Source organism: Pseudomonas sp. BB438 (assembly GCF_057180225.1).
This window is the reverse complement of the sequence record NZ_CM170001.1, coordinates 333025-388797: the sequence shown is the minus strand read 5'-3', so window position 1 is coordinate 388797 and position 55773 is coordinate 333025. Positions and strand designations below refer to the sequence as shown.

The window sequence follows — 55773 nt, the reverse complement described above, 5'->3', positions numbered from 1 at the left end:
GCAAGCAGCCGTTCAAGAACCTGCGCGCGCTGCTCAAGACCAACCAGAATGGCGGTTTCGACTGCCCCGGCTGCGCCTGGGGCGACTCCCCCGAAGACGGCCGTGTGAAGTTCTGCGAGAACGGCGCCAAGGCAGTGAACTGGGAAGCCACCAAGCGCCGCGTGGACCCCGCCTTCTTCGCCCGCCACAGCGTCAGCTCGCTGCGTGAGCAGAGCGACTACTGGCTCGAGTACCAGGGCCGCCTGACCGAGCCGATGCGCTACGACCCGGCCACCGACCGCTACCAGCCGATCGCCTGGGACGACGCCTTCGCCTTGATCGCCAGGCACCTGAATGCGCTGGAAAGCCCTGACCAGGCCGAGTTCTACACCTCGGGCCGCGCCAGCAATGAAGCAGCGTTCCTCTACCAGTTGTTCGTCCGCGCCTTCGGCACCAACAACTTCCCCGACTGCTCGAACATGTGCCACGAGGCCAGCGGCGTGGCCCTGGGCCAGAGCGTCGGCATCGGCAAGGGCAGCGTAACCTTCGACGACTTCGAGCACGCCGATGCGATCTTCGTCTTCGGCCAGAACCCCGGCACCAACCACCCGCGCATGCTCGAACCGCTGCGCGAGGCCGTGAAGCGCGGCGCCCAGGTGGTCGCCTTCAACCCGCTCAAGGAGCGCGGCCTGGAACGCTTCCAGCACCCGCAGCACGCGCTGGAGATGCTCACCAATGGCTCCGAACCGCTGAACACCGCGTTCTTCCGCCCGGCACTGGGCGGCGACATGGCCGCCGTGCGTGGCATGGCCAAGTTCCTCCTGCAATGGGAACGCGAAGCCCAGGCCAAGGGTGAACCCGCCGTGTTCGACCATGCCTTCATCGCCGAACACACCCAGGGCGTCGACGCCTACCTGGCCGTGGTGGACGACACCAGCTGGGATCACATCGTCCAGCAATCGGGCCTGAGCCTCGAGGAGATCGAGCAGGCCGCGATCATGTACCGCCGCGCCGAGCGTGTGATCGTCTGCTGGGCCATGGGCATCACCCAGCACCATCACTCGGTGCCGACCATCCAGGAACTGGTCAGCCTGCAACTGCTGCGCGGCAATGTCGGCCGCCCCGGCGCCGGCCTGTGCCCGGTGCGCGGCCACAGCAACGTGCAGGGCGACCGCACCATGGGCATCAACGACCGTCCGCCGGTCGCGCTGCTGGATGCCATCGAGCGTCGCTTCCAGTTCAAGGTGCCGCGCGAGAACGGCCACAATACCGTCGAGGCGATCAACGCCATGCTCGCTGGCGAGTCCAGGGTGTTCATCGGCCTGGGCGGCAACTTCGCCCAGGCGACCCCGGACAGTCCGCGCACCCACAGGGCCCTGCAGAGCTGCGCGCTGACCGTGCAGATCAGCACCAAGCTCAACCGCAGCCACCTCACCGTCGGTGGCGACGCGCTGATCCTGCCGTGCCTGGGCCGCACCGACATCGACCGCCAGGCCGACGGCCCGCAGGCGGTGACCGTGGAAGACTCCTTCAGCATGATCCACGCCTCGTTCGGCCAGCTGGAGCCGTCGTCGAAGCAGATGCGCTCCGAACCCGCCATCATCGCCGGCATCGCCAAGGCCACCCTGGGCAACCACCCGGTGGACTGGGACGCGATGATCGCCAACTACGACCGCATTCGCGACCTGATCGCCGACACCATCCCCGGCTTCACCGACTTCAACCGTCGCGTGGCTCATCCGGGCGGCTTCCACCTGGGCAACTCGGCGGGTTCACGGCGCTGGAACACTGCCAGCGGCAAGGCCAACTTCCACCACCATCCGCTGCCGGCGGACCTGGTCCACGCGAAGATCCGCGAGACCGGCCAGGAGCCGCACCTGATTCTGCAGACCCTGCGCTCCCACGATCAGTACAACACCACCATCTATGGCCTGGACGACCGCTACCGCGGCGTACGCGGCCACCGCGAGGTGGTGTTCGCCAATGAGGTCGACATCCGCCGCCTGGGCTTCGAGCCTGGCGAAAAAGTAGACATGGTGTCGCTCTGGTCCGATGGCGTGGACCGCCGCGTCAGCGGCTTCACCCTGCTCGCCTACGACATTCCCGCCGGCCAGGCAGCGGCCTACTACCCGGAAACCAACCCGCTGGTGCCGCTGGACAGCCACGGCGTGGGCAGCCACACGCCGACCTCGAAGTTCGTCGCCATCCGCTTCGAGAAGGCGCGGCCGAGTCTGCGGATCGTTTGATGCCCCTCACGGCGCTCCGCTGGGAGCGCCGCCTACCCTGTTCGCGAGCAAGCTTTCAGGCGCGCGCGAACGCTTCTTCCTGCGAAAAATCCGCTGGATTTGCATCATGTAGGAAGGGGATGAAAGGTAAGCTCAGAAGTGCCAGGGAACTTTGCGTGAAAAGCCATCATTTCAATGGCCTTTTGTGACGTGCACACGCCAAAATCGGAACCCCGGAATAACACTCAGACCGCCCGAAATCGAAAAAGTTCTGACCATAAATCAAATACTTGCAATATTTGATGAAAGTCGTGTTACTCGTCGGAACCCCCTTGTCAGAGCCTTCGCACGACCCGAGGATCGCTTCCAACATCCACACAGAGAGATCCTCTCTATGAAGTACTCCTCGATGCTCCTGTTGTCTCTTGCGCTGGTCGGTGGCACCGCCTTTGCGGATGGCGACACCCGTGCCGGCGTCGGTGGCGCCCTGGGCGGGGTATTGGGTTCGGTCATCGGCCAGTCGGTCGGTGGCAGCACCGGCGCCGCCATTGGTAGTGGTCTGGGCGGTGCGGCCGGTGGCGCGGTCGGTGCCCGCCACGGCAACAAGACAGAAGCCGCCATCGGCGGCGGCCTGGGCGCAGCCGGCGGCCAGGTGATCGGCAACAAGATGGGCGGCACCACCGGTGGCCTGATCGGCGCGGCCCTGGGTGGCGGCGCCGGCGGCGCACTGGGCAACCACTACGCCGACAACAACCGCGACGACGATGACGATCACGGCGGCTACCGTCGTGCCCGTTACGATGACCATCGCCACTACGATCGCCGCTGGCACGACAACGGTCGCCACCGGGGCTGGTACAAGCACAAGCACCACCGCGGCGACTGGGATTGATCCGCAGCATCCGCTGATCGCGATCAGTCCACGGAAACGACGACTGACAGCCGGGCCTGATTGCCCGGCTGTTTTGTGTGCGGGACAATTCTCCCGATAATTCCTACCTTCAGGTTCGCAACATGCGTAAGACTCTTTCTGTTCTGGCACTGGCTCTGCTGGCCAGCCACGCCATGGCCGACGACACCAAATCCGCCGTTGGCGGCGGTATCGGTGGCGCCCTCGGCAACGTGGTCGGCGGCGCCCTGGGCGGCTCCACCGGCGCGGCCATCGGTGCTGGCGTGGGTGGTGCAGCTGGCGGCGCGATGGGCGCGAAGAACGGCAACAAGACCGAGGCGGCCATTGGCGGCGGCCTGGGGGCTGCCGGCGGCTCGGTCATCGGCAACAAGGTCGGCGGCTCCACCGGCGGCGCCATCGGCGCAGGCCTGGGCGGCGCTGCCGGCGGCGCGTTGGGCAACCACCTGGCCGATGACAACAACGATGACCATCACAGCGGCGGCGGCCACCACAAGGGCAAAGGCCACTACAAGCACAAACACAAGCATCACGACGACTGACAGATGCCTGCATGAAAAAGCCCGCCTATTGGCGGGCTTTTTCGTTCAGTGCCTCAACATCAGGCGCAGGCCGGCAAGCAGGACAGCAACGCCCCCAACTCCGCAGGTGGGCGCCGTTCGATACGTCGGTACTCGCCACCGTCATCGGTGCGCGCGAGCCAGCCGCCATCCACCAGCGCCCGGCGCAGCAACAGGTGGTCGCCCAGGCGTTCCTGGGCGCGCAGCCGTTCGTTGAGCTCCCGCTCACTCCAGCGCTGCCGCGCCGGCAGCCGCGACCACAGCACCCAGAGGCAGGCGTCGCGGTGGCTGTGCTTCTTCGGCCAGCGTTGCAGGCAGCCGGCGTCATCGAAGTAGCGTCGCCATTGCTCGACGCGGCGGAAATCGACCACGACCTCGGGCTCCGCCTCGCGGGCCAGGCGCGCCTCGGCCTGATGACTGGCGCGCAGCGCCTGGTAGTTGCGGAAACCCACCGCGCGGGCGAGCAGGTTGAGCAGCTCGACATGGCCGGGACGCTCGGGCGAATCGTCGAGCTGGCGCGCCAGCGATTTCGCCAGGGCGGAGATGTCGGGAGCGTGGTAGGGCAAGCGTTGCCTGGACACAGTGCAATCCTCGTTGCGTGCCAAGACCTCGCGCAGGAGGTTATCGGGGGTCGCCGTATTCCGATGCGGCACGGGGAAAGTGTGTCGGATCGTCAACAGTGCGGGGAACCGCGTGGCAGGTTTAGCGCTCTCCATACGGAGGCGGCGACGCCTGGGTGAACTGCCGACCGGCGACCAGCATAGGCCGGACGCGCTGCCCGGGACAAGCCCCGTGTCATCCCGCGAGGCTGGTATAGGCTTGGCGGGGAGGGATCACTGCCGACAAGGAGTTACTCGTGAAAGCGCTTGCTGCCGCCGGACTGCTGCTGACGCTCTGCGCCGCACAGGCCGCGTACGCCGGGGACTGGCAGGTCTGCCAGCTGGAAGTGGAGATCACCGGCGCACTGAAGCCGCCCGTGCGTGGGCTGGAAGGCCGGGTCGCCTCCGCCAAGCCGCGCTCGGCGGGTACCGAGTGCCCGAGCCCGGGCGACGTCATTGCCTTCGAGCCGGAAAGCGCCGACTGGCAGAGCCGCATCCCGCGCCAGCACTGGCCTGCGGCTGGACAAAGGGTGTGGATGCGGTATCAGTACCTGGACGGCATCTGCAAGGGCGACGGCAACAGCCGGGCGTGCCGGATCGAGCATTATCCGATGGGCTGGTGAGAAACCTGTCGCCCCTGCAGGTCCGCAGTGGTGCAGGAGGAGACCTTGTCCGTGTCGGCCACAGGTCAGGTGCGGACCAGCACGTCCATCGCCTCGCGCAGCGGCGCCGGAATCGACACCGGCCGATTGCTCGTCCGATCCACGAACACATGCACGAACTTGCCCGCCGCGCAGGCCAACTCCTCGCCCTCACGGAAGATCGCCAGTTCGTACTGCACCGAGCTGTTGCCCAGCTTGCCGACCCGCAGACCGACTTCGATGCGCTCGGGGAAGGCCACCGGCGCGAAATAGTCGCAGCTCGAACTGACCACGAAACCCACCACGTCGCCGTCGTGGATGTCCAGACCGCCACGCTCGATCAGGTAGGTATTCACCGCCGTATCGAAGAAGCCGTAGTAGGTGACGTTGTTCACGTGGCCATAGATGTCGTTGTCGTGCCAGCGCGTGGTGATCGGCTGGAAGTGCGCGTAGTCGGCGCGGCTGGGGTGCTGTTCGCTCATTGGGCTCTCAGAAGGCGGCTCGGTAGATGGCCAGCGCATCGCTCTCGCTGACCTCGCGGGGATTATTCACCAGCAGGCGCTGCTGCAACATCGCATCGGCGGCCAGGCGCGGCAGGCTGTCTTCCGGCACGCCAGCGTCACGCAGGCGCGACGGCAAGCCGCTGCGCGGGCTGAGGTCGGCCAGCTCGGCGATGAACTGCTCGGTACGGTCGGCGTCGCCGCGCAGGCGCGCACCCAGTAGCAGCGGTGCCAGTTCGGCATAGAGCGCGCCTGCGTGGGGCGCGTTGAAGCGGATCACCTCGGGCAGCACCAGCGCGTTGCTCAGGCCGTGGGGAATGTGGAAGTGCCCGCCCAGCGGGTAGGCCAGCGCGTGTACGGCGGCGACCGGGGCATTGGCGAAGGCCTGTCCGGCCAGGCAGGCGCCCAGCAACATGGCCTGGCGCGCCCCGCGGTTGCGGCCGTTGTGCACCGCTTCATCCAGGTTCAGCGCCAGCAGTCGCAGCGCCTCGCGCGCCAGCAGGTCGGACAGCGGGTTCTTCTTCAGCTTGCTGGTGTAGGCCTCGATGGCGTGGACCATGGCGTCGATGCCGGTGGCGGCGGTGACCGCCGGCGGCAGGCCGAGGGTGAGGTCGGCGTCGAGTAGGGCCAGGTCTGGAAGCAGGTGCGGGCTGACCACGCCCATCTTGGTGGTCTCGCCAGTGGTGACGATGGCAATGGGCGTCACTTCCGAGCCGGTGCCGGCGGTGGTCGGCACCTGGATCAGCGGCAGGCGCGGGCCACGGGCGTTGCCGACGCCGAAGACATCCTTCAGACCTTGTGTCGCCAGCGGATGCGCCAGCAGCGCCACCAGCTTGGCGACGTCCATCGAGCTGCCGCCGCCAAAGCCGACCACCAGCTGCGCAGCCATCCGGCGCGCCTGGTCGGCGGCCTCCAGCACGATGCTTTCCGGCGGATCGGCGAGCACCTGGTCGAAGACCTCCACCCCCACGCCCGCGGCAGCGAAGCCCGGCAGCACGCCGTCGAGCATGTTCAGGCGGGTAATGCCAGGGTCAGTGACGATGAATACGCGCTGGGCGCCGCGCTCGCGGCAAAGTTCACCCAGGCGGGCGGCGGAGCCACTTTCGCAGAGGATCTGCGCGGTGGTGGCGAAGCTGAAAGGCTGCATGACGGTCCCCGGTCTTATCGTTGTCGTGCGGAAAATCCGTTGGCCGCTGCGCGGCGGCCAGCCGGGGGAGCATAGCAACGGGATGCAGCCCCATGGAACCTCGTACCGCCAGGCGAAACAGTTATTCACCCAGTGAATGGTTTCCCTGGTCCCCCGGGCCGTGTAGAGGCGAGCTTGCTCCTACGAAGAGCAGCGCATCGGCGCATCACCGGGCAGAAACAGAAAGGCCGGCATTGCGCCGGCCTTTTTCCTCATCGAGGGCAGGTCAGACAGCGACCGGCGCCTTGATGTGCGGATGGGCTTCGTAGCCGACCAGCTCGAAGTCCTCGAAGCGGAAGTCGAACAGGTCTTTCACCTCGGGGTTGATCTTCATGGTGGGCAGCGGCAGCGGCTGGCGAGTCAGCTGCAGGTCGGCCTGCTCCAGGTGGTTGGCGTACAGGTGGCAGTCGCCGCCGGTCCAGATGAACTCGCCCGGCGCAAGGCCAGCAACCTGCGCGACCATCAGGGTCAGCAGCGCGTAGCTGGCGATGTTGAAGGGCACGCCGAGGAAGATGTCGGCCGAACGTTGGTACAGCTGGCAGCTGAGCTTGCCGTCGGCCACATAGAACTGGAACAGCGCGTGGCACGGCGGCAGGGCCATTTCGTCGATCAGCGCGGGGTTCCACGCGGAGACGATCAGGCGGCGCGAGTCCGGGTTCTTCTTCAGCATCTCCATCAGGTTGGCGATCTGGTCGATGTGGCGGCCATCCGGCGCCGGCCAGGAGCGCCATTGGTAGCCGTAGACCGGACCCAGGTCGCCGTTCTCGTCGGCCCACTCGTCCCAGATCGAGACACCGTTTTCCTTCAGGTAAGCGATGTTGGTCGAACCTTTGAGGAACCACAGCAGCTCATGGACGATCGATTTGAGGTGGCACTTCTTGGTGGTCACCAGCGGAAAACCGTCGGCGAGGTCGAAGCGCATCTGGTGACCGAACACGCTGTAGGTGCCGGTGCCGGTGCGGTCGCTCTTGAAGGTGCCGTGTTCGCGCACGTGGCGCATGAGGTCGAGGTACTGTTTCATCGCTGCGGTTTCACCCAAAAGCCGGTCGGTGAGGCTCTGCGGCGCGGCTCCGGAGTGAGCCGCCGGCAAAGTGATTCGCCCGGCAGAATCTGAACAAGCGGCAATACTAAGGGCCTGGGCACGCTATCGCCAGTCCGACCGACGGACCGGCTGCGTGGCCGATGGAAGCACCCAGCGTCACGATTCAAGCGGCGACAGACCGCGCTCCCCAACCGTTCGCCTGTTGCAAGAGAGGTCGTCATGTCCGAGGCACCACTGCCCGCCTTTCCCCTTTCACGCCGTCGCCTGCTGGCGGTGGCCTGTGCCAGCGCCGCTGCCGGCGGCGTGCTGCTCAGCCCTGCCGCACGCACCTGGGCTGCGCTGACGCCCCAGGCAGCGACGGAACTGGAAGGCTTCATGACCCTCTCCCAGCGCCTCACCGGGCGCAGCAACCTCGACCCGCGCATCGGCCAGCGCCTGTTCCAGGCCCTGGCGCAGCGCGACACCGCACTCAAGCAGAGCCTGGCCGAGCTGCTCGACGGCCTCGGCGACGCCCCGGACAGCTGGAACGAGCGCCAGCAGTGGCTGGCCCGGCAGATTCTCGGTGGCTGGTACCTGGGACAGGTCGGTGATGACACCAGCGCCACCGTCGTCACCTATGAACAGGCGCTGATGTTCCGCGCGGTGGACGACGTGCTGGTGATCCGCAGCTATTGCCCGAACAAGCCGGGCTTCTGGGCCGCGCAACCCACCGAGCGGGGGGCGTGAGCATGGCCGATACACAACGCGCGGATTTCGTGGTGGTTGGCTCCGGCGTAGCCGGCGCACTGGTCGCCCATCAGTTGGCCCTGGCCGGCAAGGACGTGCTGATCCTCGAAGCCGGCCCACGCATGGGGCGCTGGGAGATCGTCGAGCGCTTCCGCAACCAGGCGGACAAGTCCGACAACCAGGCACCCTACCCGTCCAGCCCGCACGCGCCGCACCCGCAATTCAAACCGGACAACCACTACCTGATCCAGAAGGGCGAACACCCCTACGACGTGCAGTACATCCGCGCCGTTGGCGGCACCACCTGGCACTGGGCGGCGTCCGCCTGGCGCTTCCTGCCCAACGACTTCAAGCTGCTCAGCCTCTATGGCGTGGGCCGCGACTGGCCCATCGAATACGCCGAGCTGGAGCCCTGGTACCAGCGCGCCGAGGAGGAGCTCGGCGTCTGGGGCCCCGGCGACGAGGAGCTCGACTCGCCGCGCAGCCTGCCTTACCCGATGCCGCCGCTACCGCTGTCGTGGAACGAGCAGCGCATCAAGACCCTGCTCAACGCCAACGGCTATCGCGTGGTCACCGAACCGGTGGCGCGCAACAGCCGTCCCTACGATGGCCGCCCGACCTGCTGCGGCAACAACAACTGCATGCCGATCTGCCCCATCGGCGCGATGTACAACGGCATCGTCCACGTCGAGAAGGCCGAGGCCGCCGGCGCCCGGCTGATCGAGAACGCCGTGGTGTTCAAGCTGGAAAAAGGCGAGAGCGGCAAGATCGTCGCAGCGCTGTACAAGGACCCTGAAGGCAATGAGGTGCGCGTCGAGGGCGACACCTTCATCCTCGCCGCCAACGGCATCGAGACGCCCAAGCTGATGCTGATGTCCGAAGTCGGCAACAGCTCGGACATGGTCGGCCGCAACCTCATGGATCACCCCGGCACCGCGGTGCAGTTCTACGCCGACGAGAAGCTCTGGCCGGGACGCGGGCCGCAGGAGATGACCTCCATGGTGGGCTTCCGCGACGGTGCGTTCCGCAGCGAATACGCCTCGAAGAAGATCCACCTGTCCAACCTCTCGCGTACCGACCAGGTCGCCGCCGAGCTGATCCGTCACGGCCCCCTGCTGCTGGGCCATGACCTGGAGGCGAAGATTCGCGACCGCGCCGCGCGCTTCGTGCGTTTCGACAGCTTCCACGAAATCCTCCCGCACCCGGAGAACCGCATCGTGCCCAGCGCCACCGAGCGCGACGCGGCGGGCATCGCCAAGCCCGAGTTCACCTATGCGATGGACGACTACGTGCGCAAGAGCGCCGTGCACACCCGCGAGGTCTATGCCCACGCCGCCAAGCTGCTGGGCGGCGAGGACGTGACGTTCGACGACAGCTTCGCCAACAACAACCACATCACCGGCACCGTGCTGATGGGCGCCGACCCGAAGGACTCGGTGGTGGACGCCCAGTGCCGCACCCACGACCACCCCAACCTGTTCATCGCCAGCAGCGGCGTGATGCCCACGGTCGGCTCGGTGAACTGCACCCTGACCATCGCCGCCCTGGCCCTGCGCCTGGCCGAGCACCTGAAGCGGGAGGCCAAGGCATGAAGCGTCTCCTGCTCCTCGCCCTGCTGGCCGCACCGCTGGCCGTCCATGCCGCCAAGGCGCTGGACCCGGCATCCCCGGAACTGCTGCAACGCGGCGAATACCTGGCCCGCGCCGGCGATTGCGCCGCCTGCCACACCGTACCCGGTGGCAAGCCCTTCGCCGGCGGCCTGCCACTGGCCACGCCGCTGGGCGCGGTGTACTCCACCAACATCACGCCCGACCCGAAGACCGGCATCGGCAGCTACAGCTACGACGACTTCGCCCGTGCCGTGCGCGAAGGCGTGGCCAAGGGCGGCACCCGGCTCTACCCGGCGATGCCCTACACCGCCTACGCGAAAGTCAACGACGAGGACATGAAGGCGCTCTACGCCTGGTTCCTCGAGGGCGGCGTACAGGCCGTGGCCCAGCCCAACCAGGACACCGACATCGCCTGGCCGCTGGACATGCGCTGGCCGCTGGCGATCTGGAACCTGCTGTTCCACGACGACTCCGTCTACAGGAACAACCCCAAGCAGAGCCCTGCCTGGAACCGCGGCGCCTACCTGGTCCAGGGCCTGGCCCACTGCGGCACCTGCCACACGCCGCGTGGCATCGCGTTCCAGGAGAAGGCCATGGACGAGCGCAGTACGGGCTTCCTCGCAGGTGCCGCGCTGGGCGGCTGGTACGCCTTCAACATCACCCCCGACACCCACAGCGGCATCGGCGGCTGGAGCGACGCGGAGATCGTCCAGTACCTCAAGACCGGCCGCGTGCCGGGCAAGGCCCAGGCCGCCGGCCCGATGGCCGAGGCGGTGGAACACAGCTTCCAGTACATGACCGACACCGACCTGCAGGCCATTGCCAGCTACCTGCGCAGTGTTCCGGCGGTCAGCGAGGGTGAGCGCAAGTCGCGCTTCGCCTGGGGTGAGCCGGCGGACGACGTGATCACCCTGCGCGGCCAGGATTTCGCCGCCCAGAAGCAGGACGACGGCGCCCGCCTCTACCTGGGCAACTGTGCCAGCTGCCACTCCTGGAGCGGCGAAGGGGTGAAGGACGGCTATTACCCGATGCTGCTGAAGAACAGCGCAGTGGGCGCCCTGCAACCGGACAACCTGGTGCAGGTAGTACTCGGCGGCGTGCACCGCAAGGTCGGCAACGAGGACGTCTTCATGCCCGGCTTCGCCGGCACGCTGAACGACGAGCAGATCGCCGCCCTGGTGAACTACCTCACCGCGCAATTCGGCAATCCGGAGGTGAAAGTCGACAGCGCCCGGGTCGCGGAAATCCGCCAGCCCTGACCCGCCGCGCCACACCTTTTGCCCGGTGGGGCGCCGGCGATTCCGCCTGCCGCTCGGCTTCTCGTTGACAGTCCGGCGCCCCTCACCGAAGCTGCGGCGGTTCCTGGAGCTGTCACAAGAACAACGGAAGTCGAATGTCCCAGCCGAAGAAGCCTGTCCCCCGCCCGTCGCCCCGCCTCCGTCGCGGCTGGATGGCGGCCTTTGCCGGCGTGCTGCTGGTGCTGGTCATCGGCTTCGGGTGGTGGCTCGAGCACGATGGCGCCACTCTCCCCGTCCTGCCGTCAACCAGCCCCACGGCAAGCGTGACGCCGCCCACAACGCCAACGCTGGTCAACGAACAGCAATGTCAGGGCTGCCACCAGGCGCAATTCAGCGACTGGCAGGGTTCCCATCACCAGCAGGCGATGAAGCCGGCCACCGAAGGCAACGTACTGGGCGACTTCGACGACATCACCTTCAAGGGCGAAACCGAGACCAGCCGCTTCTTCCGCAAGGACGGCGAGTACTGGGTCAACACGCCTGGCGCCGATGGCAAACCGGCGGACTTCAAGGTCGCCTACACCTTCGGCGTCGAACCGCTGCAGCAGTACCTGCTCGAGTATCCCGACGCAACCGGCAAGCCGGGCGGTCGCCTGCAGGCCCTCGGCGTGGCCTGGGATAGCCGCAAGCACCGGTGGTTCCAACTGATGCCCGGACAGCGGATCGACTTCAAGGACGAGCTGCACTGGACGCGCCCCGCACAGAACGCCAACTTCATGTGCATCGAGTGCCATACCACCGGCTTCAAGCGTCACTACGATGCAAAGACCGACAGCTTCGCCAGCCACTGGAACAGCCTTGGCGTCGGCTGCCAGGCCTGCCACGGGCCGGCGTCGAAACACCTCGAGTGGGCGCAGAAGCCCGACCGCAGCGCCAGCCGAGGCTTTGACGTGCCGCTGCAGAACGCCAGCCAGGCCACCGTCATCGAGACCTGCGCCCGCTGCCACGCCCGCCGCGCCCCCATCGCCGACGGCTTCCAGAACAACCACCGTTTCATGGACGACTACCTGCCCAGCACGCTGACCCGCGAGCTCTACGAGATCGACGGCAAGATCAAGGACGAGGTCTTCGAGTGGGGCTCCTTCACCCAGAGCAAGATGTTCGCCAAGGGCGTGCAATGCACCGACTGCCACAACCCTCACAGCGGCGAGCTGAAGGCGCCGGGCAACGGTGTCTGCCTGCAATGCCACAACACCGCCGGCACGCCGCTGCGCCCGCAGATCGACGGCAAGGGCCTGCAGGCGAAGAATTACGACTCGCCCGAACACCACCATCATCAGCCCGGCAGCGCCGGCGCACAGTGCACCTCCTGCCACATGCCGGGGCGCTACTACATGGTCAACGACTACCGCCACGACCACGGATTCACCCTGCCCGATCCGGTCCACGCCCGCCGCATCGGTGCGCCTGACGCCTGCCAGGCCTGCCACCGCGACATGCCGGCGAAGCAACTGAGCTCGACGTTCCGCCAGTGGTTCGCCAGCGAGTTGCCAGCCAAGCCCAGTGCATCCAGCAACCCGGCCCCCCGCTATGACGACACCCTGTGGAAGGCGCGCAATGGCAAACCCGGCGCCTCCCGCGCCCTGCACCTGCTGCTGGCCGACGCGAACCTGCCGGCGATCCGCCGCGCCACCCTGCTCACCGAGCTGCCCAACTACCCCAGCCCGCGCTCGGCCGAGCTGGTTGCGCTGGGCCTGAAGGACGCCGACCCCCTGGTGCGCCACAGCGCCGTCCAGGCGCTGCCGCTGCTCGCCTCTCCCCAGCAACAGTTGCTGTTGTTCGTGCCGCTGCTGAGCGATCCGATCCGGGCCGTGCGCAGCGCCGCCGCCTGGCAGCTGGCACAACTGCCGCCAGCGCTGCTGGCTGGCATCGAACCCGAGTTGAGCCAGGGCCTGGCAGAGTACGAAGCGATCCAGAACGACCTCGCCGAGCGCGCCGAAGCCAACTTCAACCTCGCCATGCTCTATGAGCGCAGCGGCCACCCGGAGCGGGTAGAGCCCGCCCTGCGCGCCGCCCTGGCGCGCGACGAGGACTACCTGCCGGCCCGCGTCGAACTGTTCCAGTGGCTGGAAGCCAACGGCCGTGACGCCGACGCACGCCAGTGGCTCAGCGACAGCCTGCGCCGGCAGCCCACCTCCGGACTGCTGCATCACGTCAACGGTCTTGCCCTGGTACGCCAGGGTGAACGCGCCCAGGCCCTGAAGGAGCTGCGCGAAGCGGTGCGGCTGGCGCCGGACGACGACCAGTTCCGCTATGTGCTGGCCATCGCCCTGCACGACAGCGGCGACCTCGATGGCGCCTGCCACGAGCTGGAAACCTTGCTGCAGAAGCACCCGGCCAACCGGGCGGCGCGGCTGGTGCTGATCGATTACCTGCGTGAGTCCGGGCAATTCCAGAAAGTGCAGCAGCTCGCTGCGGAGCTGGAGCAGCAGAACCCGGACGATCCCTCGCTCAAGCGGGAGTGACCGTCAGGAAGGTAGATATTTCCGACGACAGGAAGGAACCGCTGAATTTTCCGACGCTCTGAGTGGCGCGCAATCACTCAAGGAACCATCATGCGTCGCCGTTTTGCTCCTGTTGTCGTAGCCCTCACCCTGCTTCCCCTCGCCTCTGCCATGGCCGAAGATCGCGACTTCTGGCGTAGCGTCCTGACCTCCGGCGCCACCACCGCCTCGAGCTACCTGACCAGCCATGACGACCACAAGCTGATCGGCCCGGCCCAGGACGACGCTGCCAGCTTCATCGCCACCGATGGCGCCATCCGCGGCCCCTACCTGGAAGCCACGCTGCAGCAGATGCGCAGCGCCGACCCGGCCCTGGCGCAAGCCAGCGACGCTGAACTGGCCTCGGCGATCCTCGCTGCCCAGCGTTGATCACCGCGGGGTGCGCGGGCGACCGCTCGCGTACCTCGACCGGAAATTCCTGGAACTCCTGGCGAGCATCGCGCCTCTCACCTGTACACGGACCTTCAGAAAAGGTGTACATGATGCGTACCGCGAAACTGGCCACGGCCTTTGCCCTGCTCGTCCTGCCCGTTGCCTCGGCCATGGCCGACGGCGGCTTCTGGCGTGACGTCATCTCGTCCGGCGCCACCACCGCGTCGACCTACCTGACCTTCAAGCACGACAAACTGATCGTCGCCGCCCAGGACGATGCGAGCGCGTTCGTCGCCAGTGACGGCGCCATCCGCGGCCCCTACCTGGAAGCCGCCCTCACCCGCCTGCGCAGCGATGACGCCGCCCTGCAGGATCGCAGCGACATGGAACTGGCCAACGCCATCCTCGTCCGCCCCGATGACGCATCCGCCCCGTGACACACACCGGCGCGGCCCGTGGCGCGTGTCACGGGCTATGCCGCTGGACGCGCCGCGCAGCCGACCTTGTGATCTACTGACACTCCCGATTCGACACGGAGTGTCCCATGAACGATCCCATCCAGCCCCTGAAGATCACCCTCATCCTGCTGATCGTCAGTGAAGGCTTCTGGCTGCTCAGCCGCCTGCTCAGCGTGGTCGGCCTCGAGATTTACTCGCTGCTGCCCTCGGCCCTGTACAACCTGATCGGCATGCTCAGCAACGTGCTGATGATCCTGCTGTTCGTGTTCCTGATCCGCCTGATCGGCCGGCTGCAGCTCAAGCCCTGAGCCCCGCGGCATTCACCTGCAGAAGCGGGCCAAGCCCGTGATCGCGAGCGTGGCTCACAGCTACGAAAGCCCCATGAAAAAGCCGCCCTCGGGCGGCTTTTTCAGTTCAGCGCACAGTCACGCCGTCGCACTGCTCACTCGCGGTAATCGTCCACCGGCACGCAGGCGCAGAACAGGTTGCGGTCGCCGTAGACGTTGTCCACGCGGTTCACCGCCGGCCAGTACTTGAAGGCGCGGGTGTGCTCGGTCGGGGTCACCGCGTCGGCGATCGGGTAGGGGCGGTCCCACAGACCAGTCACGTCCGCCAAGGTGTGCGGCGCCCGCTTGAGCGGGTTGTCCTCGGCCGGCCATTCGCCGGTCTCGACCTTGGCGATCTCCGCGCGGATCGACAGCATCGCTTCGATGAAGCGGTCCAGCTCATGCTTGGACTCGCTCTCGGTGGGCTCCACCATCAGCGTGCCGGGCACCGGGAAGGACATGGTCGGCGCGTGGAAGCCGTAGTCCATCAGGCGCTTGGCCACGTCTTCCTCGCTGATCCCGGTCTGCGCCTTGAGCGGGCGCAGGTCGAGGATGCATTCGTGGGCGACGCGCTCGTTGCGGCCACGGTAGAGCACCGGGAAGGCGCCATCGAGCTGCTGGGCCAGGTAGTTGGCGTTGAGGATCGCCACCTCGGTGGCGTCGGCCAGCTGCGGGCCCATCATGGCGATGTACATCCAGCTGATCGGCAGGATGCTCGCGCTACCCCAGGGCGCGGCGCTCACCGCGCCGTTCAGCGGGTTCGGGCCTTCGATGCGGATCACCGGGTGGTTGGCGACGAAAGGCGCGAGGTGTTTCTTCACGCCGATCGGGCCCATGCCCGGGCCGCCACCGCCGTGGGGAATGCAGAAGGTCTTGTGCAGGTTCATGTGCGAGACATCGGCGCCGATATCCGCCGGGCGCGCGAGGCCGACCTGGGCATTGAGGTTGGCGCCGTCCATGTAGACCTGGCCACCGTGGCTGTGGATGACCTCGCAGATCTCGCGGATGCCTTCCTCGTACACGCCGTGGGTGGAGGGGTAGGTGATCATCAGGCAGGACAGCTGCTCGCCGGCTTCAGCCGCCTTGCGCTTCAGATCCTCCAGGTCGACGTTGCCGCCCTTGTCGCACTCGACGATGACCACGCGCATGCTCGCCATGATCGCCGAGGCCGGGTTGGTGCCGTGGGCCGAGGACGGGATCAGGCAGATGTTGCGGTGCGCATCGCCGCGGCTCTCGTGGTACTTGCGGATCGCCAGCAGGCCGGCGTACTCGCCCTGGGCGCCGGAGTTGGGCTGCATGCAGATGGCGTCGAAGCCGGTGATCGCGCAGAGCCAGCTTTCCAGCTCCTCGATCATCAGGCGGTAGCCCTCGGCCTGCTCGCGCGGCACGAAGGGGTGCAGGCTGGCGAATTCCGGCCAGGTGATCGGGATCATCTCGCTGGTGGCGTTGAGCTTCATGGTGCAGGAGCCCAGCGGGATCATCGCCTGGTTCAGCGCCAGGTCCTTGCCTTCGAGCTGGCGCAGGTAGCGCAGCATCTCGGTTTCGCTGTGGTGGCGGTTGAAGACCGGGTGGGTCAGGTAGTCGCTGCTGCGTTGCAGGGCGGCAGGAATACCATCGGCGAGCTTGCCGGCGTCCAGCTGGGCGACGTTCAGGGCATGGCCGGCACCGAGGATGATGTCGAACAGGCTGCCGAGGGTGGCGGCGCTGGTGGTTTCGTCCAGGCTCACGCCCAGGCGGTCTTCACCGACGATGCGCAGGTTCACGCGGGCGGCGCGGGCGCGCTCGAGGATGACCTGCTGCTGGGCGCCGACGTCCAGGGTCAGGGTGTCGAAGAAGTGCTGGTTGACGATCTTCACGCCCTTGGCGGCGAGACCGGCGGCCAGCACGGAGGTCAGGCGCTGCACACGCTGGGCGATGCGCTTGAGGCCCTGCGGGCCGTGGTAGACGGCGTACAGGCTGGCGATGTTGGCCAGCAGCACCTGCGAGGTGCAGACGTTGGAGTTGGCCTTCTCGCGGCGGATGTGCTGCTCGCGGGTCTGCAGCGCCATGCGCAGCGCGGTGTTGCCACGGGCGTCCTTGGAAACGCCGATGATGCGACCGGGCATGGCGCGCTTGTAGTCGTCGCGGCAGGCGAAGAACGCCGCGTGCGGGCCACCGTAGCCCATCGGCACGCCGAAGCGCTGGGCGCTGCCCAGGACCACGTCGGCGCCCAGTTCGCCCGGCGGGGTGAGCAGCAGCAGCGCGAGCAGGTCGCTGGCGACGCAGGCGATGGCCTGCTGCGCGTGCAGGGCGTCGATCACCGGGCGCAGGTCACGGATGTCGCCGCGGCTGTCCGGGTACTGCAGCAGCGCGCCGAACACGGCGTGCTGGCCGAGGTTGTCCACCTCGTCGACCACCACGTCGAAGCCGAAGGCCTCGGCGCGGGTCTGCAGCACGGAGAGGGTCTGCGGATGGCAATGCACGTCGACGAAGAACAGGTTGCTCTTGGCCTTGGCCACGCGCTTGGCCAGGGCCATGGCCTCGGCGGCAGCGGTGGCTTCATCGAGCAGCGAGGCGCTGGCCAGATCGAGGCCGGTGAGGTCGATGGTCATCTGCTGGAAGTTCAGCAGGGATTCGAGACGGCCCTGGGCGATCTCCGGCTGGTACGGGGTGTAGGCGGTGTACCAGCCCGGGTTCTCCAGCACGTTGCGCAGGATGACGGTGGGGGTCAGGGTGCCGTAGTAGCCGGTGCCGATCAGGCTGGTCCACAGCTCGTTCTTCTGCGCGTACCCCTTCAGCTTGGCCAGTGCGCCCTGTTCGTCGAGAGCGGTCGGCAGGTCCAGCGGCCGGTTCAGGCGGATCGCCGGCGGCACCGTCTGCACGATCAGGTCGTCGCGATTGCCGAGCCCGAGGGTCTCGAGCATGGCGTGCTGCTCGGCGGCGTCGGGGCCCAGGTGGCGGGCGAGGAAGGCATCAGGCTGGTGCAGCTGGGAAAGCGAAGGGGTGTTCGACATGGCCACGGTCTCGAAAGGTCGGTCCGTAAATTCAGGGTCTGTTGGCGTTTCAGCGCGAACCGCGTTGCTGCGTCAAATCACGCCAGGCTAGACGCGGGGCAACGGTAATGGTGTTCCCTTGCCTAGCCCCGCAACGACGCATGGCGTGATTTGCCGCGCAACCCGAAGGGACGGGCCGCATTTTGCGCAGCGCTTCGTTACTCATCGTTCGTTGGGAATGCCAAACCACACGACTCGCGCCTCGCCCTGCGCAAAATGCGGCTCCGTCGCGGTCGCGCTGAAATGCCAACAGACCCTGCCGGCCCCGACGAGTCGAGGCCTGTGTTTACAGCAGTGTCTTACGCGTCGGCGTCGCTGGCAGCGCGGTAGCCGGCGGCGTCGAGGAGCTTGTCCAGCTCGGCCGGGTTGCTCGGCTTGAGCTTGAAGAACCAGGAGCCGTACGGGTCGTTGTTCACTTCTTCGGGGGTGTCGGCCAGCATGTCGTTGACGGCGATGACTTCGCCGCCCACCGGGGCGTAGATGTCCGAGGCGGCCTTCACCGACTCGACCACACCGGCTTCCTGGCCGGCAGCAAGGGTCTTGCCCACTTCCGGCAGTTCGACAAAGACCACGTCGCCCAGGGCTTCCTGGGCATGGTCGGAGATGCCCACGGTCACGCTACCGTCGGCTTCCAGGCGCGCCCACTCGTGGCTGGCGGCGTAACGCAGGTCGGCGGGGATATTGCTCATCTTGTTGTTCCTCGAGGACTGGGCGACGGGCGGCGATGCCGCCCTCTTCTAAGTTAGATCATGCAATTTAGATCAGGGCTTTGCCATGACGCACGAAATTCGGCTGAACGACGCGAACCGGGTACCACTTGCCACGGATTTCCACTTCGGCGCGGTCGCCGGTGGCCGCCGGCACGCGGGCCAGGGCGATGGACTTGCCGAGCGTCGGGGAGAAGCTGCCGCTGGTGATCTCGCCTTCGCCGACACCGGCGACGCGAACCACCTGGTGGGCACGCAGCACGCCGCGCTCTTCCAGCACCAGGCCGACCAGCTTGGGCGCATCCCCGGCAGCTTTCTGCGCTTGCAGCGCCGCGCGACCGATGAAGTCGCGGCCTTCGGGCTCCCAGGCAATGGTCCAGCCCATGTTGGCGGCCAGCGGGGTGACGTCCTCGTCCATGTCCTGGCCGTAGAGGTTCATCCCGGCTTCCAGGCGCAGGGTGTCGCGCGCGCCCAGGCCCGCCGGGGAAATGCCGGCGCCGACCAGGTCGTTGAGGAAGCCTTGTGCCTCGACGGCCGGCAGCATGATTTCCAGGCCGTCCTCACCGGTGTAGCCAGTGCGGGCGATGAACCAGTCACCGTCGGCCTTGCCCTGGAAGGGCTTGAGTTCGCGGATCAGCGCGGCACGCGAGGGGGTGACCAGATCGGCGGCCTTCTCGCGGGCGTTCGGCCCCTGCACGGCGAGCATCGCGAGGTCCGCGCGCTCGGTCAGGGTGACGTCGAAGCCTTCGGTGTGGGCCTGCATCCAGGCCATGTCCTTGTCGCGGGTGGAGGCATTGACCACCACGCGGTAGCCGTACACGCCAAGGTAGACGATCAGGTCGTCGACCACCCCGCCGCGTTCGTTGAGCATGCCGCTGTACAGCGCCTTGCCCGGAACCTGAAGTCGTTCGACGTCGTTGGCCAGGAGTCGTTGCAGGTATTCCTTGGCCTGCGGACCGGTGACGTCCACCACGGTCATGTGGGAAACGTCGAACACGCCGCAATCACGGCGTACCTGGTGGTGCTCTTCGACTTGCGAACCGTAATGCAACGGCATGTCCCAACCGCCGAAATCGACGATCTTGGCGCCGAGGGCGACGTGCAAATCATAGAGCGGCGTGCGCTGTCCCATGGGTGTTCTCCTTCCGGGCGAGGCGGGTGCGGAGCGCGAGTACGGCCCGCACGAAACGCGCGCATTGTAGTCGCATGACCGGACTCTGGACAGCTTGTCCGACGGCCGATTCTCAGGGCCGAGAAGAACCGCTCTGGCGCGCGGATCGGCGGATCAGGCCGATCACCGGGAATAATCCCACAAGCACCAGCGTCAGGGCCGGCAACGCCGCGCGGGCCCACTCCCCTTCGCTGGTCATCTCGAAGACACGCACCGCCAGCGTGTCCCAGCCGAACGGGCGCATCAGCAGGGTCGCCGGCATTTCCTTGAGCACGTCGACGAACACCAACAGCGCAGCGCTCGATGCTCCCGGCAGCAACAGCGGCAGGTAGACGCGCAGAAACAGGCCGGTGCCGCCGACGCCGAGGCTGCGGGACGCTTCCGGCAGCGACGGCCGGATGCGCGCCAGCGCGCCTTCCAGCGGGTTGTAGGCCACCGCCATGAAGCGGATCAGGTAGGCCACCAGCAACGCGCCGAGGCTGCCCAGCAGCAACGGCTTGCCGGCGCCGCCCAGGGTGCTGGAGAGCGGGATCACCGCGTGATTGTCCAGCCAGCTGAAGGCCAGCATGATCGCCACCGCCAGCACCGAGCCGGGCAGCGCATAGCCGAGATTGGCAATGCCAACTGCCGAGCGCACCGCCGCCGTTGGCGACAGGCGCCGGGCGAAGGCCAGCAGCAGTGCCACCGCGACCGTCAGCAAGGCCGCGAAGCCGCCCAGATAGAGGCTGTGCAGGATCAGGCCCCAGTAGCGCTCGTCGAGGTCGAAACGGCCCTTCTGCCAGACCCAGACCACCAGTTGCAGCACCGGGATGACGAAGGCGCAGGCGAACACCAGCACGCACCACGCGCTGGCGGCGACGGCCTTCCAGCCGTGCAGCCGGTACAGCGCGGCGCCGCGCGGCCGCTCGTTGGGCGCGCCGCTGCGGCCACGGCCGTAGCGCTCGCCCAGCAGCACCAGCATGACGAACAGCAACAGCAGGCTGGCCAGCTGGGTGGCGCTGGAGAGGCTGTAGAAGCCGTACCAGGTCTTGTAGACGGCGGTGGTGAAGGTATCGAAGTTGAACACCGAGACGGTGCCGAAATCCGCCAGGGTTTCCATGATCGCCAGCGCCAGCCCGGCGCCGATGGCCGGCCGCGCCATCGGCAGCGCGACGCGCCAGAAGGCGGCCAGCGGCGACAACCCGAGCACCCGCGCCGCCTCGGTCAGGCCGCGTCCCTGGGCGAGAAAGGCGGTGCGCGCGAGCAGGTAGACGTAGGGGTAGAACACCAGCACCAGCACGGTGATCACACCGCCGGTGGAGCGCACGCGGGGCAGCCGCAGGCCGCTGCCGAACCACTCGCGGAGAAGCGTCTGCACGGGCCCGGAGAAGTCCAGCAGGCCGACGAAGACGAACGCCAGCACATAGGCCGGCACCGCGAAGGGCAGCATCAGTGCCCAGTCCAGCCAGCGCCTTCCGGGGAACTCGCAGAGGCTGGTGAGCCAGGCCAGGCTGACGCCCAGCACGGTCACGCCGACACCCACGCCGCCCACCAGCACCAGGGTGTTGCCCAGCAGACGCATCATCTGGGTGTCCCACAGGTGCGACCAGATTTCGCGGTCGATCTCCGCCCAGCTCAGCAAGAGGACACTGATGGGCAGCAGCACCAGGGCAGCGACGGCGAATGTGATGGGGGTCCAGCGATTGGCGCGCATGCGTCGGTGCATCCAGACTTCAAGTGGCGTTCACGGGGGAAGCGTCCGATTCAGTTACGGAAACTTCCAGCGTTGAACTCGAATTCGCCCGATCCTCAGAAGACAGGGATAAAGCACAAGGTACTGCGGTCGAATCCGCCACTTTGCCACTCCGCTGCCCAAGGAAAAAGCCCATGCCAGCCCTCCGCGCCCTGCCTGCCCTGCTCTTCGTCGCCCTCTGCGGGCCGGCGTTTGCCGACGACGCGCCCACGCCCATCGAAGGTTGCCTGGACCTCGCCTCGCGCACCTTTGCCGGCGATCCGACGATGCAGGAGCGCTGGCAGCAGTCCTGGCTGGACCATGGCTCGCTGCGGGAGGAAGCCTACGACGGAGATATCGAGGGGCAGCATGCGAGCAAGGCGCTGAAGGCGAAGATACGTGAGGGCGAGAAGGTCGCCGGGCAGTTCACCTGCCTGCTGACGGAGAGCGGCAAGCCGCTCTCCGTGCAGTACCAGGTGCAGCAGCCTGGCGCTGGCGAGGCAGCAGCCCAGCCGGCACCGGAAGCGGCAGAACCGGAGTCCTGATCAGTTCCAGCCGGCGCGGTCCATCAGCTTGATCGCCTCGGCCTGGCGCTTGCCGGCAATTTCCACCGGGATGCTGTCGGCCTTGAACTCACCCCAGGCCGCCACTTCCTGCGACGGCGCCACTGTCGGGTTGGCCGGGAACTCCTGGTTGATGCCGGCGAACAGCGACTGGGCATCCGCGCCAGTCATCCACTCCACCAGCTTCTTCGCGGCTTCCGGGTGCGGCGCGTGCCTGGTCAGGCCAATGCCCGACAGGTTGACGTGCACACCACGGTCGCCCTGGTTCGGCCAGAACAGCTTCACCGGCAGCTGCGGATTGTCCTTGTGCATGCGGCCGTAGTAGTAGGTGTTGACGATGCCGACGTCGCACTGGCCGGCGGCGATGGCCTGGAGCAGCGCGTTGTCGTCGGAGAACACGTCGGTGGCCAGGTTGTTCACCCAGCCCTGGAGAATCTGTTCGGTCTTCTCGGCGCCGTGGGTTTCGATCAGGGTGGCGGTCAGCGACTGGTTGTAGACCTTCTTCGCGGTGCGCAGGCACAGGCGACCTTCCCACTTCGCATCGGCCAGTTCCTCGTAGGTCGACAGTTCCTCGGGCTTCACCCGCTGGGTCGAATAGGCGATGGTCCGCGCACGCAGCGACAGGCCGGTCCAGCTGTCGGTGCTGGAGCGGTACTGCGGCGGGATGTTGGCATCCAGGATCGGCGAATCGAAGGGCTGCAGAATGCCCATCTTCTCGGCCTGCCACAGGTTGCCGGCGTCGACGGTGAGCAGCAGGTCGGCCGGGGTATTGGCGCCTTCGGCCTTGATCCGCGCCATCAGCGGCGCTTCCTTGTCGGTGATGAACGTGATTTTCACCCCGGTGGCCTTGGTGTAGGCGTCGAACACCGGCTTGATCAGCTCGTCGATGCGCGAGGAGTAAACCACCACTTCGTCGGCGGCCTGGGCGGTGCTACCGAGGGCGGCCAGCAGGAGGGTGGCGAGAAGACCTTTGCGCACGAGCATGAGCGTGTCCTTTGCAGGGAAGATATCCCGCAAATGATAAGGAACCTCATTTGCTAACGAGCCGCGTGTTTGTGTCGAGGTGTTTCGACAGGGTGCGGTACGGGACCGCAGGCGGCCCGTGTTACACCCGTGCCAGGCTTGGCAGGTCGCCCGAGAGCCCCAGCGCCTGGCGCACGAATACCCCCTTGGCCTCGTGGTGCTTGTCCACCAGCCGCAGGCCGGCATTACGCAACCAGCGCACGGCCAGCGGGTCGGCCTGGAACAGCCGCTGGAAGCCCTCCATTGCCGCCATCATCGCCAGGTTGTGCGGCATCCGGCGACGCTCGTAGCGGCTCAGCACGCGCTCCTCGGCAATGTTCTCGCCACGGGCGTGGGCATGCTCGATCACCTCGGCCAGCACCGCGGCATCCAGGAAGCCCAGGTTCACGCCCTGCCCGGCCAGCGGGTGGATGGTGTGCGCAGCGTCGCCGATCAACACCAGCCCCGGCTCGACATAGCGCTTGGCGTGACGCTGACGCAGCGGGATGCACAGGCGGCGGTCGGTATGTTCGATGGCGCCCAGGCGATGTTCGAAGCCGAGGCCCAGGGCCTTGCGGAAGCTCTCGTCGTCCAGCGCCATGAGCTTCTCGGCCTGCTCGGGGGTGGTCGACCAGACGATCGAGCACCAGTGCGCGTCGCCTTCCTTCGCCAGCGGCAGGAAGGCCAGCGGGCCGTCATCGGTGAAGCGCTGCCAGGCGGTGGCCTGGTGCGGTTTCTCGCAGCGCACGCTGGTGACGATGGCGTGGTGCAGGTAATCCCATTCGCGGGTAGCGCAGCCGGCCAGGCGGCGCACGGCGGAGTTGGCGCCGTCGGCGGCAACCACCAGCGGTGTGCGGATTTCGCGGCCGTCGGAAAGGCTCAGCAGCCAGTCGTCACCGGAATGACGCAACTGTTCCAGCCGCGCGTTGGGCAGCAGGCCAAGGGCGGAGTCGTGCAGGCGCTCCAGCAGGGCATCCTGCACCACGCGGTTCTCGACGATGTGACCGAGCATCTCGGCATGCACGCTGGCGGCGCTGAAGTGGATCTGTCCGGTGCCCGAGCCGTCCCATACCTGCATCTCGCGGTAGGGTTCGGCGCGCCGGGCGGCGATGCCGTCCCACGCATGCAGGCGCTGGAGGATGCGCCGACTGGCCTCGGACAGCGCGCTGACGCGCGGCTCGAAGGGCGCTTCGCGGTCGAACGGGTTGACGCTCAGCGGCGAGCCGTCCAGCAGCAGGATATCCAGCCCGCTGCCTTCCAGGGCCAGGGCCAGCGCGCTGCCGACCATTCCCGCCCCGACGATAACCAGATCCGCGTGCATGTGCGTTCCTTCTTCAGCGGCCCGCGCAGCGTTGGCGCGGGCATCGAAATTCAAGCGGCCTGCCGCGCGCGCGGCTTGAGCCGGACGTACAGGGTCTTCTGCACCCGCGCCACCAGGGTGCCTTCGCCGTCACGCACGTCGGCGTGCAGGCGCGGCAGGTATTTCTCGCCCGCGGCGGTCTGCTCGCGGATGTCGTCGAGCAGGTGCTGGTCGATACGGAAGTCGGCATACACCGGCCCCTTTCCGGGGCTGACGAACTCGATGTTGGCGGCCTTGTCCCAGACGATGTAGTCGCGTCCCAGGTTCTCCATCAGCATCAGCATGAAGAAGGGGTCGGTCATGCTGTACAGGCTGCCGCCGAACTGGGTGCCGACGTAATTGCGGTTGAACAGGTTCAGGCCCATCTTCACGCGGATCTCGCGGAAGTCCGGGCTGATGTGGCGTACCCGCACCCCGGCGCCGAGGTAGGGCGGGTAGAGGTTCAGGCCAAGACGCAGCAGGCGGGCGCGACGGGAACTCTTGCGTGCGAGCATCGGTTCAGACCGGTCGGGCGCCCAGGCCCATGGCCTGGCGGGCGAACCAGCGCTTGGCCGGCGGCAGCAGATCAAGGCCGAGCAGGCCGATGTTGCGGCCGGTGGCCAGCAACGGCTGGGCATTGGAGAACAGCCGGGTGACGCGGTCGGAGAAGCCGACGGTCATCTGCTGGTCCAGGCGCTGGCCATCCAGGTAGCGCTGCAGCACGGCGAAATCGCCCGGTGCGGCCTCTTCCTGCAACAGGCGGTCACCCAGGGCCTTGGCGTCGCGCAGCGACAGGTTGAAGCCCTGCCCGGCAATCGGGTGCAGGCTGTGGGCGGCGTTGCCCAGCACGACGAGGTGCGGGCGAATCTGCTCGTCGGCCTCGGTCAGGGCCAACGGGTAGCCGTAACGCACGCCGACCTGGCGCAGGGTGCCCAGGCGGTAGCCAAAGGCGTCCTGCAACTCGGCGAGGAAGGCGGCATCGGACAGCGCGCGCAGCCGCTCGGCGTCACTGCCGTTGCGGGTCCAGACCAGCGCACAGCGGTTTTCCGGTAGCGGCAGCAGGGCCAGCGGGCCACTCTCGGTGAAGCGTTCGAAGGCCTGTCCGCGATGGGCTTCGGACGGGCTGATGTTGGCGATCAGCGCGGTCTGCCCGTAGGACGAGGAGCGCACGTTGATGCCCAGTTGCTCGCGCAGGCCGGAGCGGCCGCCATCGGCCAGCACGGCGAGGTCGCAGTCCAGCTGCGAGTCGTCGTCCAGGGTCAGGCGGTAGCCGTCGCCCAGCGCATCCATCCGGCGCACTTCGGCCGGGCAGCGCCAGCTCACCACGTCCGGGTCGAGCGCATGCCACAGGCACTGGCCGAGCCAGGCGTTCTCCACCACATAGCCGAGGGCGGGAACGCCCTCTTCCACCGCCGTCAGGCGTGCGGCACCGAAGCGGCCGCGGTCGGAAACGTGGATCTGGGTGATGGGCTCGGCACGCTGGGAAATCTGCTGCCAGAGCCCCAGGCGTTCGTAGATCTGCCGGCTGCCGAAGGACAGCGCCGAGGAGCGCGCGTCATAGCTGGGCTGGTAGGCATCGCCGGGGGCGAAGGGCTCGACCAGCACGATCTGCCAGCCGCGCTCGCGGGCGCCCGCCTGGAGAATCAGCGCCAGGCTTGCGCCGACGAGTCCGCCACCGATGATGGCCAGTTGCGTACGTTGCATGTCAGGCGGCCTGGGCCTTGGCCTCGGCCATCAGGGCTTCGATCTCGGCGACGGTTTTCGGCACGCCATTGGTCAGTACGTCGCAGCCGGTCCTGGTTACGACCACATCGTCCTCGATGCGCACGCCGATGCCGCGCCACTTCTTCGGCACGTCGGTGTTGTCCGGGGAAATGTAGATGCCTGGCTCGACGGTCATCGCCATGCCCGGTTCGAGCACACGCCATTCGCCACCGACGCGGTACTCGCCGACATCGTGCACGTCCATGCCCAGCCAGTGGCCGGCACGGTGCATGTAGAAGGCCTTGTAGGCTTCGCGCTCGATCAGCTCGTCGACGTCGCCCTTGAGCAGGCCCAGCTCCACCAGGCCGGCGGTGATGACCCGCACGGTCGCCTCGTGGGCTTCGTTCCAGTGGCGGCCGGGCGCGATGTAGTCGAAGGCCGCCATGTTCGCATCCAGGACGAGCTGGTAGATGGCCTTCTGCTCGGGGCTGAAGGTGCCGCTGGCCGGGAAGGTGCGGGTGATGTCGCTGGCGTAGCAGTCGATCTCGCAGCCGGCGTCGATCAGGATCAGGTCGCCGTCCTTGATCTGCGCGTCGTTCTCCCGGTAGTGCAGGATGCAGGCGTTGCGGCCGGTGGCGACGATGGAGCCGTAGGCCGGCATCTTCGCGCCGCCCAGGCGGAAGGCGTATTCCAGCTCGGCTTCCAGGTGGAACTCGTAGAGGCCCGGACGGCAGGCCTGCATGGCGCGGATGTGCGCGCCGGCGGAGACTTCCGCGGCGTAGCGCATCACCTTCACCTCGCCGGCGCTCTTGTACAGGCGCTGGTCGTGCAGCAGGTGGTCGAGGGCGACGAACTCGTTGGGCGGCTGCGCGCCCTGTCGGGCCTTGGAGCGGATGACGTTGATCCAGTCCATCAGCCGGCGGTCGAACTCCTGGTTGGCGCCCAGCGCGTAGTACACGCGGTCGCGCCCCTCGATCAGGCCGGGGAGGATGTCGTCGATATCGCCGATGGGGAAGGCGTCGTCGGCGCCGAAGGTGGTGATGGCACCGTCCTGGCCGGCACGCAGGCCGTCCCAGAGTTCACGCTCCGGATCGCGCTCGCGGCAGAACAGCACGTACTCGCCATGCTCGCGGCCGGGGATCAGCGCCATCACCGCTTCCGGTTCGGGGAAACCGGTGAGGTACTGGAAGTCGCTGTCCTGGCGATAGACGTGCTCGACGTCGCGGTTGCGGATGTACATCGGCGCCGCCGGGAGAATGGCGATGCTGTTGGGTTCCATCTGCGCCATCAGCGCCTTGCGACGACGGGCGTATTCCGACTTGGCGATACGGATCATGCGCGACCTCAATGCAGGGAGGGTTTCTCGGCCGGTGCCGGCACCTTGCCGAATTCGGAGAACAGCAGCAGCGGGGCGACGCGCAGGTACTCCTGCACTTCCATATAGTCGGCCTCGCCGTCTTCGGATTCTTCCAGCTGGCCGCCGACCTGGGCGATGGCGGCGATGTCCTGCAGCACTTCGTCGGCTTCGTCGGACAGGCTGGGGGAACGCAGCGCCAGGCCGAAGCCGGCGAGGAAGCCCTGGCACCACTGGCCCAGGGCCACGGCGCGCTCGGCCAGCGGCGCGTCGTCGTTGGGCAGCATCAGTACCACGGCCATCTCGCCCTGGCTGAAGTCCTGCTGGACCATGCCCAGTAGGCCGCCCAGTGCCGCGCCCAGGCGCTCGCCCGGCTCGCCACCGAGCAGTTCGCCGGCAGCCTGCAGCCACTCGCCCTGGTCGAAGCCGGACCCGGCGCAGACGCGGCCGAGCAGGTGGCCGTGCAGTTCGGCGGGGGAAATGGGCAGGGCAGCCTCGGCGAGCAGGGCAGCGAAAGCGGTGTAGGCGGAGCTGGAAGTGGACATGATCGAACCCGGGTGACGGCTAGGCGCCATCAGGCGCCGCGCATAGAATATGGTCCGTTATCCTAGCACCGGCGCACACCGCAAGACCATGTGACGACGCGCCGGGCAGCCGTGCGTTGACCCACCCCCACGGCAGTCCTATATAGTTCTCGATTACTTAAGCAACTCCCAAGCGAGAGCCCATGGAAGACGCCGACCTGCACGCGCTGATCGCCAAGTTCGACCTGCTGCTCCAGCGCCTGGAACAGCTCAAGGCCGAGAACCGGCTGCTGCGGGCGAACGAGAAAAGCTGGCGGGAAGAACGCGCCCATCTGATCGAGAAGAACGATTTGGCTCGGCAGAAGGTCGAAGCGATGATTTTGCGTCTTAAAGCCCTGGAGCAGGACTCATGAGCCAGTCGAACACCCTGAACGTCCAAATCCTCGACAAGGAGTACTGCATCACCTGCCCTCCGGACGAGCGCGTCAACCTGGAAAGCGCCGCGCGCTATCTGGACAGCAAGATGCGCGAGATCCGTTCCAGCGGCAAAGTGATCGGTGCCGACCGCGTCGCGGTGATGGCCGCCCTGAACATCACCCACGACCTGCTGCACAAGCAGGAACGCGTGGACCACGACAGCAGCTCCACCCGCGACCGCGTGCGCGAACTGCTCGAGCGTGTGGATCGCGCCCTGACAACCGACACCCTTACCACCGATAAGGACCAGGGTGAAGTCTGACCAGGGAAATTTCCTTGGGGTATAATCGCCTCGCTCCCTGGTGTGTTTGCCAGTCGGTGATGTCCCTGAGCCGATAATTGCAACAACGGGGGTTGCCAGTTGGGCTGGTGTGCATGTCCGCACGACGGAAAGCCTTAAAGCCTACTGCAACCACCACCTTGAACTCTCGGGTTCAAGGGCTAACCCGACAGCGGCATGTCCGGGGAGCTTTACCCTTCCATGATTCCTTCCGACGGCCTCTCCCGCCCTGCCCTGCGCCGCCAGTTGCGCCAGGCCAGACGCGCGCTTACGCCCCTGCAACAACGCCTCGCCGCCCAGGCCCTGTATCGCCAGCTCGCGCAGCACCCGCTGTTCCGCCGGGCGAAGCACATCGCCCTGTACCTGCCGGCTGACGGCGAAATCGACCCGCGCCCGCTGATGAAGGCGGCGCAGAAGCGCGGCAAGGCAACCTATCTGCCGGTGCTCTCGGACTGGCCACGCACGCACATGACCTTCCAGCAGGTGGGCATTGGCGAACGCTGGGTGCGTAATCGCTTCAACATCGCCGAGCCGCAGGCCGACCGTCGGCGCCAGCGACCGGCCTGGGCCCTGGACCTGCTGCTGCTACCGCTGGTCGGTTTTGATCCGCAAGGCGGCCGCCTGGGGATGGGCAAGGGATTCTACGATCGGACCCTGGCGTACCTGGTAATGCGCAAAAATTGGCAGAAACCGACGCTACTGGGCCTGGCGCACGAGTGCCAGAAGGTCGATCGGCTGGAGCTGGCGAGCTGGGATGTGCCGCTGACGGGCATCGTGACGGACGGCGGCTGGTATGGCCGTCTCGCGACGGAATCGCGTTCCCTGCGATAACCGTGGCGGAAGCAGTCGCTGATTCATAGCAACGGGATCAGGGCTGCTGGGTAACCTGCACCGGGGCGTTGCCCTGGCGTTGTTCCCACAGGCTCTGGGTGTAACCGGTAGTGACGACACCCAGACCGAAAAGTATTACCAACACCCACAAAAGATCAGGCTTGCGTTTCATCGATTGCCTCCCCCTTCCAGGCAAACTGTCAACGATGGCCGGCGGTGGTTTTTTTATCCGTCCGGCAGGCCAAGCTAAAAACGGCGGCATTCTCCGACAATGAAAAGCTTCTCGCAATTCTGACGCCAACCGATCGTCGGAGGAGCGGTCGCCCCAAAAACGTCCGGCACTGTCAGGCAATGTTCATGCCGGTGTCTCTCCATCTTCTTCCTGCAATTTGTTTCCGGCGAGCCGGCAGCTTGTCGCAGGGAAAAGCCTACCCTGAGTTAAAAAGATCCCACCCCGCCACGCACAAGGAGACCCTCGCGGATGGCACGCGCTTACTGGCTGATGAAATCCGAGCCCGACGAACTGTCGATCCACGACCTGCAGCGCCTGGAGACCGCGCGCTGGGACGGCGTGCGCAACTACCAGGCGCGCAACTTCATGCGCAGCATGCAACCGGGCGACCTGTTCTTCTTCTACCACTCCAGTTGTCCCGAACCGGGCATCGCCGGCATTGCCCGGATCGAGGGCGAGCCCTACCCCGATCCGACCGCGCTCGACCCCACGAGCCACTACCACGACCCCAAGGCCAGCGACGAGAAGAATCCCTGGACGGCCCGCGACGTGGCGTTCGTCGAAGCGTTCACGTCGGTCCTGCCGCTGGGAACCCTCAAGGCCCAGGCTGGGCTGGAGGAGATGCCGCTGGTGCAGAAGGGCAGCCGCCTGTCGGTGATGCCGGTCACCGCCGAACAGTGGGCAATCGTCGTCGGCCTGGCGCATAAGTAGAGGCACTGTGCTATTAGGTTACTGAAGCCCCCGGAATTCGCCGCATGCACCGCATTCAGTCCTCGTTAGCCACTTACCTCGGGCTTGGTGGTCTGCTCTGCGTGCTCCTGCTCGCCAGCGCCTGGCTGGGCCAGGAGCTGGCGAGCAGCGAACGGCAACGCGTGCAGGAACGCCTGACCTACCAGGGGCGCAGCCTGGCGCATCAACTGGAAGCCAACCTCCACGAGCAGGTCCAGGGCCTGGACCTGCTGGCCCAGCTGTGGACCCACCATGGCCGCATGCCCCGCCCCGAATGGGAGCTGGACGCACGTTTCTACGTGCGCAGCTTCCCCGGTTACCAGTCGATCCAATGGTCCGGCCCCGACCTGCGCATCCGCTGGCTGGAACCCCTGCAGGGCAACGAGGCGGCTCTGAACTTCCGTCTCACCGACCAGCACCCCAACTACGCGACGGCGATGTCCGCGCGCGACAGTGGCAAACCGCGCCTGAGTGATAGCGTCGAGCTGGTCCAGGGCGGACGCGGCTTCGTGCTCTACACACCGGTGTACATCCGCGATACCGACAACCAGCTGCAGTTCGACGGTTTCATGCAGGGCGTCTTCCGCGTCGGCCCGCTGATGGACAACCTGCTCAAACAGGCGGACAACCACCTGTTCAGCGTGCGCCTGCTGGAGCACGGCAAGCCGCTCTACGTGCGCGACCAACCCGCCGGTGATGCCGAACAGACCTTGCGGGTGCCGCTGCGCCTGCTCAACAACCGCAGCTTCGAGCTGGAGCTGAGTCCCACCTCGACGCTGGTGCAATCGCTGTCCACGCCGTTGCCGATGGTGGTGTTCAGTGGCGGCGTGGTCATCAGCCTGCTGCTGGTGGCAGCGCTGTTCCTCGCCCGCGAAAATGCCCGCCGCGCCACCGCCCTGAGCGCCAGCAACCAGTTGCTCAATCAGGAGGCAGAACAGCGGCAGTCCGTCGAGGCGAACCTGCGTGACAGCCGTGAGCGCCTGCAACTGGCGCTGGACCTCACCGACTCCAGCCGTGACGCGCTGTTCATCTTCGACCTGCAACAGCGCGAACTGCTGCACATGAACCGCGCCACGTACCACAGCCTGGGCTATAGCGCGGAGGAATTCCGTCACCTGCTGCGCGACGATCCGGAGCGCCTGATCCCCGGCTTCCACGCCTGGATCCAGCTGGTGCAGCAGGCGCACCGGCTGAACCTGTCGATGATCTTCCAGCGCGAGATGCAGCGCCGAGATGGCAGCCTGCAACCGGCGGAGATCAACACCCAGCTGATCCACCAGGGCGACCGCGACTACCTGATCGCCGTGGCCCGCGACAACAGCGAGCGCCTGCAACTGGAGGCACAGCTGCATAAGCTCTCCCAGCAGGACGGTCTCACCGGACTGTTCAACCGCCGCTACTTCGATCGCCAGTTGCAGAGCGAATGGCGGCGCCTGCGCCGGGCCGATGCCCCCCTGGCAGTGCTCATGCTCGATGTCGACCACTTCAAGCGTTTCAACGACTGTCTCGGACACCTGGCCGGCGACGACGCACTACGGCGTCTCGCCAGTTGCCTGCAGGAGTCCCTGCAGCGCGAGGGCGACGTGGCATGCCGCTACGGCGGCGAAGAGTTCGTCATCATCCTCACCGACACCGGGCTGGACGGCGCCGGCCATGTCGCGGCGCGCATCCACCAGCGCGTGGCCGAGCTGGGCATCGCGCACCCGGCCGGGGAGCTGGGTCGACTGACGGTGAGCATCGGCCTGGCCATCGCCACGCCGGGACAGGACGCCGAGCCGGACCAACTGATCGCCCAGGCCGACCAGGCGCTGTACGCGGCCAAGCACAGGGGACGGAACCAGACCTGCGTGTGGCCGGTGGATACGACCGAGCGCACGCCTTCCTGAAACATCCCGCGCCTCGGCTGTAGGAGCAGAAGCCGGTCAGGCCATCTGCCCGATGGTCCGGCGGAAGCGCCACAGGGCGCCGAAGAAGAACGCCGCGCCGATCCCCACGATGGCCAGCAACTGCGGCCAGACGATGGACAGGTCCGCACCGCGATAGAGGATCGCCTGGGCCAGGCTGACGAAGTGAGTAGTCGGTGCCGCCAGCATGATGTGCTGCACCAGCTCGGGCATGCTCTCGCGCGGCGTGGTGCCACCGGAGAGAATCTGCAGCGGCATCAGGGTGAGGATCACCAGCAGACCCAGCTGCGGCATCGAGCGCGCCACGGTGCCGAGGAAAATGCCCATGGACGTCGTGGCGAACAGGTGCAACGCAGCACCCAGCAGGAACAGTCCCACCGAGCCGCTGATGGGTACATCCAGCCAGCCGCGAACCACCAGCTGCAGCGAGATCGCCGCCGCCACCAGCACCACGGTGCCCATGGACCAGACCTTGGCCATCATGATCTCGAAGGCGGTCAGTGGCATCACCAGCAGATGCTCCACCGTGCCGTGCTCGCGTTCGCGGATCAGCGCGGCGCCGGTGAGGATGATCGACAGCATGGTGATCTGGTTGATCACCTCCATCACCGCGCCGAACCAGGCCTGGGTCAGGTTCGGGTTGAACTCCATGCGCACCGCCAGCTCAGCCGGCATCGCCGCTTCGGCGCGGTAGCGGCTGACGAACTCGCGCACCTCGGTGCCGACGATGTTCTGGATATAGCCGGCGCCGGAGAACGCCTGGCCGGTCTGCGTCGCATCGACATTGACCTGGATCGCCGGCTGCCGCCCGGCCAGCACGTCGCGCTGGAAGTCCGGCGGGATGTCCAGGGTGAAGGTGTACAGACCGACGTCCATGCCGCGGTCCATCTCGGCATGGCCAATCATCTGCGGGACACGGAAATAGGGCGGCTGGAACGCGTTGACGATGCGCGACGAGAGCTGCGACTGGTCCTCGTCGACGATGGCGATGGGCGCGTGGTGCAGGGTTTCCGGCACGCCGGTGGCCGAGCTGTAGACGCCCAGGGTGAAGGCCCAGGTGATCAGGATCAGCATCGCGTAATCGCGGCCCAGGCTGCGGAATTCCTTGATGCCAAGGTTGAAGATGTTCGCCAGCTTGTTCATCTCAGACCTCCTGCTTCTTCAGGCAGGCCACGCTGAGTAGCGTCAGCACCACCACCATGGCCATCAACGGCAGGTAGTAGACCCAGAGGTCGGCGAAGCCCAGCGCCTTGGAGAAGGCGCCACGGCTGACGATCAGGAAGTGCGAGGTCGGGTAGAGCTTGCCGATCACCGCTGCCGCGCCCTCGAGCGACGACACCGGGTGGATCAGCCCGGAAAACTGGATGGCCGGGATCATGGTGGCAATGGCAGTGCCGAACACCGCGGCGATCTGGCTCTTCATGAAGGTCGAGAGCAGCAGGCCGAGCCCGGTGCTGGTCACCACGTAGAGGAACGCCCCCACCAGCAGCGCCAGGAAACTGCCCTTGAGCGGCACCTGGAACAGCAGCACGGCCATGGCCAGCATCAGCACGAAGTTGATCATGCCCATGCCGATGTAGGGCAGTTGCTTGCCGAGCAGGAACTCCAGGCGCGTGACCGGGGTGACATAGAGGTTGGTGATCGAGCCCAGCTCCTTCTCGCGCACCACGCCCAGCGCGGTGAGCATCGCCGGGATCATGATCAGCAGCAGCGGGATCACCGCCGGCACCATGGCCTTGAGGCTCTCCACGTCCGGGTTGTAGCGGAAGCGCACTTCGGTACTCGCCGCGGCACTGGCGGCGGCGTTGCCGTTCTGCCGCGCGAGGTCGGCGAGGTAGCTGGCATGCAGCCCCTGTACGTAACCGAGCACGGTGTTGGCGCGGGTCGGCATGGCGCCGTCGATCCACACGCCGATGGCCGGGTCGGCGCCGCGCTTGAGGTCGCGGCCGAAGTTCGGCGGAATCTCCACCGCCAGGCTGATGTCGCCGCTGCGCAGGCGCCGTTCGAGCTCGTCGGGATTCTGGATCGGTGCCTTCTCGATGAAGTAGCGCGAGCCGGCAATGTTCAGCGCATAGGCCTGGCTGGTGGTGGTCTGGTCGCGGTCGAGCACCGCGTAGGTGAGATCCTCGACGTCCATGTTGATGCCGTAGCCGATGATGAACATCAGCAGCGCGGTACCTACCAGCGCCAGGGTCAGGCGGATCGGGTCGCGGCGCAGCTCCATCGCTTCGCGACGCGCGTAGCTGAACAGGCGCAGCCAACTGAAGCGGTCGCTGCCCTTGTAGCGACCCGGTTCGGCCGGCGCCTCAGGAGCGGGTGTGGCGTCCGGCACCGGCGCGCTGCCGGCGGCTTCTTCCAGGTAGGCGATGAAGGTGGCTTCCAGGGTCGGCAGGCCGCGCTTGTCGATCAGGCCCTGCGGGGTGTCGCTGTCGAGCACCTTGCCGGCGTGCATCAGCGAGATGCGGTCGCAGCGCTCTGCCTCGTTCATGAAGTGGGTGGAGATGAAGATGGTTACGCCGTCGTTGCGCGACAGCTCCACCATCAGCTCCCAGAAGCCGTCGCGGGCGACCGGGTCGACGCCCGAGGTGGGCTCGTCGAGGATCAGGATTTCCGGCTTGTGGATGACCGCCACGGCCAGCGACAGGCGCTGGCGGATGCCCAGCGGCAGGCTGTCGGGCATCTCGTCCTTGACCTTGCCCAGGTCGAAGCGCTGGAGCATTTCCGCGACGCGCGGGCCGATCTGCTCATGCGGGATATGGAACAGCTTGGCGTGAAGTTCGAGGTTCTGCAGCACCGTCAGCTCGGCATACAGCGAGAAGGCCTGGGACATGTAACCGACGCGGCGGCGCGTCGCCATGTCGTCGGCGTTCACTGGCTGGCCGAACAGCGCACAGGTGCCTTCGCTGGCCGGCAACAGGCCGGTGAGCATCTTCATGGTGGTGGACTTGCCGCAGCCGTTGGAGCCGAGGAAGCCGAAGATTTCCCCGCGCTCGATGCGGAAGCTGACGTGGTCCACCGCGACGAAATCACCGAAGCGGCAGGTCAGCCCCTCGGCCTCGATGGCGATCTGCGGCGCGCCATCATTCTGCGGCCGAGGTGGGATGAGCAGCTTGTGGTGGCCGGCGCGCTTGCTCTCCGGCAGCAGCGCAATGAAGGCCTCTTCGAGGCTCTGCGTGCCGGTGTGCTCGCGCAGCTCGGCGGGCGTGCCGGTGGCGAGGACCTTGCCCTCGTCCATCGCCACCAGGTGATCGAAGCGTTCGGCCTCCTCCATGTAGGCGGTGGCCACCAGCACGCTCATGCCTTCGCGACCGGCGCGGATGCGCGCGATCAGTTCCCAGAACTGGTTGCGCGACAGCGGGTCGACGCCGGTGGTGGGCTCGTCGAGGATCAGCAGGTCGGGGTCGTGGATCAGCGCACAGCACAGCCCGAGCTTCTGCTTCATGCCGCCGGAGAGCTTGCCCGCCGGGCGCTCGGCGAAGGGCGCAAGGCCCGTGCTGTGCAGCAGGTCGGCGATGCGCCGCTCGCGCTCGGCCTTGTCATGGCCGAACAGGCGGCCGAAGAAGTCGACGTTCTCGAACACCGAGAGCGTGGGGTAGAGGTTCTTGCCCAGCCCCTGCGGCATGTAGGCGATGCGCGGGCACACCGCGCGGCGGTGACGGACGTCGCGCATGTCGCCGCCGAGCACCTGGATCTCGCCGTCCTGCATCTTCCGCGCGCCGGCCAGCAACGCCAGCAGGCTGGACTTGCCGACGCCATCCGGGCCGATCAGGCCGACCATGCGGTTGGCCGGAATCTCCAGGGTGACGTCGTCCACTGCGCGGGTCTCGCCGTAGCGCAGCGAGACGCCAGCCAGACGGGCCACGCAGTCGGCGGCACTCATTGCGGGACCTTGATCTGCAGGTCAGCCGGCCACTGCACCTGCGGGTCGAGACGCAGGTAGGCCATGCCCGGCACGCCGGTCTTCACGTAGGTGATGTACTTCTCCAGCAGGCCCGGGTCGAGACGCGCCTTGACGCGGAACATCAGCTTCTCGCGCTCGTTGGCGGTCTCCACGGTCTTGGGCGTGAACTGCGCGACGCTGGCAACATAGGAGACTTTTGCCGGGATCACGTACTCCGGCACGGCATCGATCACCAGGTGCACTTCCTGGCCCAACTCGACCTTGCCGGCCTGTGCGGAGGGCAGGAAGAAGGTCATGTAGACGTCGGCCAGGTCAACCATATTGAGCAGCTTGCCGCCGGCCGCCAACACCTCGCCCGGCTGCGCCACGCGATACTGCACGCGGCCGTTGCGTGGGGCCTTGAGCAGGCTGTCATCGATGTCCGCCTGCAGGCGCACGGTGCTCGCGGTGGCAGCCTCGATGGCTGACTGTGCCTCGATCACCTGGGAGCGCGCGGCGGAAATGCCGGCCTGTGCCGAGACCACCTGGGAACGCGCCGCGGCCAGCGCCGCCTGGGCGCTCTGCATGGCGGCGCGGTCGTCATCCAGTTGCTGTTGCGGCAGGGCGTTGCGCTTGACCAGCTGTTCGGTGCGGGTGAAGCGCTTCTGCGCAGCAGTCAGTTCCGCCTGGCGCTGGGCGACTACGGCTTCGGCGGTGGACTTCTCGCTGGTGCGCTGCGCCACCAGGGATTCGGCGGTGAGCTGGGCGTTCTGCGCCCGGCGCACTTCCGCCTGGGCCTGGGCGAGCTGGGCCTGGAGCACCTGGGTGTCCATCTTCGCCACCACATCGCCGGCCTTCACGAAGTCGCCCTCGTCCACCAGGATTTCTGCCACGCGGCCAGCCAGCTTGGTCGCCACGTCGACCTCGGTGGCCTCGATGCGACCATTGCCGCTGGCAAAGCCTTCTCCCAGGCCGGTCGGCTTGAATGTCTGCCAGGCCAGCGCGGCGAGCACAGCCACCACCAGCACCGCGAGACCGCGGGTGCGCCAGCTTTTTGCGTTTCCTGTCATCCGAGTATCCCCTTGTCCAGACGCTCGAATTCGAGCGAATCATGAAGGGATAGTCGGCGACCGGCGGCAAATGGGGCTTGATTCAGGTCAGGCGGGGCGAGGAATTTTCCTACGCGCCTTGTGGGACGGGACTTTCAGCCCGGTGTTGCGGCGTGGAGCCGCAGCCGGATGCCACGCCGCCTGCATGAGTCGTGCTCATGAAGGCGGGCCGGCCAGGGCCATCAGGGCTGGACGATCAGGTTGTTGAACAACAGATCGTCCACCAGCGGCTTGCCCTCTTCCTGCTGCAGCGCGGTCTGCACCTGCTTGAGGGCTTCCTGGCGCAGCTTCTCCTTGCCGTCGACGCTGCCGAGGGAGTCGTCGGTCTGTTGGGCGAACAGCATCACCAACTGGTTGCGGATCAGCGGCTCGTGGTGCTCCACCTTCTCGGAGGCCTCCTTGCCGGTGACCTTCAGCGCGATGTCGGCCTTGAAATACTTCAGGCGCGGACCGCTGCCGTAGTTGCCCACCAGCGCGGGGGTGAGGTCGACAAATACAGGCTTGTTGGCGTCTTCGGCCTTGGCCTCTTCTTCGGCGACAACGAAGGGACTGAAGGAAAGGACCAGCAACAGGGCGAGGAAAGCTCTCAAGGCGATGTCTCCGGATTCAATGTCGGAAAGGATAGCCACACTCGCGCCGACGCCCAAGCTATATCGGGGCATAAGCCCAGGCCATGGTCATTTGCCCCCTGTGCCTGCGCTCCTACACTGGCCCTCTACTCACAAAGAAGAACCTCCAACGGAGTACGTCCTCATGAAAGCCGTGCTGTGCAAAGCCTTCGGCCCCGCCGAAACCCTGGTGCTGGAAGACATCGCCAGCCCCGAGCCGAAGAAGAACGAAGTCCTGTTGCAGGTTCACGCCGCCGGGGTGAACTTCCCCGATACCCTGATCATCGAGGGCAAGTACCAGTTCAAGCCGCCCTTCCCGTTCTCTCCGGGTGGCGAGGCCGCCGGCGTGGTCGGCGCCGTCGGTGAGAAGGTCAGCCACGTGAAGCCCGGCGACCGCGTGATGGCGCTGACCGGCTGGGGCAGCTTCGCCGAAGAAGTGGCGGTACCCGGCTACAGCGTGATGCCGATCCCCGACGGCATGGACTTCGCCAGCGCCGCCGCCTTCGGCATGACCTACGGCACCTCCATGCACGCGCTCAAGCAACGCGCCAACCTGCAGCCGGGCGAGACCCTGCTGGTGCTCGGGGCCTCCGGTGGCGTGGGCCTGGCAGCCGTTGAGATCGGCAAGGCCATGGGCGCGAAGGTCATCGCCGCCGCCAGCAGCGAAGCCAAGCTGGAAGTGGCCAAGGCCGCCGGCGCCGACGTGTTGATCAACTACAGCGAAGGCAGCCTGAAGGACAAGCTCAAGGAAATCACCGGCGGCCAGGGCGTGGACGTGATCTACGACCCGGTGGGCGGCGACCTGTTCGAGGAAGCCTTCCGCTCCATCGCCTGGAACGGCCGCATGCTGGTGGTCGGTTTCGCCAGCGGCACCATCCCGTCGCTGCCGGCCAACCTCACCCTGCTCAAGGGCGCCTCCCTGGTCGGCGTGTTCTGGGGCTCCTTCGCCCAGCGTCAGCCGCAGGACAACGCGGCGAACTTCCAGCAGCTGTTCGCCTGGTTCGCCGAAGGCAGGATCAAGCCGCTGGTGTCCCAGACCTATCCGCTGGAGCAGGCGGCCGATGCGATCAACCACCTGGGCCAGCGCAAGGCGGTGGGCAAGGTAGTGGTGACTGTTCGCTGATAGCGTTCCGGCGACACAAATAGCCCCGCTCAAGCGGGGCTTTTTTCATTCCATCACGCCTACAGGGGAATCCGGCGTTGGGCGATTCGCGAGCAAGTTCGCTCCTACGAAAGCCCCATCTCGCCGGCTTTGGTTTTGGCTTTAAAAAGATTTCCAGAGAAACATCCACGCACGCCGAAGCGCCCCGTTCAGGAGGCCTCGTTGAGGCGGAGTTTCAGGGGTTGAGCGACATAAATGTCGCGAGAGCCACGATGGGCCAGGGATGGCCCGTCGTGGCGTGCCCCTGAAACTCCGCTTCAACGAGGGTATTTTTCGCCCCAAGCGAAAAACCGGATGTCCGGGGCAAGCCTTCTTGGTTACTTCTTTGGGGGCGGCCTTCCGACGTTTGGAAGAAGTGACTCGCCCGAGGGGGCGAAACAAGAAGCCTGCGCGTACGCCCGCGCGACGCGGGAAAGCCCGGCGCAAGGCAAACACGTCGCGGACGAAGTCCGCTCCTACGCGAGCCCGAAGCACCTGATATCTCCAGTAGGAGCTGATTTCGCGGAGAGGCTCCGCCCCTAGAAAAGCAAAAAGCCCCGCGTCAGCGGGGCTTCTTCTTTCTCCGAAGGTTCAGGAATACAGCGCCTTGAACTGCTCACGCAGCACATTCTTCTGCACCTTGCCCATCACGTTGCGCGGCAGCGCGTCGACCACCATCACCCGCTTGGGCTGCTTGAAGCGCGCCAGCTTGCCATCGAGGGCCGCGAGCACCTGCGCCTCGCTCGGCGCCTGACCCTTGCTGGCCACCAGCACGGCGGTCACGCCCTCACCGAAGTCCGGGTGCGGCACGCCGATCACCGCCGACTCGGCGACGCCCGGCAGGGTGTCGAGGATTTCCTCCAGTTCCTTGGGATACACGTTGAAGCCGCCGCTGATGATCATGTCCTTGTTGCGGCCGACGATCTGCACGTAGCCCTTGCCGTCGACGAAGCCGATGTCGCCGGTCATGAAGTAACCGTCCGCGCGCAGCTCCTCGGCGGTCTTCTCCGGCATGCGCCAGTAACCCTGGAACACGTTCGGCCCGCGCACTTCGATCATCCCCGGCTCGCCCTGGGGCAGCAGGGTCGGCTCGGCCTGGCCCGGGTCGGTGATGCGCAGCTCGACACCCGGCAGCGGGAAGCCCACGGTACCGGCGATGCGCTGGCCGTCCAGCGGGTTGGAGGTGTTCATGCCGGTCTCGGTCATGCCGTAGCGCTCGAGGATGGCCATGCCGGTGCGCTCGGAGAATGCCTTGTGGGTCTCGGCGGTGAGCGGCGCGGAGCCGGAGATGAACAGGCGCATGTGCGCCACCGCCTCGCGGGTCAGGCCCGGCTGGTCGAGCAGGCGAGTGTAGAAGGTTGGCACGCCCATCAGCAGGTTCACCTGGGGCAGCAGCTTGAGCATCTGCGCCGCGTCGAACTTGCTCAGGAAGAGCATCGAGCCGCCGGCCATCAGCAGGCTGTTGCAAGCCACGAACAGGCCGTGGATGTGGAAGATCGGCAGTGCGTGGAGCAGCCAGTCCTGCTCGGTGATCCGCCAGGCATCCACCAGCGCACGAGCATTGGAGACCAGGTTGCCGTGGCTGATCATCGCGCCCTTGGAGCGCCCGGTGGTGCCGGAGGTGTAGAGGATCGCGGCGAGATCGGAAGCGGCACGCTCGACGTCGGCGAAGCGCCCCGGCTTGCCGTGCACCTTGGCCATCAGCGAGCCGTCGCCGGCGTCGCCCAGGGTCTCCACGTGGGCCACGCCGCTGACATTCGCCAGCTCGCGGGCCTGGGCCTCGAAGGCCGGGGCGCAGACAAACAGCGAGGGCTCGGCGTCGTCGAGGAAGTAGCGCAGCTCCTCGCCGGTGTAGCCACTGTTGAGCGGCAGGTAGACCGCGCCGACACGCAGCACGGCGAGGTACAGCATGACCGTCTCGGGGCTCTTGTCGACCTGCACGGCGACACGGTCGCCCGGCTGCACGCCGAGTTCCACCAGCGCATGGGCGAACTGCGAGGTGCTGCGCAGCATGTCGGCGTAGCTGTAGCCGCCGCCGTCCGGGGTACGGATGAAGGGTTTGGACAGGTCGCTGGGCAGGTGTTTGCCGACTTCGGCGAAAAGGCTCTGGTTCATGGTGAGGTCCTAGCGTTTTGTTTTCGCCGACAGGGTGGCCAGCTTGCGCACCTCGGGTGAGGCGGTGACCGCGCCCTGGTTGGCGTAGGCTTCGTGGTTCTTTTCGATCTGGCGCAGTTCGTAGCGGTAATTGACCATCAGCCCGGCGGACTGGCGCAGACCGCTGCTGGAAAGGTCGCCGCGCCAGTTCAGGCGTTCCAGGCGTGCGCCATTGCCCAGGTGGAAGCGCGCCACCGGGTCCAACGGAAATCCCGCGCCATTGCGGGCATGCAGGAAGTACTCGGCCGCCAGCGCCAGCATCGGCTGCTCCGTGCGCGGCGGCGGCGCAGTGTCGGGCTTGAGCGCCTTGAGCAGGTCGGCGGCGGCCGCGCCCAGTTGCGGGTCCTCGCCCAGGCTGTCGAGCCAGCGGCGGAAGCCAGGCACCGGCGACAGGGTGACGAACTGGCGCAGGCCGGGAATCTCCCGCGCCAGCTCCTCCACCACCTGCTTGATCAGGAAGTTGCCGAAGGAAATACCGCGCAGGCCGTCCTGGCAGTTGCTGATGGAATAGAACACCGCGGTGTCAGGCTCGTCTGCCGAGTCACTAGCGGGCTTGCCCTCCAGAATCTCTGCAATCGCACCAGGCATGGAGCGGGTCAGCGCCACCTCGACGAAGATCAGTGGCTCGTCGGCCAGGGCCGGGTGGAAGAAGGCGAAGCAGCGGCGGTCGGCCGGCTGCAGGCGGCTGCGCAGGTCGTCCCAGTCCTTGATGGCGTGGACGGCCTCGTACTTGATGATCTTTTCCAGGATCGACGCCGGCGTCGACCAGTCGATCCGGCGCAGTACCAGGAAGCCCCGGTTGAACCAGGAGGCCAGCAGGTGCTGCAGGTCGTGGTCCACCGCCGCCAGCTCCGGCCTGGCTTTCAATTCCTGCAGCAGCAGGCGGCGCATGGCGATCAGTTCGGCAGTGCCGCCGGGCGCCTGGTTGAGGCGACGGAAGAGCTCCTGGCGCGGCGGCTCGCTGGCCTGGAACAACATCGTGGTGTTAGCCGACGACGGGTCGTCGAGGTAGCGCTGGCAGGCCTCGGCCAGCGCCTCGTGGGGCGGCGCGAAGTCCGTCAGCAGGGTGTCGAAGAAGGCTTTCTGCTGCTCCTGCGGACAGTCCCGATAGGCGCACAGGACCTGCTGCGCCAGGGCCACGCCCGAGGCTTCGCCGTGGCTGGAGATCAGCTTGTGGCAAGCCTGCGCCAGCGCCTGGGCATTGCCCGGCGCCGGCTCGCGCGATTCCAGCAGTTGCCGGCCGCGCTCGGTGATGCTCTGCAGCAGTTCCTGGAAGAAGCTGATGTTCATGCGTCCCCCTCAGCGTGTGGACAGTTGAATCAATCCCCCGCCAGCATGGGCGGCGGGCAGCGCTGATACCAGCGCGAGGCCTGCTCGTAGGCGTGGGCCAGCTGCAGCACGGCCATGTCGGCCTGGTGCTTGCCGATGATCTGCAGGCCCATGGGCAAGCCCTGCTCATTGAAGCCCACCGGCACGTTGGCCGCCGGGCAACCGGACAGGGTGGCCGGGATCACCACTTCCATCCAGCGGTGGTAGGTGTCCATGGCCTTGCCGGCGATTTCCTTTGGCCAGTCCCAGGTCTTGTCGAACGGGAAGACCTGGGCGCTGGGCAGCAGCAGGTAGTCGTAGCGCTCGAACAGCTGGCTGATCGCACGGTACCAGTCGCTGCGCGCGGCGGAGGCGCGAAACACGTCCATGGCGGAGAGCTTCAGGCCGTTCTCCACTTCCCAGATCGCCTCGGGCTTGAGCAGCTCGCGCTTGGTCGGGTCGGTGTAGGCCGCGCCCAGGGAGCCGGCGACCATCCAGTGACGCAGGGTGCGCCAGGTGTCCCACAGGCGTTCCGGCGAAAAGCCCATGGCGGTCTCCTCGACGTGGCAGCCGATGGCTTCGAAGTCGGCGAAGGATTGGCGGCACAGCTCCAGCACGCCCTTCTCCATGGGCAAGTGACCCCCCAGGTCGCCCAGCCAGCCAAGGCGCGCGCCCTTGAAGTCACGCTCCAGCTTGCCGGCGAATTGCTCGCCGCTCTCGGCAATGGACAGCGGGGCACGGGCATCACCGCCGGCCTGTACCGACAGCAGCAGCGCCACGTCGCGCACGCTGCGGCCCATGGGGCCTTCGTAGCCGAGCTGGTCGATGAACAGGTCGGCGCTGTCGTCAAAGGGCACGCGGCCCTGGGACGGACGGAAACCGACGATGTTGTTGAAGGCCGCCGGGTTGCGCAGCGAGCCCATCATGTCGCTGCCGTCGGCCACCGGGACCATCTGCAGCGCCAGGGCCGCCGCCGCGCCACCGCTGCTGCCGCCGGCGGTGCGTTCGGGCGCGTAGGCGCAGCCGGTGGCACCGAAGATCGGGTTGTAGCTGTGGGAGCCGAGGCCGAATTCGGGGGTGTTGGTCTTGCCGATGATGATCGCCCCGGCCGCCTTGATGCGCTCGACCATGATGCCGTCGCGCTCGGGCAGGTAGTCGCGGAACAGCGGCGAACCGAGGGTGGTGCGGATGCCCCGAGTCAGCGACAGGTCCTTCACCGCGTGGGGCAGGCCGTGCATCCAGCCTCGGTACTCGCCACGGGCCAGTTCGGCGTCGCGCTGGTCGGCTTCGGCCAGCAGGAGATCGTCCGGTTGCTGGCTGACGATGGCGTTCACCGCCGGGTTGAAACGCTCGATCTGGTCGAGGTGCGCCTGCATCACTTCACGGCAGGAAACCTGGCGCAGGCGGATGCGCTGGGCCAGTTCGTGGGCCTGGAGCTGGACGAGTTCGTTGTGCTTGTTCTTCTGGCTCATGGAACGAGGCCTTTTTTCATCAGGGCTTCCGCGATGGGAAGGTTCAGTCGGGTTCAACGACCCCATCAGCGGATGGGGCTTGTATCGAGTAGCGCGTTCGCCGGGCCGCACGCTGCCGGCACGCCCACCCAGGTGGACGCGAGCAGCGTCGGTCTGAGACGTCCCCGGTCGGGGATCAGCGCATCAGGTTGGTCCAGATACGGTCGGCCAGGCGGATCGCGCCTTCGCCGCAGGTCTTGCTGAACACCACCTTGGTGCCCTCGGGGATGTGCAGTTCCGGCGCATCCTTCAGGCTGGCGTCGAGGAAGGGTTCCACGCCCTTGATCGGGCTCTGGTGCTTGAGGAAGTTCTGGGTCATCGCCGAGTTTTCCGGCTGGCTGAGGAAGGCGATGAACTTCTTCGCGTTCTCCGGGTGCTTGGCGCCGGCAGGGATCACCAGATTGTCCACCCAGGCCATCACGCCCTCTTTCGGGTAGAGGTACTTCAGGCTGGACTTCATCTCACGCGCGCGCATCGACGAGCCGCCCCAGAACATCGACATGTCGACTTCGCCCGAGGCCAGGTTCTCGCGGATCGAGCCGGCCTTGGAGCTGTAGGTCTTCACGAAGGGCTTCTGGTTCTTCAACAGGGTCAGCACCTGTTGCATCTGCTTGGGGTCTTCGCTGCACAGCGGGATGCCCAGGTAGAGGCTGGCGGTATCGATCACCTCGCTCGCCGAATCGAACATGTTGATCTTGCCCTGCAGCTCCGCCGGCGGGGTGAACAGTACCGAGTAGCTGTCGGCCGGGCCGCTGTACTTGGCGCTGTCCAGCACCACGCTGGTGGTGCCCCAGATGAAGGGCACGGCATAAGCGCCTTCCGGGTCCCAGGTGGGCTTCTTCAGGTTGTCTTCGACGTTGGCGTAGTAGGGCTGGCTGGCCGGGTCGAAGCGCTCCAGCAACTTCTCCTGGATCAGGATCGGTACGAACTGGTGCGACGGAATGGCCACGTCGTAACCCGTGCCGCCCTGCTTGAGTTTGGCCAGCAGGGTTTCGTTGGAGTCGTAGGAATCCACGGTCACCTTGATGCCGGTTTCCTTCTCGAATTTCTCGAGGATCTGTGGCGTGAAATAGCCACTCCAGCTCACCACGTTCAGTTGTTCGGCGGCGTGCACGTTGGCCACCAGACCCATGGCCAGCGAGGCCCCTACAGCAGCGATCAGTTTGCTCATCTTCTACTCCGGTATGTGGGCTCAGGCCTTCTTCTTGCCGAGCAGGTAGGACAGGGTTACGAACAGCACGGAAACGCCGAGGATCAGGGTCGACACCGCGTTCACATCGGGCGTCACGCCCATGCGCAGCAGGCCGAAGATGAAGATCGGCAAGGTGGTGGTGCCAGCCTGGGAGACCATCATCGAGATCACGAAGTTATCCAGCGAAACGATGAAGGCCAGCATCACCCCGGAGAAAATCCCCGGCATCAGCAACGGCAGGGTCACCTTGCGGAAGGTCCGCCAGGGCCCTGCGTAGAGGTCCGCGGCGGCCTGTTCCAGGGACAGGTCCATGTCGTTCAGGCGGGCACGGATCGGCAGGTAGGCGAACGGGATGCAGAACACCGTGTGGGCGATGATCAGGTTGCCGTAGCCCAGCGACAGGCCGAGGGTGGAGAACAGCGCCAGGGTGGCGACGCCGACGACAATCTCGGGCAGCACCAGCGGCAGCATGATCGCCCCCATGGACAGGCGCAGGCCCTTGAACTTGGCCCCGCGCGAGGTACCCAGTGCAGCCAGGGTAGCGATCGCGGTGGCGATCACGCTGGCGCACACGGCGATCAGCAGGCTGTTGCCGGCGGCCTGCCGCAGCGCCTGGTTGGCGAAGGCGCTGCGGTACCAGTCGAGGCTGAAGCCGGTCCACACGGTGGCGGACTGGTTGGCGTTGAACGAGAGCACCACCAGCACCACGATGGGCGCGTAGAGGTACAGGTAGAACAGCAAGCTCAGGGCTCCGAAGCCACGGAAATCCTGCACACCCAGACGGCGTTTGGTCAGCAGCGAGAGCATCATTCACCTCCCTGGGCGATGCGCAGGCGTTCGGCGCGCATCGCGTAGAACATCAGCACCAGCATCACGGCGCCCATCAGTACCAGCGACAGCGCTGCACCGAAGGGCCAGTTCCGCGAGTCGCTGAACTGCCGGAAGATCAGGTTGCCAAGCATCATCTTGGTGCCGCCGCCGAGCAGTTCGGGGGCGATCATCGCGCCCAGGCAGGGCACGAAGGTGAGGATGGCGCCGGCCAGGATGCCCGGGCGGGCGATCGGCAGGACGACCTTGCGCAGCGTGCGGATGCGTCCCGCGTAGAGATCCTGGGCGGCCTCCAGCAGGCGCATGTCCATCTTCTCGAGGGTGGCGTAGATCGGCAGCACCACGAAGGGCGCGTAGGTGTAGACCAGGCCCAGCAGCACGGCACCGTCGGTGTAGAGCATGTTCAACGGCTGGTGAATGATGCCGAGGCTCATCAGCGTGCCGTTGACCACACCGGTACCGCGCAGCAGCAGGATCCAGGCGTAGGTGCGGATCAGCAGGTTGGCCCAGAACGGCACGGTGATCAGGAAGATCAGCAGGCCGCGACGGTGCGCCGGCTGCATCGCCAGCCACACCGCCACCGGGAAGCCCACCAGCAGGGTGATGACAGTGGTCGCCGCGGCAATGCCGATGGAGCGCAGCGCGATCATCACGTAGGAGTCGGCGAAGGCCAGGCTGTCGTCGAGCTGGCGCTCGAACAGCAGCGAGACATAGGCGTCGATGCTGAAGTGCGGGTTCACCCCGCCATAGGGGTTGGCCTGCATCAGCGAGTAACCGACCACGATGACGATCGGCACGATCAGGAACAGCCCGATGGAGACCAGCGCCGGCGATACGCCGAGGAAGCTGCGCAGCGCCTGGCGCCGCTCCAGCGAATTGCCGGAGCTTGTGGATAACTGCTTCATGTTCACCCCCGCTCAGTCCACCAGGACGCTGGCGCTACCTTTCTCGAACAGCAGCCCGGCGCGTTGCCCGGCTGCCAGGCGCCCACGCTGGCCGGCGCTGTTGGGCGCGCGGACGGTCAGGCGGGTGCCATCGGCAAGACTGACCTGGTACTGCAGGTCGGTGCCCAGGTAGATCTGCTGGACCACGCTGCACGGCGTGGCCGCCAACGTGTCCTCGGCCACCAGTTGCAGGCGCTCGGGACGGATCGACAGGGTGACCTCGGCGCCGACCTTGAGGCCTTCGCGGGCCTGGGCCTCGATCAGCTGGTCGCCGGGAAGACGGTAGTGCGCGCAGTCGCCGGTGACGTTCTCGACACGGGCCGGGAGGAAGTTGGTCTCGCCAATGAAGTCGGCGACGAAGCGGTTGCGCGGGTGTTCGTAGATGTCGTCCGGACGGCCGACCTGCTGCACCTCGCCCTCGGAGAGCACGGCGATGCGGTCGGACATGGTCAGGGCTTCTTCCTGGTCATGGGTGACGAAGATGAAGGTGATGCCGGTCTTGGACTGGATCGCCTTGAGCTCTTCGCGCATGGCCTGGCGCAACTTGAGGTCGAGCGCCGACAGCGGCTCGTCGAGCAGCAGCACCTTGGGATGCGGCGCCAGCGCGCGGGCCAGGGCGACGCGCTGTTGCTGGCCACCGGAGAGCTGGGTCGGCTTGCGCTGGGCGAAGCGTTCCATCTGCACCAGGGCAAGCATCTCGCGGACGCGCTCGACGACCTGCACCTTGCTCATGCGCTGGCCCATCGGGTGGGATTCCAGGCCGAAGGCCAGGTTCTCGGCGATGGTCATGTGCGGGAACAGTGCGTAGTGCTGGAACACGGTGTTCACCGGGCGCTCGAAGGGCGGCCGGTCGGCGATGTTCTCGCCGTAGAGCTGGATTTCCCCGGAGGTGGGGAACTCGAAGCCGGCGATCATCCGCAGCAGGGTGGTCTTGCCGCAGCCCGAAGGGCCGAGCAGGGTGAAGAACTCGTTGTCGCGGATGTCCAGGTCGACGCATTTGAGCGCGACGGGACCGCTGGCCGGGTCGCCGTAGACCTTGCGCACGGAGCGGATAGAGACCGCCGCCGTCTGCAGGCTGTGCAGGGCATTCATGGTGAAACCTCCGCATCCTTCCCGTCCGCCGCACGCTGGCGCTCGGGGGATCTTGTAGTTGTTCTGGCAGGGCTGGAGTAAACGCTGGATGCAGCGCTGGCCGTGGGTTCGGCTCGATATTGTGGTGATGCTGCTGGAGCGGATATTCGAAGAAAGGTGGTTGAGCGAAAAGCTCAATTTTCTTACATTCGCTGTTAAATAAATTAATAGCTGAGCTGATACCTGGGCTCACCACCGAGACTTGCGTCCATGTCCATCCAGCGTCTTCCGCCGCTCAATGCCGTTCGCGCCTTCGAGGCCGCCGCCCGGCTGGGCAGCTATGTCGCCGCCTCGAAAGACCTGCATGTGACGCAGCCGGCCATCGGCCGTCACGTGAAGCTGCTGGAGGATTGGCTGGGCGTACAGTTGTTCGAGCGCACCCCGCGCGGAGTGAGCCTGACGCCCGCCGGGCAGCGTTACTACGCGAAGATATCCACAGCCCTGCAGCAGATCGCCGACGCCGGCCACGAACTGGCCCCCGGCGGCACCGCGCGCTGGCTCAAGATCCTGGTGGTGCCGGCCTTCGCCAAGCGCTGGCTGATGCCGCGCCTGGAAACCCTGCGCCAGCAGCGCCCGGGCCTGAAGGTCGCCGTGGAACCCAACCCGACTTTCACCGAAGTTGACGGTAAAAGCGCCGATCTCGGGATCGTCTACGGACTTCCCGGCGTCTATCCGCAGTGCCACAGCACCCTGGTTCGGCCGGCGGTTTTCCCGGTGTGCTCGCCCGCCTACCTCGAAGAACACGGACCGCTGACCAGCGTGCACGAGCTGGCACAGCACAAGCTGATCCACGTCGACGATGGCGAATGGTGGAACCTCTGGCTCTCCACCATCGGGCTGGACTTGCGGGTGAATTCCGACGTGCTCTACGTCAGCAACGACCACGCGCTGTCCATGGCCGAGGCCGGCCACGGCATCGCCCTGGCCAACCTGGTGCTGGTGAAGCACCAGCTGGCCGCCGGCACGCTGGTGCGACCGCTGCCCGAGGAAGTGCCGCTGGAAAGCTACCAGTTGCTGCTGCCCACCGGCGCGGTGAGCGCCGACGTGGCCTGGTTCGAGGACTGGATTCGCGCGGCGTTGCAGGAGGAATTCTCGCCCAGCGCGGAGCCGCGTGACTGAGTCAGCCGCATGGCTAGGCGGAACGCCGAAGACAGTGCGTCCAGCACGGCGAGACGCCCCAACGACGCCTGGCGGTTGAATCAGCCGCGCGGCGCGTAGGCGAACACGTCGGCGCGCATCTGATGCGGGTCCATGCCCGCCGCCACCAGTGCATCCAGGGTGCCGTAGACCATCGCCGGCGAGCCGCTGGCGTAGACACGCAGGCCGGACAATTCGGCAAAGTCCTCGCACACTGCTTCATGCAACAGACCGCAGCGCCCCTGCCAGCCGCACAGGTCGCTGACGATCTTGTGCAGATGCAGGTTGGGTACGCCCTCCCACTGCTCCCAGTGCGGCAGCTCGTAGAAGTCTTCCGGGCGACGCACGCCCCAGTAGAGGTGCACCGGATGGGCGAAGCCGGTGGCACGGCAGAATTCGATCAGGCTGTGCATCTGCGCCATGCCGGTCCCGGCGGCGATCAGCACCAGCGGGCCGTCCGGCAAGTCAGCCAGGTGCGCGTCGCCGAACGGCATCTGCACGCGGGCGAAGCGGTCGCGCTGCAACTGGGTCAGCAGCTCGATGGCACTGTTCTCACGGGCCAGGATGTGCAGTTCCAGGTCACGCCCTTCCTGCGGCGCGGAGGCCAGGGAGAAGGCCGCCGGATCGTTGCCCGCGCGCTCGATCAGCACGTACTGTCCGGCGTGGTAGCGCGGCGGCTTGCCGGCCGGGGCGCGCAGGCGCACACGCCAGACGTCGCCACCCACCGGCTCGCAGAGGGTCAGTTGGCAGGACAGCGTGCGCACCGGCAGTTCGCCGGGGGCCAGCACGCCGTCCCAGTGCAGCACGCAGTCTTCCAGCGGCTCGGCCAGGCAGGTGAAGAGTTCGCCATGGTCGCGCACCTCGCCGTCCTGGCGCACACGGCCTTCCACCAGCAGTGCCGCGCAGATATGGCAGTTGCCGTTGCGGCAGCTCTGCGGGCACTCATAGCCCAGGCGCCGCGCACCGTCGAGGATACGTTCCCCGGGCCGCAGCTCGAGCTGGGCGCCGGAGGGTTGCAAGGTCACTTTCAAGCGCTGTTCTCGTTCTTCTAGAGGGCGGCCTCTGGCGCACCGCCGCCCTTGGTGTTCGACGGCCCGTCAGTCGATGCCCAGGCTCGCCCAGATTTCGTCGACGCGACGGGTCACCGCCGGATCCTTCTCGATCACCCGCCCCCACTCGCGGCTGGTCTCGCCCGGCCACTTGTGGGTGGCATCCAGGCCCATCTTCGAGCCGAGGCCGGAGATCGGCGAGGCGAAGTCCAGGTAGTCGATCGGCGTGTTGTCGATCATCACCGTGTCGCGCTTGGGGTCCATGCGCGTGGTGATGGCCCAGATCACGTCGTTCCAGTCGCGGGCGTTGATGTCGTCGTCGGTGACGATAACGAACTTGGTGTACATGAACTGTCGCAGGAACGACCAGACACCGAGCATCACGCGTTTGGCGTGGCCGGGGTACTGCTTCTTCATGGTCACCACCGCCATGCGGTAGGAGCAACCCTCGGGCGGCAGGTAGAAGTCGGTGATCTCGGGGAACTGCTTCTGCAGGATCGGCACGAAGACTTCGTTCAGCGCCACACCGAGGATCGCCGGCTCATCCGGCGGGCGGCCGGTATACGTACTGTGGTAGATCGGTTTCTGCCGGCGAGTGATGCGCTCGACGGTGAACACCGGGAAACGGTCCACCTCGTTGTAGTAGCCGGTGTGGTCGCCGTACGGGCCTTCATCGGCCATCTCGCCGGGATGGATCACCCCTTCGAGGACGATTTCGGCGCTGGCCGGCACCTGCAGGTCATTGCCGATGCACTTGACCAGTTCGGTCTTGTGCCCGCGCAGCAGGCCGGCGAAGGCATACTCGGAGAGGTTGTCCGGCACCGGGGTCACGGCGCCAAGAATGGTCGCCGGGTCCGCACCGAGGGCCACGGCCACCGGATAAGGCTGGCCGGGATGCTTCTGGCACCACTCGCGGAAGTCCAGCGCGCCACCACGGTGGCTGAGCCAGCGCATGATGACCTTGTTGCGGCCGATCACCTGCTGGCGGTAGATACCCAGGTTCTGCCGTTCCTTGTTCGGCCCGCGGGTGACCGTCAGGCCCCAGGTGATCAGCGGCGCGACGTCGCCGGGCCAGCAGGTCTGTACCGGCAGCTTCGACAGGTCGACAGCGTCGCCCTCTTCGATCACTTCCTGGCACGGCGCATCCCGAAGAACCTTGGGCGCCATGTTGATGACCTTCTTGAAGATCGGCAGCTTGGACCAGGCGTCCTTCAATCCCTTGGGCGGCTCGGGTTCCTTGAGGAAGGCCAGCAGCTTGCCGATCTCGCGCAGCTCGGAGACATCCTCTGCGCCCATGCCCAGGGCCACGCGCTCAGGCGTGCCGAACAGGTTGCCGAGTACGGGAATGTCATGGCCGGTAGGCTTTTCGAACAGCAGGGCCGGGCCCTTGGCGCGCAGGGTGCGGTCGCACACCTCGGTCATTTCCAGCACCGGGGATACCGGGGCCTGGATGCGCTTGAGCTGTCCGCGCTGCTCCAGGGCAGCGATGAACTCGCGCAGGTCGCGATACTGCATGAGGGTCTCGATGGCGGCAGGATGATGCGACAGTCTACCGCGCATCGCCGGCAGGCAGAAACACGAAGGCCGGGTTTCCCCGGCCTTGTGGCATTGCAGCAGCGCGCAGAGTCACTGACAAATCTGAGCGAAGCGGTTCTGGCTAGGCGCCTGGCCTCAGACAGTACTTTGTGTACGGCAGAGGCCAGGCAACAATGTCAGAACAGATTTGCCGGCGACTCTTACTTGCTGCGCTTCATCGAGTCGAAGAACTCGTCGTTGGTCTTCGTTTGGCGCAGCTTGTCCAGGAGGAATTCCACGGCGGCGATCTCGTCCATCGGGTGGAGGATCTTGCGCAGGATCCACATGCGCTGCAGCTCTTCCTCACCGGTGAGCAGCTCTTCGCGACGGGTGCCGGAGCGATTGATGTTGATCGCCGGGAACACGCGCTTTTCCGAAATGCGACGGTCGAGGATGAGCTCCGAGTTACCGGTACCCTTGAATTCCTCGTAGATCACTTCGTCCATCTTCGAGCCGGTTTCGATCAGCGCGGTGGCGAGGATGGTCAGCGAACCGCCTTCCTCGATGTTGCGCGCGGCACCGAAGAAGCGCTTGGGCTTTTCCAGGGCATGGGCGTCGACACCACCGGTGAGCACCTTGCCGGAGCTCGGGATCACGGTGTTGTAGGCACGAGCCAGACGGGTGATGGAGTCGAGCAGGATGATCACGTCCTTCTTGTGCTCGACCAGACGCTTGGCCTTCTCGATCACCATCTCGGCGACCTGCACGTGGCGGGTCGGCGGCTCGTCGAAGGTGGACGCGACCACTTCGCCGCGCACGGTGCGCTGCATCTCGGTCACTTCTTCCGGGCGCTCGTCGATCAGCAGGACGATCAGGTGGCACTCGGGGTTGTTGCGGGTAATGTTCGAGGCAATGTTCTGCAGCATGATGGTCTTGCCCGCTTTCGGCGGGGCGACGATCAGGCCGCGCTGGCCCTTGCCGATCGGCGAGCAGAGGTCGATCACACGACCGGTGAGGTCCTCGGTGGAGCCGTTGCCGGCTTCCATGGTCAGGCGCTTGGTCGGGAACAGCGGCGTCAGGTTCTCGAAGAGAATCTTGTTCTTCGCGTTCTCCGGACGATCGAAGTTGATCGAGTCGACTTTCAGCAGGGCGAAGTAACGCTCGCCTTCCTTCGGCGGTCGAATCTTGCCGATGATGGTATCGCCCGTGCGCAGGTTGAAGCGACGGATCTGGCTGGGCGAGACGTAGATGTCGTCGGGGCCGGCCAGGTACGAGGAATCGGCGGAGCGCAGGAAGCCGAAGCCATCCTGGAGAATCTCCAGCACGCCGTCACCGGAGATTTCCTCGCCGCTTTTCGCATGCTTCTTCAGCAGCGCGAAGATGATGTCCTGCTTGCGCGAACGGGCCATGTTTTCCAGGCCCATGGCATCGGACATTTCCAGCAATTCGGCAATCGGCTTTTGCTTGAGTTCGGTCAGATTCATAGAAGGGACGTAAATACGCTGAAAGGGGAAAAGGGAACAAGCGTGATGCTTGAAGAGCCGCGCCGTAGATGACGGACAGGATCGCTTGGAATTCGAATGGGAAGTGCGTCGGCGACGGCTTGCAGGGGACAACGAAACAATCGTTGTGCGCCCGAATTTAACACCCGAGTTTCGGAGCGTCTAGGGGCAATAACGAAAAACCCCCGCGCATTGGCGGGGCTTTTCGGGATTCTTCGACTTAGATGTTGCTGTCGAGGAAGGCAGCCAGCTGCGACTTGGACAGTGCGCCGACCTTGGTCGCTTCGACATTGCCGCCCTTGAACAGCATCAGGGTCGGGATGCCGCGCACGCCGTACTTCGGCGGGGTGTCCTGGTTCTCGTCGATGTTCAGCTTGCAGACTTTCAGCTTGCCCTGATAGTCCTTGGCGATCTCGTCCAGTACCGGGGCGATCATCTTGCACGGGCCGCACCATTCGGCCCAGTAGTCGACCAGCACGGGACCGTCGGACTTCAGTACGTCCTGCTCGAAGCTGGCATCGGTAACATTGACGATATGTTCGCTCATGTATTCTCTCCGTCAATCGGATGCGAAAAAGTGTCCGCCATCATATCCCGCCTCGGCCCACACCGAAAGGCGCAGCCGATTGAGTGTATCTATCGCTGCCACGGTGACTTCTGATCGGTGACAACCCCTTCATTGGCACTCCCTGCCTAAAATGGCAGGATGTCTCCCGTATTTACCCGGACCTGCCCCTATGCCCCATACCCCTGCCAAGACCTTTCCGATGATCGCGGCCATTGACCTTGGCTCGAACAGTTTCCACATGGTTTTGGCGAAGGCCGATCACGGCGAGATACGCATTCTTGAGCGGTTGGGCGAGAAGGTCCAGCTGGCCGCGGGCATCGGCGAGAACCGCATGCTCACCGAGGAAGCGATGCAGCGCGGCTACGACTGCCTGAAGCAGTTCGCCCAGTTCATCAACGGCATGCCGCCGGGCTCGGTGCGCGTCGTGGGCACCAACGCCCTGCGCGAAGCGCGCAACCGCGCCGAATTCATCCGCGTCGCCGACCAGATCCTCGGCCACCCGGTGGAAGTCATCTCCGGCCGCGAAGAAGCGCGCCTGATCTACCTGGGCGTTTCCCACACCCTGCCGGACAACCCGGGCAAGCGCCTGGTGGTCGACATCGGCGGCGGCAGCACCGAGTTCATCATCGGCCAGCAGTTCGAATCGCAGCTGCGCGAGAGCCTGCAGATGGGTTGCGTGAGCTTCACCCAGCGCTACTTCAAGGACGGCAAGATCACCCCAGCGCGCTACGCGCAGGCCTATACCTCGGCCCGCCTGGAGCTGATGAGCATCGAGAACAGCCTGCGTCGCCTGGGCTGGGACGAGGCTGTGGGCGCCTCCGGCACCATCCGCGCGATCTGCCTGGCGATCCAGGCTGGCGGCCACGGCAACGGCGAGATCAACCCCGAAGGCCTGGCCTGGCTCAAGCGCAAGATGTTCAAGCTGGGCGAGGTCGAGAAGCTCGACATCGACGGCATCAAGCCTGACCGCCGGCCGATCTTCCCGGCCGGCATGGCGATTCTCGAGGCGCTGTTCGACGCCCTCGAGCTGACCCGCATGACCCATTCCGAAGGCGCTCTGCGCGAAGGCGTGCTCTACGACCTGCTGGGCCGCCACCATCACGAGGACGTTCGCGAGCGCACCATCGGCGCACTCATGGAGCGCTACCACGTCGACCCGGAGCAGGCCGCGCGCGTCGAGACCAAGGCGCTGGAATCCCTGGAGCAGGTCGCCAAGGCCTGGGACCTGAACGACGAGGGCCACCGTGAGCTGCTGATGTGGGCTGCCCGCGTCCACGAACTCGGCCTGGACATCGCTCACTATCACTACCACAAGCACGGCGCCTACCTGCTGGAGCACTCGGACCTGGCCGGCTTCTCGCGCCTGGACCAGCTGACCCTGGCACTGCTGGTGCGCGGCCACCGCCGCAACATCCCGGTGGACAAGTTCAACGAACTGGGCGACGAGGGCGACAAGCTGATCCGCCTGTGCATCGTGCTGCGCTTCGCCATCCTCTTCCACCACATCCGTGGCACCCAGGAAATGCCAGCCGTGACCCTGAAGGCGTCCGGCAAATCGCTGGACGTGCGCTTCCCGGACGGCTGGCTGGCCGCCAACCCGCTGACCCAGGCGGACTTCGAACAGGAAGCCGAATGGCTCAAGCGCGTGGGTTACTCGCTCAGCGTGAGCTGATCGCCGCTTCCGCGACAGACGAAGGCCCCGG

At 66.3% G+C, this 55773-nt stretch carries 50 protein-coding genes and 1 other RNA gene (1 of these 51 only partly in view); 21 read left to right on the top strand and 30 right to left on the bottom strand.

Annotated elements, in window-relative coordinates; all coding sequences use genetic code 11:
• The 3 genes from AC1ZV1_RS01855 to AC1ZV1_RS01845 form a co-directional block, all read left to right on the top strand.
• Positions 1–2225, top strand: partial view of an FdhF/YdeP family oxidoreductase gene (locus AC1ZV1_RS01855; protein WP_484295285.1) — the 3' portion only. Its footprint begins 97 nt before the window's first position; 2225 of the gene's 2322 nt are visible here — the last part of the coding sequence; its start codon lies beyond the left edge, outside the window; its stop codon occupies positions 2223–2225.
• A 373-nt stretch (positions 2226–2598) separates the two neighbouring features.
• On the top strand, positions 2599–3096 hold the full coding sequence (locus tag AC1ZV1_RS01850; protein ID WP_484295284.1) for a hypothetical protein: 498 nt from the start codon (positions 2599–2601) through the stop codon (positions 3094–3096).
• A gap of 122 nt (positions 3097–3218) precedes the next feature.
• Entirely contained in the window at positions 3219–3653 is a 435-nt protein-coding gene (locus tag AC1ZV1_RS01845) for a glycine zipper domain-containing protein (protein ID WP_484295283.1), read from the top strand.
• A gap of 59 nt (positions 3654–3712) precedes the next feature.
• On the opposite strand, the gene AC1ZV1_RS01840 is transcribed toward AC1ZV1_RS01845, so the two are convergent.
• Complete coding sequence (locus tag AC1ZV1_RS01840) at positions 3713–4252, bottom strand: DUF2087 domain-containing protein (protein WP_484295282.1); 540 nt, start codon at positions 4250–4252, stop codon at positions 3713–3715.
• A gap of 275 nt (positions 4253–4527) precedes the next feature.
• On the opposite strand from AC1ZV1_RS01840, the gene AC1ZV1_RS01835 reads away from it, so the two are divergent.
• Entirely contained in the window at positions 4528–4893 is a 366-nt protein-coding gene (locus AC1ZV1_RS01835; protein WP_484295281.1) for a hypothetical protein, read from the top strand.
• 65 nt (positions 4894–4958) lie between these two features.
• Here the strand turns inward: AC1ZV1_RS01835 and AC1ZV1_RS01830 are convergent, their stop codons facing one another.
• The 3 genes from AC1ZV1_RS01830 to AC1ZV1_RS01820 all read right to left on the bottom strand — a co-directional run bounded on the left by AC1ZV1_RS01830 (position 4959) and on the right by AC1ZV1_RS01820 (position 7618).
• The gene (locus AC1ZV1_RS01830; protein WP_484295280.1) at positions 4959–5393 is read right to left on the bottom strand and encodes an acyl-CoA thioesterase; all 435 of its coding nucleotides are present in this window, start codon (positions 5391–5393) and stop codon (positions 4959–4961) included.
• Between the two features lie 7 nt (positions 5394–5400).
• The gene (locus tag AC1ZV1_RS01825; protein ID WP_484295279.1) at positions 5401–6558 is read right to left on the bottom strand and encodes an iron-containing alcohol dehydrogenase; all 1158 of its coding nucleotides are present in this window, start codon (positions 6556–6558) and stop codon (positions 5401–5403) included.
• Between the two features lie 265 nt (positions 6559–6823).
• Positions 6824–7618, bottom strand: coding sequence for a thymidylate synthase (locus tag AC1ZV1_RS01820; protein WP_484295278.1), 795 nt, complete (start codon positions 7616–7618; stop codon positions 6824–6826).
• A 240-nt stretch (positions 7619–7858) separates the two neighbouring features.
• Here AC1ZV1_RS01820 and AC1ZV1_RS01815 point away from each other — a divergent pair, with 240 nt between their 5' ends.
• From AC1ZV1_RS01815 to AC1ZV1_RS01785, 7 genes are all read left to right on the top strand, one after another.
• Positions 7859–8365, top strand: coding sequence for a sugar dehydrogenase complex small subunit (locus AC1ZV1_RS01815; protein WP_484295277.1), 507 nt, complete (start codon positions 7859–7861; stop codon positions 8363–8365).
• Positions 8366–8367: 2 nt separating this feature from the next.
• The gene (locus tag AC1ZV1_RS01810) at positions 8368–9957 is read left to right on the top strand and encodes a GMC family oxidoreductase (protein ID WP_484295276.1); all 1590 of its coding nucleotides are present in this window, start codon (positions 8368–8370) and stop codon (positions 9955–9957) included.
• Positions 9954–11234: a c-type cytochrome gene (locus AC1ZV1_RS01805; RefSeq protein ID WP_484295275.1), complete on the top strand. Its 1281-nt coding sequence runs from the start codon at positions 9954–9956 to the stop codon at positions 11232–11234. The genes AC1ZV1_RS01810 and AC1ZV1_RS01805 overlap by 4 nt, the downstream gene beginning before the upstream one ends.
• A 134-nt stretch (positions 11235–11368) precedes the next feature.
• Positions 11369–13738 (top strand): tetratricopeptide repeat protein, encoded by a 2370-nt coding sequence (locus AC1ZV1_RS01800; protein WP_484295274.1) that lies wholly within the window; start codon positions 11369–11371, stop codon positions 13736–13738.
• A 90-nt stretch (positions 13739–13828) separates the two neighbouring features.
• Complete coding sequence (locus AC1ZV1_RS01795) at positions 13829–14146, top strand: DUF2388 domain-containing protein (RefSeq protein WP_484295273.1); 318 nt, start codon at positions 13829–13831, stop codon at positions 14144–14146.
• Between the two features lie 113 nt (positions 14147–14259).
• Complete coding sequence (locus AC1ZV1_RS01790) at positions 14260–14586, top strand: DUF2388 domain-containing protein (RefSeq protein WP_484295272.1); 327 nt, start codon at positions 14260–14262, stop codon at positions 14584–14586.
• Between the two features lie 107 nt (positions 14587–14693).
• Complete coding sequence (locus tag AC1ZV1_RS01785; protein ID WP_045213104.1) at positions 14694–14915, top strand: hypothetical protein; 222 nt, start codon at positions 14694–14696, stop codon at positions 14913–14915.
• 134 nt (positions 14916–15049) lie between these two features.
• Here AC1ZV1_RS01785 and gcvP read toward each other — a convergent pair whose 3' ends face one another.
• The 4 genes from gcvP to AC1ZV1_RS01765 all read right to left on the bottom strand — a co-directional run bounded on the left by gcvP (position 15050) and on the right by AC1ZV1_RS01765 (position 21536).
• Complete coding sequence (gcvP, locus tag AC1ZV1_RS01780) at positions 15050–17926, bottom strand: aminomethyl-transferring glycine dehydrogenase (protein ID WP_484295271.1); 2877 nt, start codon at positions 17924–17926, stop codon at positions 15050–15052.
• Positions 17927–18264: 338 nt separating this feature from the next.
• Positions 18265–18654 carry a glycine cleavage system protein GcvH gene (gene gcvH / locus AC1ZV1_RS01775; protein WP_484295270.1) on the bottom strand — a complete coding sequence of 130 codons (390 nt, stop codon included), beginning with the start codon at positions 18652–18654 and terminating at the stop codon, positions 18265–18267.
• 67 nt (positions 18655–18721) lie between these two features.
• Positions 18722–19804, bottom strand: coding sequence for a glycine cleavage system aminomethyltransferase GcvT (gcvT, locus tag AC1ZV1_RS01770; RefSeq protein ID WP_484295269.1), 1083 nt, complete (start codon positions 19802–19804; stop codon positions 18722–18724).
• 112 nt (positions 19805–19916) lie between these two features.
• Positions 19917–21536: an ABC transporter permease gene (locus AC1ZV1_RS01765; RefSeq protein ID WP_484295268.1), complete on the bottom strand. Its 1620-nt coding sequence runs from the start codon at positions 21534–21536 to the stop codon at positions 19917–19919.
• 173 nt (positions 21537–21709) lie between these two features.
• Between AC1ZV1_RS01765 and AC1ZV1_RS01760 the strand changes: the two genes are divergently transcribed.
• On the top strand, positions 21710–22099 hold the full coding sequence (locus AC1ZV1_RS01760; RefSeq protein ID WP_484295267.1) for a hypothetical protein: 390 nt from the start codon (positions 21710–21712) through the stop codon (positions 22097–22099).
• Here AC1ZV1_RS01760 and AC1ZV1_RS01755 read toward each other — a convergent pair whose 3' ends face one another.
• The 6 genes from AC1ZV1_RS01755 to AC1ZV1_RS01730 form a co-directional block, all read right to left on the bottom strand.
• Positions 22100–23101, bottom strand: coding sequence for an extracellular solute-binding protein (locus AC1ZV1_RS01755; protein ID WP_484295266.1), 1002 nt, complete (start codon positions 23099–23101; stop codon positions 22100–22102).
• Between the two features lie 121 nt (positions 23102–23222).
• Positions 23223–24440: a 2-octaprenyl-3-methyl-6-methoxy-1,4-benzoquinol hydroxylase gene (locus AC1ZV1_RS01750; protein WP_484295265.1), complete on the bottom strand. Its 1218-nt coding sequence runs from the start codon at positions 24438–24440 to the stop codon at positions 23223–23225.
• A gap of 50 nt (positions 24441–24490) precedes the next feature.
• A complete protein-coding gene (locus AC1ZV1_RS01745) occupies positions 24491–24973 on the bottom strand; it encodes a DUF4442 domain-containing protein (RefSeq protein ID WP_484295264.1) in 483 nt (160 codons plus the stop codon).
• Positions 24974–24977: 4 nt separating this feature from the next.
• Positions 24978–26162 carry a 2-octaprenyl-6-methoxyphenyl hydroxylase gene (ubiH, locus tag AC1ZV1_RS01740; RefSeq protein ID WP_484295263.1) on the bottom strand — a complete coding sequence of 395 codons (1185 nt, stop codon included), beginning with the start codon at positions 26160–26162 and terminating at the stop codon, positions 24978–24980.
• A gap of 1 nt (position 26163) precedes the next feature.
• Positions 26164–27498: a Xaa-Pro aminopeptidase gene (gene pepP, locus AC1ZV1_RS01735; protein ID WP_484295262.1), complete on the bottom strand. Its 1335-nt coding sequence runs from the start codon at positions 27496–27498 to the stop codon at positions 26164–26166.
• Between the two features lie 8 nt (positions 27499–27506).
• Positions 27507–28061, bottom strand: a complete 555-nt coding sequence (locus AC1ZV1_RS01730) for a UPF0149 family protein (protein WP_081519530.1) — start codon at positions 28059–28061, stop codon at positions 27507–27509.
• 182 nt (positions 28062–28243) lie between these two features.
• Here AC1ZV1_RS01730 and AC1ZV1_RS01725 point away from each other — a divergent pair, with 182 nt between their 5' ends.
• The 4 genes from AC1ZV1_RS01725 (at position 28244) to AC1ZV1_RS01710 (ending at position 29628) form a co-directional block, all read left to right on the top strand.
• On the top strand, positions 28244–28453 hold the full coding sequence (locus AC1ZV1_RS01725) for a TIGR02449 family protein (RefSeq protein ID WP_017521390.1): 210 nt from the start codon (positions 28244–28246) through the stop codon (positions 28451–28453).
• Positions 28450–28779, top strand: coding sequence for a cell division protein ZapA (locus tag AC1ZV1_RS01720; RefSeq protein WP_484295261.1), 330 nt, complete (start codon positions 28450–28452; stop codon positions 28777–28779). Before AC1ZV1_RS01725 ends, AC1ZV1_RS01720 begins: the two co-directional genes overlap by 4 nt.
• A 31-nt stretch (positions 28780–28810) precedes the next feature.
• A non-coding RNA gene (gene ssrS / locus AC1ZV1_RS01715) (6S RNA) lies at positions 28811–28989 on the top strand.
• A gap of 9 nt (positions 28990–28998) precedes the next feature.
• Entirely contained in the window at positions 28999–29628 is a 630-nt protein-coding gene (locus tag AC1ZV1_RS01710) for a 5-formyltetrahydrofolate cyclo-ligase (protein ID WP_484295260.1), read from the top strand.
• 37 nt (positions 29629–29665) lie between these two features.
• Here AC1ZV1_RS01710 and AC1ZV1_RS01705 read toward each other — a convergent pair whose 3' ends face one another.
• A complete protein-coding gene (locus AC1ZV1_RS01705; RefSeq protein WP_128082560.1) occupies positions 29666–29800 on the bottom strand; it encodes a hypothetical protein in 135 nt (44 codons plus the stop codon).
• Positions 29801–30109: 309 nt separating this feature from the next.
• Here AC1ZV1_RS01705 and AC1ZV1_RS01700 point away from each other — a divergent pair, with 309 nt between their 5' ends.
• Together AC1ZV1_RS01700 and AC1ZV1_RS01695 are read left to right on the top strand one after the other, a co-directional pair.
• Positions 30110–30571, top strand: a complete 462-nt coding sequence (locus AC1ZV1_RS01700; RefSeq protein WP_484295259.1) for an EVE domain-containing protein — start codon at positions 30110–30112, stop codon at positions 30569–30571.
• A 44-nt stretch (positions 30572–30615) separates the two neighbouring features.
• Positions 30616–32475 carry a sensor domain-containing diguanylate cyclase gene (locus tag AC1ZV1_RS01695; RefSeq protein WP_484295258.1) on the top strand — a complete coding sequence of 620 codons (1860 nt, stop codon included), beginning with the start codon at positions 30616–30618 and terminating at the stop codon, positions 32473–32475.
• Positions 32476–32511: 36 nt separating this feature from the next.
• Here AC1ZV1_RS01695 and AC1ZV1_RS01690 read toward each other — a convergent pair whose 3' ends face one another.
• The 4 genes from AC1ZV1_RS01690 to AC1ZV1_RS01675 form a co-directional block, all read right to left on the bottom strand.
• Positions 32512–33636 (bottom strand): ABC transporter permease, encoded by a 1125-nt coding sequence (locus AC1ZV1_RS01690; protein ID WP_484295256.1) that lies wholly within the window; start codon positions 33634–33636, stop codon positions 32512–32514.
• Position 33637: 1 nt separating this feature from the next.
• On the bottom strand, positions 33638–36373 hold the full coding sequence (gene rbbA / locus AC1ZV1_RS01685; RefSeq protein WP_484295255.1) for a ribosome-associated ATPase/putative transporter RbbA: 2736 nt from the start codon (positions 36371–36373) through the stop codon (positions 33638–33640).
• Positions 36370–37443 (bottom strand): HlyD family secretion protein, encoded by a 1074-nt coding sequence (locus AC1ZV1_RS01680; RefSeq protein ID WP_484295254.1) that lies wholly within the window; start codon positions 37441–37443, stop codon positions 36370–36372. The genes rbbA and AC1ZV1_RS01680 overlap by 4 nt, the downstream gene beginning before the upstream one ends.
• Positions 37444–37664: 221 nt before the next feature.
• Positions 37665–38072 (bottom strand): flagellar basal body-associated protein FliL, encoded by a 408-nt coding sequence (locus AC1ZV1_RS01675; RefSeq protein ID WP_484295253.1) that lies wholly within the window; start codon positions 38070–38072, stop codon positions 37665–37667.
• A gap of 163 nt (positions 38073–38235) precedes the next feature.
• Between AC1ZV1_RS01675 and AC1ZV1_RS01670 the strand changes: the two genes are divergently transcribed.
• Positions 38236–39213 carry an NADPH:quinone oxidoreductase family protein gene (locus tag AC1ZV1_RS01670; protein WP_484295252.1) on the top strand — a complete coding sequence of 326 codons (978 nt, stop codon included), beginning with the start codon at positions 38236–38238 and terminating at the stop codon, positions 39211–39213.
• A 609-nt stretch (positions 39214–39822) separates the two neighbouring features.
• Here the strand turns inward: AC1ZV1_RS01670 and AC1ZV1_RS01665 are convergent.
• From AC1ZV1_RS01665 to AC1ZV1_RS01635, 7 genes are all read right to left on the bottom strand, one after another.
• Entirely contained in the window at positions 39823–41346 is a 1524-nt protein-coding gene (locus AC1ZV1_RS01665) for a malonate--CoA ligase (RefSeq protein WP_484295251.1), read from the bottom strand.
• A 9-nt stretch (positions 41347–41355) separates the two neighbouring features.
• On the bottom strand, positions 41356–42675 hold the full coding sequence (locus tag AC1ZV1_RS01660) for a malonyl-CoA decarboxylase (protein ID WP_484295250.1): 1320 nt from the start codon (positions 42673–42675) through the stop codon (positions 41356–41358).
• A gap of 29 nt (positions 42676–42704) precedes the next feature.
• The gene (locus AC1ZV1_RS01655) at positions 42705–44165 is read right to left on the bottom strand and encodes an amidase (protein WP_484295249.1); all 1461 of its coding nucleotides are present in this window, start codon (positions 44163–44165) and stop codon (positions 42705–42707) included.
• A gap of 175 nt (positions 44166–44340) precedes the next feature.
• Entirely contained in the window at positions 44341–45336 is a 996-nt protein-coding gene (locus AC1ZV1_RS01650) for an ABC transporter substrate-binding protein (protein WP_484297686.1), read from the bottom strand.
• A gap of 60 nt (positions 45337–45396) precedes the next feature.
• Positions 45397–46203 (bottom strand): ABC transporter permease, encoded by an 807-nt coding sequence (locus AC1ZV1_RS01645; protein WP_484297685.1) that lies wholly within the window; start codon positions 46201–46203, stop codon positions 45397–45399.
• Positions 46203–47129, bottom strand: a complete 927-nt coding sequence (locus AC1ZV1_RS01640) for an ABC transporter permease (RefSeq protein WP_484295248.1) — start codon at positions 47127–47129, stop codon at positions 46203–46205. The genes AC1ZV1_RS01645 and AC1ZV1_RS01640 overlap by 1 nt, the downstream gene beginning before the upstream one ends.
• Before the next feature lie 12 nt (positions 47130–47141).
• On the bottom strand, positions 47142–48260 hold the full coding sequence (locus tag AC1ZV1_RS01635) for an ABC transporter ATP-binding protein (RefSeq protein WP_484295247.1): 1119 nt from the start codon (positions 48258–48260) through the stop codon (positions 47142–47144).
• A gap of 249 nt (positions 48261–48509) precedes the next feature.
• On the opposite strand from AC1ZV1_RS01635, the gene AC1ZV1_RS01630 reads away from it, so the two are divergent.
• Positions 48510–49418: a LysR substrate-binding domain-containing protein gene (locus tag AC1ZV1_RS01630; RefSeq protein ID WP_484295246.1), complete on the top strand. Its 909-nt coding sequence runs from the start codon at positions 48510–48512 to the stop codon at positions 49416–49418.
• Positions 49419–49498: 80 nt separating this feature from the next.
• On the opposite strand, the gene AC1ZV1_RS01625 is transcribed toward AC1ZV1_RS01630, so the two are convergent.
• From AC1ZV1_RS01625 to trxA, 4 genes are all read right to left on the bottom strand, one after another.
• Positions 49499–50467, bottom strand: a complete 969-nt coding sequence (locus tag AC1ZV1_RS01625; RefSeq protein WP_484295245.1) for a CDP-6-deoxy-delta-3,4-glucoseen reductase — start codon at positions 50465–50467, stop codon at positions 49499–49501.
• A gap of 66 nt (positions 50468–50533) precedes the next feature.
• Positions 50534–52000, bottom strand: coding sequence for a 4-hydroxy-3-polyprenylbenzoate decarboxylase (gene ubiD / locus AC1ZV1_RS01620; protein ID WP_484295244.1), 1467 nt, complete (start codon positions 51998–52000; stop codon positions 50534–50536).
• 221 nt (positions 52001–52221) lie between these two features.
• Positions 52222–53484 (bottom strand): transcription termination factor Rho, encoded by a 1263-nt coding sequence (gene rho, locus AC1ZV1_RS01615; RefSeq protein ID WP_015475046.1) that lies wholly within the window; start codon positions 53482–53484, stop codon positions 52222–52224.
• A 238-nt stretch (positions 53485–53722) separates the two neighbouring features.
• Positions 53723–54049: a thioredoxin TrxA gene (gene trxA / locus AC1ZV1_RS01610; RefSeq protein ID WP_015475045.1), complete on the bottom strand. Its 327-nt coding sequence runs from the start codon at positions 54047–54049 to the stop codon at positions 53723–53725.
• Between the two features lie 190 nt (positions 54050–54239).
• Between trxA and ppx the strand changes: the two genes are divergently transcribed.
• Entirely contained in the window at positions 54240–55742 is a 1503-nt protein-coding gene (ppx, locus tag AC1ZV1_RS01605; RefSeq protein ID WP_484295243.1) for an exopolyphosphatase, read from the top strand.
• Positions 55743–55773: the final 31 nt, after the last annotated feature.

Bases quoted from the DNA above. Each gene is read 5' to 3' on its own strand.
- AC1ZV1_RS01850 (WP_484295284.1), top strand. From the start codon at position 2,599: ATGAAGTACTCCTCGATGCTCCTGTTGTCTCTTGCGCTGGTCGGTGGC.
- AC1ZV1_RS01845 (WP_484295283.1), top strand. From the start codon at position 3,219: ATGCGTAAGACTCTTTCTGTTCTGGCACTGGCTCTGCTGGCCAGCCAC.
- AC1ZV1_RS01830 (WP_484295280.1), bottom strand. From the start codon at position 5,393: ATGAGCGAACAGCACCCCAGCCGCGCCGACTACGCGCACTTCCAGCCG.
- AC1ZV1_RS01825 (WP_484295279.1), bottom strand. From the start codon at position 6,558: ATGCAGCCTTTCAGCTTCGCCACCACCGCGCAGATCCTCTGCGAAAGT.
- AC1ZV1_RS01820 (WP_484295278.1), bottom strand. From the start codon at position 7,618: ATGAAACAGTACCTCGACCTCATGCGCCACGTGCGCGAACACGGCACC.
- AC1ZV1_RS01815 (WP_484295277.1), top strand. From the start codon at position 7,859: ATGTCCGAGGCACCACTGCCCGCCTTTCCCCTTTCACGCCGTCGCCTG.
- AC1ZV1_RS01810 (WP_484295276.1), top strand. From the start codon at position 8,368: ATGGCCGATACACAACGCGCGGATTTCGTGGTGGTTGGCTCCGGCGTA.
- AC1ZV1_RS01805 (WP_484295275.1), top strand. From the start codon at position 9,954: ATGAAGCGTCTCCTGCTCCTCGCCCTGCTGGCCGCACCGCTGGCCGTC.
- AC1ZV1_RS01800 (WP_484295274.1), top strand. From the start codon at position 11,369: ATGTCCCAGCCGAAGAAGCCTGTCCCCCGCCCGTCGCCCCGCCTCCGT.
- AC1ZV1_RS01795 (WP_484295273.1), top strand. From the start codon at position 13,829: ATGCGTCGCCGTTTTGCTCCTGTTGTCGTAGCCCTCACCCTGCTTCCC.
- AC1ZV1_RS01790 (WP_484295272.1), top strand. From the start codon at position 14,260: ATGCGTACCGCGAAACTGGCCACGGCCTTTGCCCTGCTCGTCCTGCCC.
- AC1ZV1_RS01785 (WP_045213104.1), top strand. From the start codon at position 14,694: ATGAACGATCCCATCCAGCCCCTGAAGATCACCCTCATCCTGCTGATC.
- gcvP (WP_484295271.1), bottom strand. From the start codon at position 17,926: ATGTCGAACACCCCTTCGCTTTCCCAGCTGCACCAGCCTGATGCCTTC.
- gcvH (WP_484295270.1), bottom strand. From the start codon at position 18,654: ATGAGCAATATCCCCGCCGACCTGCGTTACGCCGCCAGCCACGAGTGG.
- gcvT (WP_484295269.1), bottom strand. From the start codon at position 19,804: ATGGGACAGCGCACGCCGCTCTATGATTTGCACGTCGCCCTCGGCGCC.
- AC1ZV1_RS01765 (WP_484295268.1), bottom strand. From the start codon at position 21,536: ATGCGCGCCAATCGCTGGACCCCCATCACATTCGCCGTCGCTGCCCTG.
- AC1ZV1_RS01760 (WP_484295267.1), top strand. From the start codon at position 21,710: ATGCCAGCCCTCCGCGCCCTGCCTGCCCTGCTCTTCGTCGCCCTCTGC.
- AC1ZV1_RS01755 (WP_484295266.1), bottom strand. From the start codon at position 23,101: ATGCTCGTGCGCAAAGGTCTTCTCGCCACCCTCCTGCTGGCCGCCCTC.
- AC1ZV1_RS01750 (WP_484295265.1), bottom strand. From the start codon at position 24,440: ATGCACGCGGATCTGGTTATCGTCGGGGCGGGAATGGTCGGCAGCGCG.
- AC1ZV1_RS01745 (WP_484295264.1), bottom strand. From the start codon at position 24,973: ATGCTCGCACGCAAGAGTTCCCGTCGCGCCCGCCTGCTGCGTCTTGGC.
- ubiH (WP_484295263.1), bottom strand. From the start codon at position 26,162: ATGCAACGTACGCAACTGGCCATCATCGGTGGCGGACTCGTCGGCGCA.
- pepP (WP_484295262.1), bottom strand. From the start codon at position 27,498: ATGATCCGTATCGCCAAGTCGGAATACGCCCGTCGTCGCAAGGCGCTG.
- AC1ZV1_RS01730 (WP_081519530.1), bottom strand. From the start codon at position 28,061: ATGTCCACTTCCAGCTCCGCCTACACCGCTTTCGCTGCCCTGCTCGCC.
- AC1ZV1_RS01725 (WP_017521390.1), top strand. From the start codon at position 28,244: ATGGAAGACGCCGACCTGCACGCGCTGATCGCCAAGTTCGACCTGCTG.
- AC1ZV1_RS01720 (WP_484295261.1), top strand. From the start codon at position 28,450: ATGAGCCAGTCGAACACCCTGAACGTCCAAATCCTCGACAAGGAGTAC.
- AC1ZV1_RS01710 (WP_484295260.1), top strand. From the start codon at position 28,999: ATGATTCCTTCCGACGGCCTCTCCCGCCCTGCCCTGCGCCGCCAGTTG.
- AC1ZV1_RS01705 (WP_128082560.1), bottom strand. From the start codon at position 29,800: ATGAAACGCAAGCCTGATCTTTTGTGGGTGTTGGTAATACTTTTCGGT.
- AC1ZV1_RS01700 (WP_484295259.1), top strand. From the start codon at position 30,110: ATGGCACGCGCTTACTGGCTGATGAAATCCGAGCCCGACGAACTGTCG.
- AC1ZV1_RS01695 (WP_484295258.1), top strand. From the start codon at position 30,616: ATGCACCGCATTCAGTCCTCGTTAGCCACTTACCTCGGGCTTGGTGGT.
- AC1ZV1_RS01690 (WP_484295256.1), bottom strand. From the start codon at position 33,636: ATGAACAAGCTGGCGAACATCTTCAACCTTGGCATCAAGGAATTCCGC.
- rbbA (WP_484295255.1), bottom strand. From the start codon at position 36,373: ATGAGTGCCGCCGACTGCGTGGCCCGTCTGGCTGGCGTCTCGCTGCGC.
- AC1ZV1_RS01680 (WP_484295254.1), bottom strand. From the start codon at position 37,443: ATGACAGGAAACGCAAAAAGCTGGCGCACCCGCGGTCTCGCGGTGCTG.
- AC1ZV1_RS01670 (WP_484295252.1), top strand. From the start codon at position 38,236: ATGAAAGCCGTGCTGTGCAAAGCCTTCGGCCCCGCCGAAACCCTGGTG.
- AC1ZV1_RS01665 (WP_484295251.1), bottom strand. From the start codon at position 41,346: ATGAACCAGAGCCTTTTCGCCGAAGTCGGCAAACACCTGCCCAGCGAC.
- AC1ZV1_RS01660 (WP_484295250.1), bottom strand. From the start codon at position 42,675: ATGAACATCAGCTTCTTCCAGGAACTGCTGCAGAGCATCACCGAGCGC.
- AC1ZV1_RS01655 (WP_484295249.1), bottom strand. From the start codon at position 44,165: ATGAGCCAGAAGAACAAGCACAACGAACTCGTCCAGCTCCAGGCCCAC.
- AC1ZV1_RS01650 (WP_484297686.1), bottom strand. From the start codon at position 45,336: ATGGGTCTGGTGGCCAACGTGCACGCCGCCGAACAACTGAACGTGGTG.
- AC1ZV1_RS01645 (WP_484297685.1), bottom strand. From the start codon at position 46,203: ATGCTCTCGCTGCTGACCAAACGCCGTCTGGGTGTGCAGGATTTCCGT.
- AC1ZV1_RS01640 (WP_484295248.1), bottom strand. From the start codon at position 47,129: ATGAAGCAGTTATCCACAAGCTCCGGCAATTCGCTGGAGCGGCGCCAG.
- AC1ZV1_RS01635 (WP_484295247.1), bottom strand. From the start codon at position 48,260: ATGAATGCCCTGCACAGCCTGCAGACGGCGGCGGTCTCTATCCGCTCC.
- AC1ZV1_RS01630 (WP_484295246.1), top strand. From the start codon at position 48,510: ATGTCCATCCAGCGTCTTCCGCCGCTCAATGCCGTTCGCGCCTTCGAG.
- ubiD (WP_484295244.1), bottom strand. From the start codon at position 52,000: ATGCAGTATCGCGACCTGCGCGAGTTCATCGCTGCCCTGGAGCAGCGC.
- rho (WP_015475046.1), bottom strand. From the start codon at position 53,484: ATGAATCTGACCGAACTCAAGCAAAAGCCGATTGCCGAATTGCTGGAA.
- trxA (WP_015475045.1), bottom strand. From the start codon at position 54,049: ATGAGCGAACATATCGTCAATGTTACCGATGCCAGCTTCGAGCAGGAC.
- ppx (WP_484295243.1), top strand. From the start codon at position 54,240: ATGCCCCATACCCCTGCCAAGACCTTTCCGATGATCGCGGCCATTGAC.